Source organism: Oerskovia gallyi, assembly GCF_014836745.1.
Lineage (GTDB): Bacteria > Actinomycetota > Actinomycetes > Actinomycetales > Cellulomonadaceae > Oerskovia > Oerskovia paurometabola.
This window is the reverse complement of record NZ_JACSQE010000001.1, coordinates 256,093-311,390: the sequence shown is the minus strand read 5'-3', so window position 1 is coordinate 311,390 and position 55,298 is coordinate 256,093. Positions and strand designations below refer to the sequence as shown.

The 55,298-nt window shown below is 72.4% G+C and carries 54 protein-coding genes, 1 tRNA gene and 1 riboswitch (1 of these 56 running past the window's edge); of the genes, 20 read left to right on the top strand and 35 right to left on the bottom strand.

Features of this window, described 5'->3' with window-relative positions; translation table 11 throughout:
- A protein-coding gene (locus H9640_RS01405; RefSeq protein ID WP_191788945.1) for a sialidase family protein crosses the window boundary here: on the top strand, window positions 1-1,846 show its 3' portion. 692 nt of this gene lie to the left of the window's left edge; only the last 1,846 of its 2,538 coding nucleotides appear in the window; its start codon lies off the left edge, out of view; it ends in the stop codon at window positions 1,844-1,846.
- 83 nt (window positions 1,847-1,929) lie between these two features.
- On the opposite strand, the gene H9640_RS01400 is transcribed toward H9640_RS01405, so the two are convergent.
- From H9640_RS01400 to ku, 3 genes are all read right to left on the bottom strand, one after another.
- On the bottom strand, window positions 1,930-2,409 hold the full coding sequence (locus tag H9640_RS01400; protein ID WP_191788944.1) for a VOC family protein: 480 nt from the start codon (window positions 2,407-2,409) through the stop codon (window positions 1,930-1,932).
- Between the two features lie 115 nt (window positions 2,410-2,524).
- Window positions 2,525-3,031, bottom strand: a complete 507-nt coding sequence (locus H9640_RS01395; RefSeq protein WP_191788943.1) for a heme-degrading domain-containing protein — start codon at window positions 3,029-3,031, stop codon at window positions 2,525-2,527.
- Between the two features lie 27 nt (window positions 3,032-3,058).
- Window positions 3,059-4,030 carry a non-homologous end joining protein Ku gene (gene ku, locus H9640_RS01390; RefSeq protein WP_191788942.1) on the bottom strand — a complete coding sequence of 324 codons (972 nt, stop codon included), beginning with the start codon at window positions 4,028-4,030 and terminating at the stop codon, window positions 3,059-3,061.
- Window positions 4,031-4,173: 143 nt separating this feature from the next.
- Here ku and H9640_RS01385 point away from each other — a divergent pair, with 143 nt between their 5' ends.
- Complete coding sequence (locus H9640_RS01385; RefSeq protein ID WP_191788941.1) at window positions 4,174-4,476, top strand: DUF1905 domain-containing protein; 303 nt, start codon at window positions 4,174-4,176, stop codon at window positions 4,474-4,476.
- Here the strand turns inward: H9640_RS01385 and H9640_RS01380 are convergent.
- Entirely contained in the window at window positions 4,473-5,237 is a 765-nt protein-coding gene (locus H9640_RS01380; RefSeq protein WP_191788940.1) for a GTP pyrophosphokinase, read from the bottom strand. The two genes, H9640_RS01385 and H9640_RS01380, sit on opposite strands and share 4 nt — an antisense overlap.
- Before the next feature lie 235 nt (window positions 5,238-5,472).
- Here H9640_RS01380 and H9640_RS01375 point away from each other — a divergent pair, with 235 nt between their 5' ends.
- Both H9640_RS01375 and H9640_RS01370 read left to right on the top strand, forming a co-directional pair.
- Entirely contained in the window at window positions 5,473-6,084 is a 612-nt protein-coding gene (locus H9640_RS01375; protein ID WP_191788939.1) for a TetR/AcrR family transcriptional regulator, read from the top strand.
- Between the two features lie 112 nt (window positions 6,085-6,196).
- Window positions 6,197-7,150, top strand: coding sequence for a DUF5692 family protein (locus H9640_RS01370; RefSeq protein ID WP_191788938.1), 954 nt, complete (start codon window positions 6,197-6,199; stop codon window positions 7,148-7,150).
- A 72-nt stretch (window positions 7,151-7,222) separates the two neighbouring features.
- Here H9640_RS01370 and H9640_RS01365 read toward each other — a convergent pair whose 3' ends face one another.
- Together H9640_RS01365 and H9640_RS18920 are read right to left on the bottom strand one after the other, a co-directional pair.
- On the bottom strand, window positions 7,223-8,944 hold the full coding sequence (locus H9640_RS01365; protein WP_191788937.1) for an MDR family MFS transporter: 1,722 nt from the start codon (window positions 8,942-8,944) through the stop codon (window positions 7,223-7,225).
- The gene (locus H9640_RS18920) at window positions 8,941-9,582 is read right to left on the bottom strand and encodes a TetR/AcrR family transcriptional regulator (protein ID WP_138824067.1); all 642 of its coding nucleotides are present in this window, start codon (window positions 9,580-9,582) and stop codon (window positions 8,941-8,943) included. Before H9640_RS18920 ends, H9640_RS01365 begins: the two co-directional genes overlap by 4 nt.
- Window positions 9,583-9,690: 108 nt before the next feature.
- Between H9640_RS18920 and H9640_RS01355 the strand changes: the two genes are divergently transcribed.
- Window positions 9,691-12,330: an ATP-dependent DNA ligase gene (locus H9640_RS01355; protein WP_191788936.1), complete on the top strand. Its 2,640-nt coding sequence runs from the start codon at window positions 9,691-9,693 to the stop codon at window positions 12,328-12,330.
- A gap of 4 nt (window positions 12,331-12,334) precedes the next feature.
- Here H9640_RS01355 and H9640_RS01350 read toward each other — a convergent pair whose 3' ends face one another.
- Window positions 12,335-12,994, bottom strand: coding sequence for a GntR family transcriptional regulator (locus H9640_RS01350; protein WP_191788935.1), 660 nt, complete (start codon window positions 12,992-12,994; stop codon window positions 12,335-12,337).
- Between the two features lie 115 nt (window positions 12,995-13,109).
- Between H9640_RS01350 and H9640_RS01345 the strand changes: the two genes are divergently transcribed.
- The 5 genes from H9640_RS01345 (at window position 13,110) to H9640_RS01325 (ending at window position 18,031) form a co-directional block, all read left to right on the top strand.
- Window positions 13,110-14,345, top strand: a complete 1,236-nt coding sequence (locus H9640_RS01345) for an amidohydrolase family protein (RefSeq protein WP_191788934.1) — start codon at window positions 13,110-13,112, stop codon at window positions 14,343-14,345.
- Between the two features lie 118 nt (window positions 14,346-14,463).
- The gene (locus tag H9640_RS01340) at window positions 14,464-14,871 is read left to right on the top strand and encodes a VOC family protein (protein WP_191788933.1); all 408 of its coding nucleotides are present in this window, start codon (window positions 14,464-14,466) and stop codon (window positions 14,869-14,871) included.
- Window positions 14,872-14,940: 69 nt separating this feature from the next.
- Window positions 14,941-15,864 (top strand): NADP-dependent oxidoreductase, encoded by a 924-nt coding sequence (locus tag H9640_RS01335; RefSeq protein ID WP_191788932.1) that lies wholly within the window; start codon window positions 14,941-14,943, stop codon window positions 15,862-15,864.
- A 106-nt stretch (window positions 15,865-15,970) separates the two neighbouring features.
- Complete coding sequence (locus tag H9640_RS01330; RefSeq protein ID WP_191788931.1) at window positions 15,971-16,804, top strand: hypothetical protein; 834 nt, start codon at window positions 15,971-15,973, stop codon at window positions 16,802-16,804.
- A 99-nt stretch (window positions 16,805-16,903) separates the two neighbouring features.
- Entirely contained in the window at window positions 16,904-18,031 is a 1,128-nt protein-coding gene (locus H9640_RS01325) for an aminopeptidase P family protein (RefSeq protein ID WP_191788930.1), read from the top strand.
- Between the two features lie 12 nt (window positions 18,032-18,043).
- On the opposite strand, the gene H9640_RS01320 is transcribed toward H9640_RS01325, so the two are convergent.
- The 3 genes from H9640_RS01320 to bioB form a co-directional block, all read right to left on the bottom strand.
- Window positions 18,044-19,432 (bottom strand): MFS transporter, encoded by a 1,389-nt coding sequence (locus H9640_RS01320; RefSeq protein ID WP_191788929.1) that lies wholly within the window; start codon window positions 19,430-19,432, stop codon window positions 18,044-18,046.
- Complete coding sequence (locus H9640_RS01315; protein WP_204809502.1) at window positions 19,429-20,043, bottom strand: pyridoxamine 5'-phosphate oxidase family protein; 615 nt, start codon at window positions 20,041-20,043, stop codon at window positions 19,429-19,431. The genes H9640_RS01320 and H9640_RS01315 overlap by 4 nt, the downstream gene beginning before the upstream one ends.
- Before the next feature lie 124 nt (window positions 20,044-20,167).
- The gene (bioB, locus tag H9640_RS01310; RefSeq protein ID WP_191788928.1) at window positions 20,168-21,331 is read right to left on the bottom strand and encodes a biotin synthase BioB; all 1,164 of its coding nucleotides are present in this window, start codon (window positions 21,329-21,331) and stop codon (window positions 20,168-20,170) included.
- Between the two features lie 174 nt (window positions 21,332-21,505).
- Between bioB and H9640_RS01305 the strand changes: the two genes are divergently transcribed.
- Genes H9640_RS01305 through H9640_RS01295 form a run of 3 tightly spaced genes read left to right on the top strand, consistent with a single transcriptional unit; the run spans window position 21,506 to window position 23,651 of the window.
- Window positions 21,506-22,093 (top strand): TetR/AcrR family transcriptional regulator, encoded by a 588-nt coding sequence (locus H9640_RS01305; RefSeq protein ID WP_191788927.1) that lies wholly within the window; start codon window positions 21,506-21,508, stop codon window positions 22,091-22,093.
- Window positions 22,090-22,809, top strand: a complete 720-nt coding sequence (locus H9640_RS01300) for a pyridoxine/pyridoxamine 5'-phosphate oxidase (RefSeq protein ID WP_191788926.1) — start codon at window positions 22,090-22,092, stop codon at window positions 22,807-22,809. The genes H9640_RS01305 and H9640_RS01300 overlap by 4 nt, the downstream gene beginning before the upstream one ends.
- On the top strand, window positions 22,806-23,651 hold the full coding sequence (locus H9640_RS01295) for a maleylpyruvate isomerase family mycothiol-dependent enzyme (RefSeq protein ID WP_191788925.1): 846 nt from the start codon (window positions 22,806-22,808) through the stop codon (window positions 23,649-23,651). The genes H9640_RS01300 and H9640_RS01295 overlap by 4 nt, the downstream gene beginning before the upstream one ends.
- Here the strand turns inward: H9640_RS01295 and nirD are convergent.
- Window positions 23,641-23,979 (bottom strand): nitrite reductase small subunit NirD, encoded by a 339-nt coding sequence (gene nirD, locus H9640_RS01290; RefSeq protein ID WP_191788924.1) that lies wholly within the window; start codon window positions 23,977-23,979, stop codon window positions 23,641-23,643. The two genes, H9640_RS01295 and nirD, sit on opposite strands and share 11 nt — an antisense overlap.
- Window positions 23,976-26,549 (bottom strand): nitrite reductase large subunit NirB, encoded by a 2,574-nt coding sequence (gene nirB, locus H9640_RS01285; protein ID WP_191788923.1) that lies wholly within the window; start codon window positions 26,547-26,549, stop codon window positions 23,976-23,978. Before nirB ends, nirD begins: the two co-directional genes overlap by 4 nt.
- A 239-nt stretch (window positions 26,550-26,788) precedes the next feature.
- Between nirB and mqo the strand changes: the two genes are divergently transcribed.
- Window positions 26,789-28,294: a malate dehydrogenase (quinone) gene (mqo, locus tag H9640_RS01280; RefSeq protein WP_191788922.1), complete on the top strand. Its 1,506-nt coding sequence runs from the start codon at window positions 26,789-26,791 to the stop codon at window positions 28,292-28,294.
- Window positions 28,295-28,414: 120 nt separating this feature from the next.
- Here mqo and H9640_RS01275 read toward each other — a convergent pair whose 3' ends face one another.
- Both H9640_RS01275 and H9640_RS01270 read right to left on the bottom strand, forming a co-directional pair.
- Window positions 28,415-29,647 (bottom strand): acyl-CoA thioesterase/BAAT N-terminal domain-containing protein, encoded by a 1,233-nt coding sequence (locus H9640_RS01275; RefSeq protein ID WP_191788921.1) that lies wholly within the window; start codon window positions 29,645-29,647, stop codon window positions 28,415-28,417.
- A 70-nt stretch (window positions 29,648-29,717) separates the two neighbouring features.
- A complete protein-coding gene (locus H9640_RS01270; RefSeq protein ID WP_191788920.1) occupies window positions 29,718-29,918 on the bottom strand; it encodes a hypothetical protein in 201 nt (66 codons plus the stop codon).
- 89 nt (window positions 29,919-30,007) lie between these two features.
- Between H9640_RS01270 and H9640_RS01265 the strand changes: the two genes are divergently transcribed.
- The 4 genes from H9640_RS01265 to H9640_RS01250 all read left to right on the top strand — a co-directional run bounded on the left by H9640_RS01265 (window position 30,008) and on the right by H9640_RS01250 (window position 34,040).
- On the top strand, window positions 30,008-30,961 hold the full coding sequence (locus tag H9640_RS01265; RefSeq protein WP_191788919.1) for a helix-turn-helix domain-containing protein: 954 nt from the start codon (window positions 30,008-30,010) through the stop codon (window positions 30,959-30,961).
- Between the two features lie 124 nt (window positions 30,962-31,085).
- Window positions 31,086-31,916: an aldo/keto reductase gene (locus H9640_RS01260; RefSeq protein ID WP_191788918.1), complete on the top strand. Its 831-nt coding sequence runs from the start codon at window positions 31,086-31,088 to the stop codon at window positions 31,914-31,916.
- Window positions 31,916-32,803 carry an NAD(P)-dependent oxidoreductase gene (locus H9640_RS01255; protein WP_191788917.1) on the top strand — a complete coding sequence of 296 codons (888 nt, stop codon included), beginning with the start codon at window positions 31,916-31,918 and terminating at the stop codon, window positions 32,801-32,803. Before H9640_RS01260 ends, H9640_RS01255 begins: the two co-directional genes overlap by 1 nt.
- Before the next feature lie 139 nt (window positions 32,804-32,942).
- Complete coding sequence (locus tag H9640_RS01250) at window positions 32,943-34,040, top strand: fatty acid desaturase family protein (protein ID WP_191788916.1); 1,098 nt, start codon at window positions 32,943-32,945, stop codon at window positions 34,038-34,040.
- A 44-nt stretch (window positions 34,041-34,084) separates the two neighbouring features.
- On the opposite strand, the gene H9640_RS01245 is transcribed toward H9640_RS01250, so the two are convergent.
- The 3 genes from H9640_RS01245 to H9640_RS01235 form a co-directional block, all read right to left on the bottom strand.
- Window positions 34,085-34,741, bottom strand: a complete 657-nt coding sequence (locus H9640_RS01245; RefSeq protein WP_191788915.1) for a GyrI-like domain-containing protein — start codon at window positions 34,739-34,741, stop codon at window positions 34,085-34,087.
- A 168-nt stretch (window positions 34,742-34,909) separates the two neighbouring features.
- Window positions 34,910-36,292: a Re/Si-specific NAD(P)(+) transhydrogenase subunit beta gene (gene pntB, locus H9640_RS01240; RefSeq protein ID WP_191788914.1), complete on the bottom strand. Its 1,383-nt coding sequence runs from the start codon at window positions 36,290-36,292 to the stop codon at window positions 34,910-34,912.
- 3 nt (window positions 36,293-36,295) lie between these two features.
- Window positions 36,296-37,849 (bottom strand): Re/Si-specific NAD(P)(+) transhydrogenase subunit alpha, encoded by a 1,554-nt coding sequence (locus H9640_RS01235; RefSeq protein WP_191788913.1) that lies wholly within the window; start codon window positions 37,847-37,849, stop codon window positions 36,296-36,298.
- A 264-nt stretch (window positions 37,850-38,113) separates the two neighbouring features.
- Between H9640_RS01235 and H9640_RS01230 the strand changes: the two genes are divergently transcribed.
- On the top strand, window positions 38,114-38,350 hold the full coding sequence (locus H9640_RS01230; RefSeq protein WP_191788912.1) for a hypothetical protein: 237 nt from the start codon (window positions 38,114-38,116) through the stop codon (window positions 38,348-38,350).
- A 181-nt stretch (window positions 38,351-38,531) separates the two neighbouring features.
- Here the strand turns inward: H9640_RS01230 and H9640_RS01225 are convergent.
- From H9640_RS01225 to H9640_RS01145, 17 genes are all read right to left on the bottom strand, one after another.
- Window positions 38,532-38,604, bottom strand: a tRNA-Ala gene (locus tag H9640_RS01225).
- Window positions 38,605-38,662: 58 nt separating this feature from the next.
- Window positions 38,663-39,343 carry a histidine phosphatase family protein gene (locus H9640_RS01220; protein ID WP_191788911.1) on the bottom strand — a complete coding sequence of 227 codons (681 nt, stop codon included), beginning with the start codon at window positions 39,341-39,343 and terminating at the stop codon, window positions 38,663-38,665.
- Window positions 39,340-39,777 (bottom strand): ribosome silencing factor, encoded by a 438-nt coding sequence (rsfS, locus tag H9640_RS01215; RefSeq protein ID WP_191788910.1) that lies wholly within the window; start codon window positions 39,775-39,777, stop codon window positions 39,340-39,342. Before rsfS ends, H9640_RS01220 begins: the two co-directional genes overlap by 4 nt.
- 28 nt (window positions 39,778-39,805) lie before the next feature.
- Window positions 39,806-40,819 (bottom strand): hypothetical protein, encoded by a 1,014-nt coding sequence (locus tag H9640_RS01210; protein ID WP_191788909.1) that lies wholly within the window; start codon window positions 40,817-40,819, stop codon window positions 39,806-39,808.
- Entirely contained in the window at window positions 40,816-41,421 is a 606-nt protein-coding gene (nadD, locus tag H9640_RS01205; RefSeq protein ID WP_191788908.1) for a nicotinate-nucleotide adenylyltransferase, read from the bottom strand. The genes H9640_RS01210 and nadD overlap by 4 nt, the downstream gene beginning before the upstream one ends.
- Before the next feature lie 26 nt (window positions 41,422-41,447).
- Window positions 41,448-41,603 carry a hypothetical protein gene (locus H9640_RS01200; RefSeq protein ID WP_191788907.1) on the bottom strand — a complete coding sequence of 52 codons (156 nt, stop codon included), beginning with the start codon at window positions 41,601-41,603 and terminating at the stop codon, window positions 41,448-41,450.
- A 109-nt stretch (window positions 41,604-41,712) separates the two neighbouring features.
- Complete coding sequence (locus H9640_RS01195; protein ID WP_191788906.1) at window positions 41,713-43,068, bottom strand: glutamate-5-semialdehyde dehydrogenase; 1,356 nt, start codon at window positions 43,066-43,068, stop codon at window positions 41,713-41,715.
- A 139-nt stretch (window positions 43,069-43,207) separates the two neighbouring features.
- The gene (locus tag H9640_RS01190; protein WP_191788905.1) at window positions 43,208-44,896 is read right to left on the bottom strand and encodes a dipeptide ABC transporter ATP-binding protein; all 1,689 of its coding nucleotides are present in this window, start codon (window positions 44,894-44,896) and stop codon (window positions 43,208-43,210) included.
- Complete coding sequence (locus H9640_RS01185; RefSeq protein WP_191788904.1) at window positions 44,893-45,888, bottom strand: ABC transporter permease; 996 nt, start codon at window positions 45,886-45,888, stop codon at window positions 44,893-44,895. Before H9640_RS01185 ends, H9640_RS01190 begins: the two co-directional genes overlap by 4 nt.
- Before the next feature lie 19 nt (window positions 45,889-45,907).
- The gene (locus H9640_RS01180; protein WP_191788903.1) at window positions 45,908-46,858 is read right to left on the bottom strand and encodes an ABC transporter permease; all 951 of its coding nucleotides are present in this window, start codon (window positions 46,856-46,858) and stop codon (window positions 45,908-45,910) included.
- Between the two features lie 124 nt (window positions 46,859-46,982).
- Window positions 46,983-48,635, bottom strand: coding sequence for an ABC transporter substrate-binding protein (locus tag H9640_RS01175; RefSeq protein ID WP_191788902.1), 1,653 nt, complete (start codon window positions 48,633-48,635; stop codon window positions 46,983-46,985).
- 290 nt (window positions 48,636-48,925) lie between these two features.
- Window positions 48,926-49,037, bottom strand: a riboswitch (SAM riboswitch).
- 71 nt (window positions 49,038-49,108) lie between these two features.
- Window positions 49,109-50,251 (bottom strand): glutamate 5-kinase, encoded by a 1,143-nt coding sequence (gene proB / locus H9640_RS01170; protein WP_191788901.1) that lies wholly within the window; start codon window positions 50,249-50,251, stop codon window positions 49,109-49,111.
- A 250-nt stretch (window positions 50,252-50,501) separates the two neighbouring features.
- Entirely contained in the window at window positions 50,502-52,025 is a 1,524-nt protein-coding gene (gene obgE, locus H9640_RS01165) for a GTPase ObgE (RefSeq protein WP_191788900.1), read from the bottom strand.
- A 90-nt stretch (window positions 52,026-52,115) separates the two neighbouring features.
- Window positions 52,116-52,373, bottom strand: a complete 258-nt coding sequence (gene rpmA, locus H9640_RS01160) for a 50S ribosomal protein L27 (RefSeq protein WP_030151568.1) — start codon at window positions 52,371-52,373, stop codon at window positions 52,116-52,118.
- Between the two features lie 75 nt (window positions 52,374-52,448).
- Complete coding sequence (rplU, locus tag H9640_RS01155; RefSeq protein ID WP_191789147.1) at window positions 52,449-52,757, bottom strand: 50S ribosomal protein L21; 309 nt, start codon at window positions 52,755-52,757, stop codon at window positions 52,449-52,451.
- A gap of 219 nt (window positions 52,758-52,976) precedes the next feature.
- On the bottom strand, window positions 52,977-53,183 hold the full coding sequence (locus tag H9640_RS01150) for a dodecin family protein (RefSeq protein ID WP_056651409.1): 207 nt from the start codon (window positions 53,181-53,183) through the stop codon (window positions 52,977-52,979).
- A gap of 107 nt (window positions 53,184-53,290) precedes the next feature.
- The gene (locus tag H9640_RS01145; RefSeq protein WP_191788899.1) at window positions 53,291-53,869 is read right to left on the bottom strand and encodes a TetR/AcrR family transcriptional regulator C-terminal domain-containing protein; all 579 of its coding nucleotides are present in this window, start codon (window positions 53,867-53,869) and stop codon (window positions 53,291-53,293) included.
- A 119-nt stretch (window positions 53,870-53,988) separates the two neighbouring features.
- Here H9640_RS01145 and H9640_RS01140 point away from each other — a divergent pair, with 119 nt between their 5' ends.
- Window positions 53,989-54,678, top strand: coding sequence for an NAD(P)H-dependent oxidoreductase (locus H9640_RS01140; protein WP_191788898.1), 690 nt, complete (start codon window positions 53,989-53,991; stop codon window positions 54,676-54,678).
- Between the two features lie 84 nt (window positions 54,679-54,762).
- Here the strand turns inward: H9640_RS01140 and trxA are convergent, their stop codons facing one another.
- Window positions 54,763-55,152, bottom strand: coding sequence for a thioredoxin (gene trxA, locus H9640_RS01135; RefSeq protein ID WP_191788897.1), 390 nt, complete (start codon window positions 55,150-55,152; stop codon window positions 54,763-54,765).
- Window positions 55,153-55,298 lie beyond the last annotated feature (146 nt).

Here is a 55,298-nt window from a genome sequence, read left to right as displayed (position 1 = left end):
CGGACGCCTCGTCCAGCAGTTCACCGCCCGCACGGGCGGGACCTACAAGGCCTACAGCGTCTACTCCGACGACCACGGCGCCACCTGGACGCACGGCGAGGCGTTCGGCACGGGCATGGACGAGAACAAGTCCGTCGAGCTCTCCGACGGACGCGTCATGATGAACTCGCGCGACTCGGCGGGCAGCAAGTACCGCAAGGTCGCGTTCTCGACCGACGGCGGGCACACCTACGGCCCCGTCACGCTCGACCGCCAGCTCCCCGACCCGACCAACAACGGCTCGATCTCGCGCCTTCACCCCGACGCCCCCGAGGGCTCGGCCGAGGCGAAGATGCTGCTGTTCAGCAACTCCAACAGCACCACGGGCCGCGAGAACGTGACCGTGCGCCTCTCGTGCGACGACGGCGCGACCTGGCCCGGCTTCCGGGTCGTCAACCCCGGCTCCGGCGCCTACTCGACGCTCTCGCCGCTCGGCGACGGACGCTTCGGGCTCCTGTACGAGACGCAGGGGATGAACGCGATCTCGTTCGCCAGCTTCGACCAGGAATGGTTGAACGCGACGTGCGCGTCGACCGTCGTGCCGGACACGACCGTCGCGACGGGCGGCACCGTGCAGGTACCGGTCAAGGTCACGAACCAGAACCAGGCGCCCCTCGCGGCCTCGCGCCTGACGATCGACGCCCCCGTGGGCTGGAGCGCGACCACGGTCGACGTGCCGGCGCTCGCGGTCGGCCAGACCGCCACGGTCCAGGTCGCGCTCACGGCGTCCGCGACCGCTGCGGCGACCACGGCCGCCAACCCCGTCCGGGTCCAGAGCGTCCTCACCGCAGCCGACGGCACCCAGGCTCGCGCGTACGGCTACGTGACCGTCACGGGCGGCCCCGCCGGCCCCGTGACCTCGCTCGCGGTGTTCGGGAAGTACACGACCGACCGGGACGTCGCGGCCCAGCCGTACACGCTCGGCGAGCGCGTGCCCTACTCGTTCCGCGTCTACAACACCGGGACCACGGCCTACCGCTCGACCGCGACCGGCAACCTGACGAACCTGTCCCCGGGGTGCAACTGGAGCAGCCTGCCCGCGGGTGGCACCTACCTGTGCGCGCTCGCGTACCGCGTGGTGACGGCGGGCGACCTCGCGGACGGCTTCTTCGTCCCCGAGACCCGCTGGTTCATGAACGCCGACCAGGCCTCGTCGGTCGCTCTCACGGGCGAGCCCGTCGACCTGGTCGACCGCCGCCCCTCGCTCGCCGTCACGGCCGGCGAGGCCACGGTCGAGGACACGGACGCGAACGGCTCGGTGAACGCGGGCGACGTCGTGGTCAACCAGGTCACGGTGCGCAACACCGGCAACGTGCGGCTCACGGGGGTCGGGGCCACGGGCCTGTGCACGCTGCCCGAGCTCGCGGTGGGAGCCGAGGCCGCGTGCGGCACCGTGCGGCGCACCCTCACCGCGGCGGACGTCGCGGCGGGCTCGCTCGCGGGCCGGACCGTCACGGTGGCAGCGTCCAACGGCGACCTCGCCGTGACCGGGCAGGTCGACGTCGCGCCCTTCGAGGTGCCCGCGCAGCCCGTCGTCCCCGTCGAGGTGACCGCGAGCGCGCAGTGCGTCGCCGGCAAGGTCCACCTCACGGGCCGTGCGGTCAACGCCGGGGACGAGGCGCTCGACGTCACGATCCGTTCGACCGCCGGCACCAAGGCGTTCGCGGGGCTGGCGCCCGGGCGCAGCGCGTCGCAGCGGTTCGCGACGCGTTCCGCCTCCGTCGCGGCCGGGCAGGTCTCGTTCGACGTGACCGCCGGTGGCGCGACGTCGACCCTCGCCGCGCCCTACGACGCGACGTCGTGCTGAGCCGCGGCTGACGCACCACAGACCTCGGCCCTCGTCCCCGTGCCGGCGGGGACGGGGGCCGAGCCTCTTCGCCCCCCGCGGCGTCAGGCGTCCGCGGGCTGCTTCCCCTCGAACGCGGCCCGCAGCGCGGGCATCTCGAGCTTGATCATCTGCATCATGGCGCCCATCATGCGCGCCACGGCCTCCTGGTCGTCGGACTGCGCGAGCTCCTCGAACTCGACGGGCACGACCTGCCACGACAGCCCGTAGCGGTCCTTGAGCCAGCCGCACTGCGACTCGGTGCCGCCGCCCGAGAGCAGGGCGTCCCAGTAGTGGTCGACCTCGGCCTCGTCCTCGCAGCGCACGATGAACGAGACGGCCTCGCTGAACGGGAACAGGTGGTCGGGGCCACCGTTGATGAGGTTGAAGGGCTGCCCCTGCAACGTGAAGTCGATGGTGACGAGGGTGCCGTCGGGCATCTTCAGCGAGTCGCCGACGGTGCTGTCGGGGAACACCGACGTGTAGAAGGCCACGGCCTCCTCGAGGCCGCCGTTGAACCACAGGCTCGGGACGATCGGTCGCATCGTTCTCCTCCTCCCGCGCGGCGCGCGGTGCGTCACGCTCTTCTGGTCCGACCGGCCGGGGCCGGCGAACTCATCGGTCGGCGCGCCCGGTCGGGCTCACCGGCCGTGGGGCGCGTCAGGCAGCCGTCCGCAGGAACGTCCCCAGCGCCTCGACAACGAGCAGGTGGTCGTCGCGCTGCGCCAGGCCCGACACGGTCACGACGCCGATCACCCCGACTCCCTCGACCCGCAGCGGGAACGCCCCGCCGTGGGCCGCGTACTCCTGGAGCGACAGCTCGTGCTGCGCGGTGAACGTCGTCCCCTTGGCCTTGGCCCGCAGGCCCATGAGGTAGGACGACGCACCGAACCTCTCGACCACGCGCACCTTGCGCTGGACCCACGTGTCGTTGTCGGGCGTGGTCCCCTCGGTCGCGGCGTGGAAGACCTGCTGCGGTCCGCGGCGCACGTCGATCGTGATCGGCAGCGACCGCTCGGCCGCGAGCTCGACGAGCAGGCAGCCGAGCCGCCACGCGTCGTCGTGCGTGAAGCGGGTGAGCACGAGCTCGCGTTCGTGCTGCTCGGCCTCCGCGATGAAGCGGGCCGTGCGTGCGTGGTCGTGGTTCTCGGGCTGGTCGTGGGTCATGGCGTCAGCCTGGCACGCCGCGGCACGTCACGCCGAGGCCTTCTTGCGCGTCGTCTTCTTCGCGGGTTCCTTCGTCGAGGCGGCCTTGCCGTCCGAGGCGCGCGACGCCGTCGTGCCCTTGGTCTTCTTCGTGGCTGCGGCGCTCTTCTTGCTGCCCGACGACGCCGCCTCCTTCGCGGTCTTCTCGCCCTTCGCGTCACCCGACTTCTTGCCGCGCGAGCTCTCGACGCTGCGGCGCAGGGCCTCCATGAGGTCGATGACCTCGGCCCCGTCGCCGCCCTTCTCCTCCTGCTCGCCGAACGTCTCGGCGGTGTCCAGGGCCTCGCCCTTCTCGATCTTGGCCTCGATGAGCTGGCGGAGCTGGGCCTGGTAGTCGTCCTGGTACTCCTCGGGCGTGAAGTCGGCCGCGAAGGACTCGACGAGCTGGGACGACATCGCGAGCTCCTTGGCGCTGACCTTCGCGGGCTCGTCGAGCGTCGGGAACGCGGCCTCGCGCACCTCGTCGGCCCACAGCAGCGTCTGCAGGACCAGCACGTCGTCGCGCACGCGCAGCGCCGCGAGCCGCGTGCGCTGACGCAGCGCGAACTTCACGATCGCGGTCCGGTCGGCCTCCTCGAGCGTGCGACGCAGCAGCACGTACGCCTTGTTCGAGGACGAGTCCGGCTCGAGGTAGTAGCTGCGGTCCAGGAGCATGGGGTCGATCTGGTCGTTCGGCACGAACTCGACGACCTCGACCTCGCGGCTGCGCTCGGCGGGCAGCGCCCCCAGGTCCTCGGCCGTGAGCACGACCGTGCGCTCGCCGTCGTCGTACGCCTTGTCGATGTGCTCGTACGCCACGACCTCGCCGCAGACCTCGCACCGTCGTTGGTAGCGGATCCGACCGCCGTCCTTGTCGTGCACCTGGTGCAGCGGCACGTCGTGGTCCTCGGTCGCCGAGTACACCTTGATCGGCACGTTGACGAGACCGAACGTGATGGCACCCTTCCAGATGGCCCTCATGCCTCCATGGTGCTCCCGGGCGCGAGGGCTGGCGAGTCGTCAGACCATCTGGAGCCGGTGGCGCGGGCCGTCGGGGAGCATCATGGCGCGACTGCCCGCGGCGCGGACCGCGCGCTGTGGGTGCCGCCCGGCATCATGGGCGCATGGTCGGCACCAGGTACGAGTTCGAGGCGGAGCTGTGGCGATGGACCGCGCGCAGCGACACGTGGGTCTTCGCCGCCCTGCCGACCGACGTGAGCGACGAGATCGCGGACTCCCCGCTCCCCCCGGCCGGGTTCGGCTCGGTCAAGGTCGAGGTCACGCTCGGAGAGTCCCGCTGGTCCACGTCGGTCTTCCCCGACGCCGAGCGCAAGACGTTCGTCCTGCCCGTCAAGGCCGCGGTACGTCGCCGTGAAGGGGTCGACGTCGGGGACACCGTGCGGATAGCGGTCGAGACGCTGATCTAGCCTGCCGGCTCGGCGTCGGTCGCACCCGGCCTGCCGCGCAGGTAGGAGTCGAGCAGCTCCCACGACGGCGTGAACGGACCTGCCATCTTCTCCGTCCCCGGGCGGAGGACCGCGGTGTCGCGCGAGTGCTGGAGGACCTCCTCGTGCAGACGCTCCATCTTGGCGTCGAGCTCGGAGGCCGCGAGCGAGGCCTCCTTGAGCTCGTCGAGGAGGCGCTGCGGCACGGCCTTGTCGTACTTGTAGTAGATCTTGTGCTCGAGGCTGGCCCAGAAGTCCATGGCGATGGTCCGGATCTGGATCTCGACGACCACGGGCTGCACCCGGTCGGACAGGAACACGGGCACCTCGACGATCAGGTGCAGGCTCTTGTACCCGTTGCCCTTGGGGTGCGCGATGTAGTCGCGCTCCTCGAGGACGACGACGTCGCGCTGGGCCGCGATCATGTCGCGCACCGTGTAGATGTCGGACACGAAGCTGCACGTGACGCGCACGCCCGCGATGTCGAAGATCTCCGCGCGCAGCGCCTCGATCGTCAGGTCCACGCCCTTGCGACGCGCCTTGGCGAGCAACGACTCCGGCGACTTGAGGCGCGAGGACACGTGCTCGATCGGGTTGTACTCGTGGGCGTAGGCGAACTCGTCGCGCAGGATGGTGATCTTCGTCATCACCTCGTCCATGCCGAACCGGTACGTCATCATCAGCCGCGTGAAGTGCTCCCGCAGGGCCCTCAGCTCTGCCCCGACCTGGGGTTCACCGCTCATGGATTCCTCGCTGATCGTGCCGACGTCGATCCTCCACCGTCGCACACCGTCAGGTCCCGGGGCGCCGGCGTCCGCCCTCGCCCACCGCTCGTCTCACGTCGTGGCCCCGAGCGCCCGTCGCGACGGGCCGTTGGGCCCCGAAGCCCGGGACTAACGTCCTGACCTGGTCGAACACTGTTGACGCTGTGTCAATAGTGGATCTAGCGTCCAGTTATCAGCTCAGGAAGGGGCTCCGATGACCGACGCGACGACGCCGAGGAGGCGACGTTCAGCACCCGAGGTTCGTGCCGAGGAGATCGTGCACGCCGCCCGCGAGCTGTTCGCCGAGCAGGGCATCGCCCGGACCTCGACCAAGGAGGTCGCCGAGCGCGCGGGCATCGCCCGGGGCCTCGTCTACTACTACTTCCCCGACAAGGACGCTCTCGTCGACGCCGTGCTCGAGGGCTACGTCGCAGAGTTCGTCGAGGCCGTGCGCGCGTGGGACGCGGCGCGCCAGCCCGGGAACATCGACAAGGCCCTCGTCGACTGCATCGCGATGTTCCGCACGCACCTGCGGGCGGTCGCCCCGCTGCGCGACGACATGCAGCGCACGGAGAGCGCCGGGCTGTACAACCGTTTCCTCGACCGGGCCGTGCGGGCCGTGGTCGAGTGCATCGGCGCCACGACCGTGGAGGCCTACGCGGCCAGGCACCACATCGGCATCGAGCACGTGCCCGAGACCTTCTACGTCCTCGTCTACGGGCTCGTCGGCCTCGCCCGGAACACCCCGGAGGTCGACGACGCCGTGCTCGTGACGATCGTGCGCCAGGTTCTGCACCTCGAGGAGGCGCGTTCCGACACCGAGTGACGCGACGGCCCGGAACCCGACGGTGCGCCGGGACCGGGCTCGCTCACCTGGCGCACCGTCCTCCACCCCGGGCGGCCACGAGCCGTCCCGTCGTCCTGAGAAAGGGAGCGACGTGTTCCTCTTCGATTCCATCCCCTGGCAAGCGGCCGTCATGTGGTTCGTGGTGCTCGCTGCCCTCGTGGGCCTCAACGAGCTCGTCCGCTGGTCCAAGACCGCCGCGATCGGCATCTTCGTCGTCCTGCCGGTCCTGCTGACGATCTTCGTCTGGCCTCACACCGCGGGGGCAGGGTCCTCGACCGGCACCTGGTTCCACTGGGTCAAGGTGTACTCGGCCCTCGCCGGGTGCATCGGCTTCATGCTCATCCGCTACAACAAGCGCGTCGGGGCGATGAAGTACGCCCTGCTTTTCCCCCCGGCGATCCTCGCGCTCAACATCGCCGAGGCCGTGATCCGTGACTTCCAGGTCTACGGCATGGACGGCATGGTCGACGGCGTGTTCATGGTCGGCGGTTCGTGGAACATCATGAACGGCATCGCGGGCATCCTGAACCTGCTGACGATCTGCGGCTGGGCCGGCATCTACATCACGCGCGACCGGTTCCGCGACATGGTCTGGCCCGACATGATGTGGTTCTGGATCATCGCGTACGACCTGTGGAACTTCGCGTACGTCTACAACTGCGTGGGCGACCACGCGTTCTACGCGGGCGCCGCGCTGCTCATCAGCTGCACGATCCCGGCGTTCTTCCTGCGCAAGGGCGCCTGGCTCCAGCACCGTGCCCACACGCTCGCGTTCTGGATGATGTTCACGATGGCCGTGCCGACGTTCGTCTCGGACTCGTCGTTCGCCGTCGACTCCTCGCACAACCCCACGGCACTGTTCGTCGTGAGCCTGGTCTCGCTGCTCGCCAACGTCGCGGTCGCCGTCTACCAGGTCAAGGTGATCGTGACCAAGCGCCGCAACCCGCTGCGCGACGAGCTCTTCACGGACCACAAGTCCTACCAGGAGCTCGCGAAGGATCGCCCGGCACCGGAGCTCGCGACCGCAGGCGCCACGACCGCCTGACGCGCCCGCGCGCGACCACGGGCCGCCCCGACACGGTGTCGGGGCGACCCTTCGTCGCGTGTGCGGGTCCGGCTACCGCTCGGGTCGCGCCCCGGCGCGCACGCTCTCTCCCCGCCCGACGGCGTCGCTCGCCCCGTCGGCGTCGGCGTCGGTCACCAGGAGCTGGCCCTCGGCCAGGGACTCCGCGGCGATCTCGTGCTCGACCGAGGTCGCGAGCGGCTTCTCGTGGACGAAGCACAGGGCGATCGCCGCGATGACCGCGAGCGGCACCATGTAGAGGAAGAGCGGCACGAGCGCCTCGTTGTAGGACTCGATCACGAGGGCGCGCACGCCGTCGGGCAAGGACTGCACCAGGTCCGGGGTGAGCGAGCCCGTCCCTCCCGCCGAGCCCGTGCCCTGCGGGAACTTCTCCGCGAGGAGCGTGGTCAGACGAGCGATGAAGACGCTGCCGACCACGGCCGAGCCCAGCGTGGCGCCGACCTGGCGGAAGTAGTTGTTGGCCGCGGTCGCGGTCCCGACCTCGCGCAGGGGGAACGAGTTCTGCACGATGAGCGTGAGGATCTGCATGCTGCTGCCCAGCCCGATCCCGATCACCCCGAGGAACACGCAGATCATCGGGGTCGGGGTGTCCGCCTCGACGGTCGAGAGCAGGGCCAGGCCCACGCCCAGGATCAGCGACCCGACGATCGGGAGGACCTTGTACTTCCCGGTGCGCGAGACCATCTGCCCCGTGACGACCGAAGTGACGAGCAGCGAACCCATCATGGGGATCATGAGCAGGCCGGCGACGGTCGCGCTGGCCCCGGTCGCCATCTGCAGGTAGGTCGGCATGTAGCCGATCGCGCCGAACATCGCGATGCCCGTCGCGAGGGCCGCGATGGTCGTGACCGTGAAGTTGCGGTCCGCGAACAGGTGCAGCGGGATGATCGGCTCGTCGGCGCGCCTCTCGACGAGCACGAACGCGACGGCCGCCACGACCGCGAGAGCGATCAGGCCGAGGATCGTCGCCGAGCCCCACGCGTACTGCGAGCCGCCCCACGTCCCGACCAGGACGAGCGCCGTGGTCGCGACGGCCATGAGGGCCATGCCGAGGTAGTCGTGGCGCACGCGCTCGGCGCTGCGAGCCTTCTTGGGCAGGTGCAGGAGGAAGATCGCGGCGAGCGCCGCGACGACGCCCAGCGGGATGTTGATCCAGAAGACCCAGCGCCAGCCGGGACCCTCGGTGAACCAGCCGCCGAGCAGCGGGCCCGCGACCGAGGAGACCGCGAAGACGGCACCCATGATGCCCATGTACTTGCCGCGCTCACGGGCGGGGATGACGTCGGCGATCGCGGCCTGAGACAGGATCATGAGCCCGCCGCCACCGAGGCCCTGGACCGTGCGGCCCACGATGAGCAGGTTCATGTCGCCCGCGAGGGCGCCGATGACCGAACCCGCCATGAACAGCAGGATCGCGGTCAGCAGCAAGGGCTTGCGCCCCAGGACGTCGGAGACCTTGCCGTAGATCGGCATGGTGATGGTCGAGGCCAGGATGAAGGCCGTGATGACCCAGCTCATGTGCTCGACCCCGTCGAGCTCGCCCACGATGGTGGGCAGCGCGCTCGACAGCACCGTCTGGTTGAGCGACGCGAGCAGCATCGTGACCATGAGGCCCAGGAAGAGCAGCACGATGCCCCGGTCCTTCGGGGTCACCGCCGGGGTGTCCGGGGACGACGGTTGGTCGGGCGCGGTGCCTCGGGTGGTCGTCGCGCCTCGGGTGGGTGCCGGCGTGCCGGCTCGGGGGGTGGTGGTCATAGCGTGGCCTCGAAGACCTCTCGGAAGATGGTGATCGCTTCGCTGATCTCGGCCTCGGCGTCGGCGTCGCTCAGGGCGGTGCCGGGGTTGCGCGAGTACGCGAAGCGCATGATGGTGCCGGCGAGCATGAGGAGAGCCCGCGCGGTGTCGGGGCTGTCGGGCAGGCCCAGCGACGCGAGCTCGCTGAACCCCGTCCCGTCCTCGGCCCGGTCGGACAGCAGGTCGTTGACGAGCCCCTCGACCTGGGAGACGTAGCCCATGGCGTGCTTGCGCAGCTCGGGGTGCTCCCGCACGAGCGCCTTGCGCTCGGCGAACGGGACGCCGGGGTGGAGCGTCGAGCGCAGGATCGAGAGCAGGAACCGCACGACCCGTTCGAACGCGGGCCCCTCGGTCTCGGCACGGAAGGCCGCGAGCGCCTCGTCGGAGACGGTCGGGGGCACGAGCCCCAGGATCGCCTCCTCCTTGGTCGTGAAGTAGTTGAAGAAGGTCCGCGGCGAGACTCCCGCCGCGGCGGCGATCTCCTCGACGGTCGCGTGGTGGAGCCCCTTCTCGCGGACCAGTGCGGCGGCCGCCTGGTGGATCGTGAGCCAGGTCTCGGCGCGCTTGCGTTCGCGGAGGGACGTCGGTGCGGTCTGCATGACTGCACTGTATGCACGACTGCAAAGATTGCACAACTGCACGTTTAGCTCCTACGGCTCTCGCCGCCCCGCCGAGCGCAACCACCCGCCCCGGGCAACCATGGACCCATGGCCACCTCGACGGCGGCGCAGACCGTGAGCGTCGGCGGTCACCGCCTCAAGCTCACCAACCTGGACAAGGTCCTCTACCCGGCCACGGGCACGACCAAGGGGGAGGTCCTGGCCTACCTCGCGGCGGTCGCCGACGTCCTGCTCCCCCACGCCTCGAACCGCCCTGCCACGCGCAAGCGCTGGCCCAACGGTGTCGAGGGACCCGTGTTCTTCCAGAAGAACCTCGACGCCGGCACGCCCACGTGGGTCCGGCGGCGCACGATCCAGCACAAGGACCACGCGAACGAGTACCCGCTCGTCAACGACCTCGCGACGCTCACGTGGCTCGGGCAGGTCGCCGCCCTGGAGATCCACGTGCCGCAGTGGCAGTTCGGGCGGACGGGCGTCCAGAAGAACCCCGACCGGCTCGTCCTCGACCTCGATCCCGGCGAGGGCGCGGGTCTGCCCGAGTGCGCCGAGGTCGCGCGCCTGGCCCGCGACGTGCTGCGCGGCATGGGCCTGGACCCCCTGCCCGTGACGAGCGGGTCCAAGGGCATCCACCTGTACGCCGCGCTCGACGGCCACCAGACCACGGACGAGGTGAGCGCGGTCGCGCACGAGCTCGCCCGCTACCTCGAGGCCGAGCACCCCGACCTCGTGGTGAGCGACATGAAGAAGGCGCTGCGCGGCGGCAAGGTGCTCGTCGACTGGAGCCAGAACAACGGCAACAAGACCACCATCGCGCCCTACTCGCTGCGTGGCCGTGCCCACCCGACCGTCGCGGCCCCGCGCACGTGGGACGAGCTCGACGACCCCGACCTCGCGCACCTCGACAAGGACCAGGTCGTGGAGCGCGTCCAGAGCATGGGCGACCCGCTCGCGGCCCTCACCGCGGGCCACCTGGCCTCGCTCGAACCCACGCCCGAGCGCATGGCGACGTTCGCGCGCAGGGGCGCGGCGCCGTCGGGCGGCGGGAGCACGGACGACGGCGGGCGCGACACCGCACCGGGAGACGCACCCCGGCGCGACCGCCTCGAGACCTACCGCGCCAAGCGCGACGCCTCCCGGACGCCCGAGCCGGTCCCGGGATCGGGAGAGCCGCCCGACGAGTCGCCAGCGGGGAACTCCTTCGTCATCCAGGAGCACCACGCGCGCCGCCTGCACTGGGACTTCCGCCTGGAGCACGACGGCGTGCTCGTGAGCTGGGCCCTGCCGCGCGGAGAGCCGACCGACACGAAGCAGAACCACCTCGCGGTCCAGACCGAGGACCACCCGCTCGCGTACGGATCGTTCGAGGGGACCATCCCGGCGGGCGAGTACGGCGGTGGCGAGGTGACCATCTGGGACGCTGGCACGTACGAGCTCGAGAAGTGGCGCGACGACGAGGAGGTCATCGTCACGCTGCACGGCGAGCAGCACGGGACGCGGCGGCTCGCACTCATCCACACGGGGGGTCATCAGCAGCACGGCTCCTCCGGCACATCAGGCAGAGCCCAGGAGAACAACTGGCTCATCCACCTCATGGCCCCGCGCGACGAGGGGCGGGCGCCGCAGCGCGCGACACAGCACGCCTCGCCCCGCGGCAAGGCGAAGGCGCAGCACCCCAGCGAGCCCGACGACGAGCCCGCGGCCGCCGCCCTCCCCCGCCCGATGCTCGCGACCGCCGGGACGGTCGAGACGCTCACGGCCGAGGGCGACCCCGACGACTGGGCCTACGAGATGAAGTGGGACGGCTTCCGGGTGGTCGCGCAGGTCACCGACGGTGCCGCGGCACCCGGCGCGCCCGGCGGCACCTCCGCCCCGACCGTCCGCCTCGTGAGCCGCAGCGGCAAGGACATGACCGCGACGTACCCCGAGCTCGCGGACCTCGCGGCCCGCGTCCCGGCGGCCGACCTGCCCGTCGTCGTGGACGGCGAGATCGTGGCGCTCGACGCACGCGGTCGCCCGAGCTTCCGACGGCTCCAGCAGCGCGCGAACCTCACCAGGGCGGGGGACGTCGCGGCGGCGCGAGCGAAGGTCGGGGTCGAGCTCATGCTGTTCGACGTCCTGTCCGTCGGCGGTCGCTCGCTCGTCCGGCGCACCTACGACGAGCGCCGCGAGATCCTCGAGGACCTGGTCGCCCAGTCCTCGACGGTGCACGTGCCGCCCGCGTTCGACGGCGACCTCGCGGGGGCGGTCGCGACGAGCAGGCAGCTCGCCCTCGAGGGCGTGGTGGCCAAGCGCCGCACGAGCACGTACACGGCCGGGCGGCGCTCGCGGAGCTGGATCAAGGTCAAGCACTCGCACTCCCAGGAGGTCGTGGTGGTCGGCTGGCGCCCGGGGCACGGGGACAGGTCGCACCTGGTCGGCTCGCTGCTGCTCGCGGTGCCCGACGACGAGGGTCTGCGCTACGTGGGCCGCGTCGGGTCGGGCTTCACCGAGAAGGAGCGGCGCGACCTCGTGACGCGGCTCGGGCGGATCGAGCGGGTCACGAACCCGGCCCTCGACGTCCCGACGGCGGACGCCTCGGACGCCCGCTGGGTCACGCCGCACCTGGTCGGCGAGGTCGACTACGCGGACTGGACGAGCGCCCCCGACGGCGACGGCAAGCTGCGGCACGCGGTGTGGCGCGGCTGGCGTCCCGACAAGTCTCCCGAGGACGTGCGCCGGGAGGGCTGATCTCTCAGCCTCGCGCCGGGCCCTGGGCGGCGCGCCGGGCGCGCGCGGCGTCGCGGCTGGTCTGCACGTGCCCGACGGCGAGGCGCGCCGCCTCCTGCCCGTCACCCGCGCGGATCGCGGCCAGGAGCCCGCGGTGCTCGTCGACCATCTCCTCGAGGTCGAGGTGCTGCCCGAGGAGCCAGCGCAGGCGGCTCGCGGTGATCGCGCCGATCTCGTCGAGGAGCGGGCTCGCGGCGGTCGTCGCGACGAGCTCGTGGAAGTCGGCGCCCGCACGGTGGGCGGCCTTCGCGTCGTGGTCGCGCGCGGCCCGGGCCTCGCGGTCGAGGACGGCCTCGAGCGCGGCGACCTCGTCGGGGGTCCTGCGTTCGGCCGCGAGGCGGAAGGTCAGGGTCTCGAGCGCGGAGCGCACCTCGATGAGGTCGTCGACGTCGGCGTCGGTGAAGGTCCGCACGACGGCCCACGTCCGGGGGCGCGGGGTCACGAGCCCCTCGGCGATGAGCGCCTTGAGGGCGTCGCGGACGGGGACGCGGCTCACGCCGAGCTCGGCCGCGAGGTCGCGCTCGACGAGCCGGTCGCCCGGCGTGCGGTCGCCGTCGATGATCTGCTCGCGCACGATCCGGGCGACACGGTCCGCCTCGGGCTCGAACGGCTGGTCTGCGCTCATGCGTCCATCCTCCCGGAAGCCCCGCCGAGAAATGGTATACCATTCATACCAGTGTGGCCCCCTGGGGGTGGGCCCTGCACCAGGCCAGACAGCACCACCGGAAGAAGGACCTCAGATGCCGCCGTTCCCCAGCTCTCCCCAGGTCGCCGTGTCGGTGCTGCGCAACGTCAGGCCATGGGGCGCCGACCCCGTCGACCTCCACGTCGCGGACGGGCACATCACCCGGGTGACGCCGCACTCCCCCGCGGAGGCTGCGCCGTCGGGCAGCGTGCCCGCCCCGGGCGAGATCGACGGGCGCGGCCTCCTGGCCCTGCCCGGGTTCGTCAACGCGCACGCGCACGTCGACAAGAGCTGGTGGGGCAAGCCGTGGGTCAGCTACGGCGGCGAAGCCACCACGCAGGGACGCATCGCGCACGAGCGCGAGCACCGCGACGAGCTCGGCATCCCCGGGGTCGACGTCACGGTCGCGGTCCTGCGCGAGTTCCTGCGCCACGGCACGACGGCGATCCGCACCCACGTCGACGTCGACCTCGGCCTCGGGCTGCGCGGCATCGACGTGGTCCGCGAGTCCCTGTTCGTCCTCGGCGGCACGGTCGACGCCGAGATCGTCGCGTTCCCGCAGGACGGCGTCCTGCGTCGGCCCGGCGTGCTCGAGCTGCTCGACGCCGCAGCGGCCGCCGGGGCCGAGCACATCGGCGGGCTCGACCCCGCCTCGATCGACCGCGACCCGGTGACGCAGCTCGACGGGCTGTTCGAGATCGCCGAGCGGCGCGGCGTCGGGGTCGACGTCCACCTGCACGACGGCGGCGAGCTGGGCGCGTTCCAGATCGAGCTCATGATCGAGCGCACGATCCGCGCGGGCCTGCAGGGCAAGGTCAACGTGGCGCACGGGTTCGCGGTCGGGCAGCTCCCCCCCACGCGCATGGCCGACCTCGTCGAGGCCATGGGCGACGCGGGCATCAGCATGACGACCGTCGCCCCGATCGGCGCCACCCCCCTCCCCCTCGACCTGCTGCGCGAGCACGGGGTGCGCGTGGGCCTGGGCACCGACGGCATCCGCGACCTGTGGGCGCCGTACGGCACGGGCGACCTGCTGGCGCTCACGACCCGCCTGTCCCAGCTCGCGCGCTTCCGCCACGACGAGGACATCGTGCGCGCCGCCCGGCTCGCGACGAGCGACGCCGCGCCCTTCGTGGGACGCCGGGTGCACGACCTCGTCGAGGGTGCGCGTGCCGACGTCGTGCTGGTCGACGCCGAGAACACCATGGACGCCGTGGTCCGGGCACCGGCCCGCGCGCTCGTGGTCGCGGGCGGCCAGGTCGTGGCCCGCGACGGCGAGGTCCTGGTCTGACCCCTCCGCCGACGCGAGGTCGGCGAGCGCCGATGAGTTCTCCGAGGACCGCCGGTCTACCCGACGACACCCGTCCTCGCCGCGGAGCACCGCGGCGGCACGTCCGAAGGAGCACGTCATGACCGGAACCCAGATCTTCGTCAACCTGCCCGTGGCCGACCTCGACAGGTCCAAGGCGTTCTACACGCAGCTCGGGTTCTCGATCAACGAGCAGTTCACCGACGAGAACGCGTCGTGCGTCGTCATCAGCGACGCGATCTACGTCATGCTCCTGACGCACGACTTCTTCCGCCGGTTCACGTCGAAGGACATCGTCGACGCCCAGAGTGCGACCGAGACCATCAACGCGATCAGCGCCGAGTCCCGCCCGGGCGTCGACGAGCTCGCCGACCGGGCCCTCGCCGCGGGCGGGTCGCAGGCCAACCCGCCCCAGGACGAGGGCTTCATGTACTCGCGCAGCTTCTCCGACCTCGACGGGCACCTGTGGGAGGTCATGTACATGGACCCGAGCGCGATCGACGGCTGACCTGCCGGGACCCGACGGGCGGCGGCGCCGGGGAATGCCTCGGCGCCGGCCCCGCCCGTTGCCGCCTTCATGCGAGCCATCACCTACTCCCGCTACGGCGGAGCCGACGTCCTCGAGCTCAGCGAGCTCCCCACGCCCAAGGTCGGGCCGGACACCGTCCTGGTCCGGGTCAAGGCCACGAGCGTCAACCCCGTGGACTGGAAGGTCCGCGAGGGCTACCTCGACGCGATCATGGACGCCACGTTCCCGGTCGTGCCCGGCTGGGACGTCGCGGGCGTCGTCGAGCAGGTCGGCCTGGACACACCCGAGCTCTCGGTCGGCGACGAGGTCTTCGGGTACGTGCGCAAGGACGTGGTCTCCGGCGGCACGACCGCCGAGCTCGTCGCGGCCCCGGTCCGCACGCTGGCCCGCAGGCCCGCGGCATGGACGTGGGAGCAGGCCGCCGGCGCACCGCTCGCGGGGCTCACTGCGCTCCAGACGATCGACCGCGCCGGGGTGAGCAGCGGTCAGACCGTGCTCGTGCACGCGGCCGCGGGGGGCGTCGGGTCGATGGCCGTGCAGATCGCGGTCGCCCGTGGCGCTCGCGTGATCGGCACGGCGTCCGAGCGCAACCACGAGTACCTGCGCTCGCTGGGCGCCGAGCCCGTGACGTACGGCGAGGGACTCTCCGGGCGCGTGCGCGCCCTCGCTCCCGAGGGCGTCGACGTCGTGCTCGACTACATCGGTGGCGAGGCCCTGGCCACCACGCCGGACGTGCTGCGCGACGGCGGCACGGTCGCCTCGGTCGTCGACGCGGCGGCCCGCGACGAGCTCGGCGGGCACTACGTGTGGGTCCGCCCCGACGTCGAGGGGCTGACCGAGCTGGCCCGCCTCGCCGACGCCGGACAGCTCACGGTCGACGTCGCCGAGGTCTACGACCTGGCCGACGCCGCGAAGGCCCACGAGGCGAGCCGGACCGGGCACGTGCGCGGCAAGGTCGTCATCACGGTCTGAGCCGTCTGTCCCGCTCCCACGGGGCGCGGTTCCCCGCGCGACGCGCTGCGCGTCGCCCACCAGGGGTCCGCGCCCCGCGGCCGGTCGGTGACGTACCGTGAAGCCCATGTCCGCCACCGTCCCCGCCCTCGTCGCCGCCGACTCCGCACGCCTGCGGACCCGCGCCGCACGACATGCCCGCTCGCTCCCGCTCGCCGTCTGCGGGCTGGCCGTGCTGGTCGTCGCGGGGATGGGCCTGCTCGATGGCAGCTGGTTCTGGCTCGTCATGCTCGTGCCCGCAGCAGGGTTCCTCGCGACGTACGTCGTGGCCTTCGCCCTGCGGCTGCCCTCGGGGGTGGGCGTCGGGAGCGACGGGTACGGGATCGCGCTCGTCCTGAGCGCACTGATCGCCTTCTTCCTCCCCTGGATCATCTGGACGACGGGCGTCCCCTTCCTCGTAGGGCTCGGCCTCGTCGTCCTGGGGCTGCGCGCCTCCGACCGGTTCCTGTGGGTGGCAGGGCTCGCGACGATGGCCGCGTCGTTCGGGATCGCGACCCTCTCGTCGCCGCTCTTCTTCCCGCTCTCGACGCCCGGCCTCATGGCGATGATCGCTCTGGGCCTCGCCCTGCTGGCAGCCGCGCTGGTCGCCCTGCGCGGCGAGCGGCAGACCCTCGCGGCCGGCGACGGCGCCGTGAGCATCGGCGACCCCGCGACCGACAACCTGCGGGTCCTCGCGGTGCTCGGTGACGCCGACGAGGCCGACCAGCCCGCGCTCGCCCGCCTCACGGGCATCGAGGAGCGCAACCTCGCGGCCCGCCTCCACGACCTCACCGAGGCGAGCCTGGTCCATGCCCGGATCACGAAGAACCGGAACTGGGCGCAGATCACCCGCGAGGGCCGCGAGGAGCTGCGGACCCGCCGCGAGGCCCTGCGCGGGGTCGCGGAGCACCGCAAGGCCTGAGCGCCGGCACCGCCCAACGGCGAGCCGCGCACCCGGGACGGGCTCCGCCGTCGGGCACCTCGCCCGGCGCACCGGCGAGAGCGGTGGCAGGCTGGCCCCATGAGGGAGTTCACCGCACAGGACTTCGCCGCGCGCATCGACCGCGCGGCCGCCCAGGCCCGGGACGCCGGGCTCGCCGGGGTGCTCGTCACCCCCGGGCCGGACATGACGTACTTCACGGGGTACACCCCCACGGCCATGACCGAGCGCATCACGCTGCTCGTGGTCCCGGCCGACGGCGAGGCGTCGATCGTGGTGCCCGTCCTGGAACGCCCTGACCTCGACCGCGCGGCCGGCGCCGCGGCCCTGCACGTCACGGCGTGGACGGACGGCGTCGACGAGTACGCGGTCACGGCCGACCTGCTCGACGCCGCCGGGCGCTACGCGATCTCCGACTCGGCCTGGGCCATGCACCTGCTGGGGCTCCAGCGCACGCTGCCGGGCTCGTCGTACTCGGCGATGACGCAGGCCCTGCCCATGCTGCGCGCGGTCAAGGGACCGGACGAGATCGAGCGCCTCGCGGCCGCGGGAGCCGCGAACGACGCGACGTTCGCGGACATCGTCGAGATCCGTTTCAGCGGGCGCCGCGAGCTCGACGTCGCGGCGGACCTCGCGGGCTTCCTGCGCGACCACGGGCACTCGCAGGTCGACTTCACGGTCGTCGGCTCGGGGCCCAACGGCGCCAACCCGCACCACGAGGCGGGCGACCGGGTCATCCAGGAGGGCGACATGGTCGTGCTCGACTTCGGCGGCCTCAAGGACGGCTACGGCTCGGACATGACGCGCATGGTGCACGTCGGGGGCGACGTGACGGACCAGCAGCGCGAGGTCTTCGAGGTCGTCCGTGCCGCACAGCAGGCCGGGGTCGACGCGGTGCGGCCCGGCGCGACGTGCCAGGACGTCGACCGCGCCGCGCGCGCCGTCATCACCGAGGCCGGGTACGGCGAGCAGTTCATCCACCGCACGGGCCACGGGATCGGGCTCACGACGCACGAGCCGCCGTACATGATCGAGGGCGAGGAGCAGCCGATCGTCTCCGGCATGTGCTTCTCGGTCGAGCCGGGCATCTACCTGTCGGGGAACTTCGGGGTGCGCATCGAGGACATCGTGGTCGCGTTCCCGGACGACCTGCCCGACGGCGCCCGTCGCCTCAACAACGCACCGCACGACCTGCACGTGGTCGAGTAGGCGGAACGCGTCTCACGCCGCCGGTGCGTCGGCGGCCCCCGCCGCCACGACCTGCTCGTTGCGGATGCCCGCCCAGCTCACGAGGCCGCCCGCGACGAGCAGCGCGGCGGTGACGATCAGCGCCCGGTGGAACCCTGCGACGTCGAGCACGGGTCCGATGACGATCCCCGCGCACGCGATGACCACGAGGCCCGCGATGCGCGAGACCGCGTTGTTCACGGCCGACCCGATGCCCGCGTCCGCGGCCGGGATCGAGCCGAGGATCGCCGCGGTCAGGGGCGCCACCGTGACGGCGAGGCCCAGGCCGAACAGCAGGATGCCGGGCAGGAGCTGCGTGAAGTAGCTCGCCTCGGCGGTCGTGGTGAGCATGAGCAGGTACCCGCAGCCCGCGATCAGGGGGCCCACCGTCATGAACAGGCGCGGCCCGTACCGGCCCGCGAGCGCCCCGAAGCGCGACGACAGGAACAGCATGAGCAGCGTGACGGGCAGCAGGGCGAGGCCCGCGAGGGTCGCGCTGTACCCGGCGACCTGCTGGACGAACAGGGTCACGGCGAACCCGCCGAACGCGAGCGCCCCGTAGATCGCGGCCGTCGCGACGTTGCCCGCGGCGAAGTTGCGCACCGAGAACAGGGACAGCGGCAGCATGGGGTCAGGGGCACGCCGCTCCCAGACGAGGAACGCCACGAGCGCCGCGATCCCGACGACGAGCGGCACCCACACGACCGGGCTGCCCCACCCGAAGCGCCCGTGCTCGATGAGCGCGAAGACGGGCCCGGCGAGCCCGACGGCCGCGAGCACCGCTCCGCGCACGTCGATGCGCCGACCGGTCTCGGTGTCGCCCTCCTCCATGCCGCGCAGGATCCACAGCGTCACCGCGACGGGCAGGAGGTTGATGCCGAACACCCAGCGCCAGGACAGCGTGTCGACGAGCACGCCGCCGAGCAGGGGTCCGGCGATCATCGCGGTGCCGGTCCACGCGGTCCAGGTGCCGATCGCCTTGGCCTGCGCGGCGCCGCTGAACGAGGAGATGATCATCGCGAGCGAGCTCGGAACGAGCAGCGCGCCCGCGATGCCCTGCAGCCCGCGCGCGACCACGAGCACGACGCCCGTCGGGGCCAGCGCGCACAGCACCGACGTGAGCGCGAACCCGACGAGCCCCCACCACATGACGCGGCGGCGCCCGTGGACGTCGGACAGCGAACCCGCCACGAGGATGAGCGACCCGAGCGTGATGAGGTACGCGTCGACGACCCACTGCTGGAGCGCGAGCCCGTCGAGCACTCCCCCGGCCAGCTCGTCGGCGATCGCGGGCAGCGCGACGTTGACCACCGTCCCGTCGAGGAACGACACGAACGAGGCGAGGATCGCGACGAGCAGCACACGGCGCTGGGCGGGTGTCACGGCTCCACGCTAGCCCCGTCCTCGAAGCGCCACCGGGTCGCGGTGTAGTCCTCGCCGCGCCCGTACGCGTAGACCGTCGTGGGCTGCACCCGGAAGACGTACGCCTCCACGGTGGCCTGCTCGCCGGGCTCGGAGCCGTCCGCGGGCGCCTCGCTGTCCCAGAAGGCGCCGTCTCGCACCTCGAAGTGCCAGTCGTACTTGCACGCCCAGCGGTCGGCCAGGCGTTGCAGCAGGTGGTGCTCGGTGATCCGCTCGGCGGCCCCGTCGAGCACGACGTCGAGCCCCGCGCTCAGGAGGTTGGTCCCGGTGGTCAGCACGCACCCGGGGTTCGCCGCGAGGTTGAGCGCCTTGCGCTCGGTGCGGCCGGTGCAGAAGTGGAGCGCCCCGTCGGCCCAGACCGCGATGAGCGGAGTGACGTGCGGGCGCCCGTCGGGGCGGACGGTGGACAGCCAGAAGATCTCGGCGCCCTGGAGCTGAGCCAGGGCGTCGGCCCAGGAGGTCGGTGCAGCGCCGGGGGACGAGAAGTCCGTCATGAGGACCCCGGCGGGCGCGCCGCCGGGCTCGACGGGCTGGGCGGACTCGGCGGCGGGCTGGTCGGGTTCTGCGGCCATGGGAGATCCTCCGTCTCTGGGTGGCTCCGTCGCCACACCGTCCCTCTCCGACCGGCGCGGGCGCCCGAACTCATCGGCAGCTCGGGGCGAGGGCCGCCCTCTCGGGTCGCACCGGTGGCAGCGCTCACGCGTTCGGGGCAACGGTCGTCCCGGTTCCACGACGGCGGACCGTGACCCCTGTCCCGCCCGCCACGCCCGACGGGGCGCCACCGTCCCTCGCCACGATCCCCGTGCCTGGCCCGTCCAGGGGGACGCCGTCGTCGCCGCGCGCCGTCTCGACCTCGAAACCTCCGTCGGCGAGCAGGCCGTGGTCCGCCTGCGCGGCCTGCCCTTCGCTCGTGAGGTAGTCGCCCAGGAAGATCGAGCTCACCATCTCCAGCGCGAGCGGCTGGAGCGAGCGCAGGTGCACCTCGCGCCCGGCCGCGAGGCGGAGCTCTGCCGTGGGGCACACGAAGCGCAGCATGGCGAGGATGCGCAGGCACCGCTGGGGCGTGAGGTCCCACGTCCCCGCGAGGGGCGTCCCGTCGAACGGCACGAGGAAGTTGACGGGCACGGAGTCCGCCCCGAGGTCGCGCAGCGCGAACGCGACGTCGACGAGGTCCTCGTCGCTCTCGCCCATGCCCGCGATGAGCCCCGAGCAGGGCGAGAGCCCGGCGCCCCTCGCCCGTTCGACCGTCTCGACGCGGTCCGCGTACTCGTGCGTGGTGCAGATGTCGGCGTACGTCGCCTCGGACGTGTTGAGGTTGTGGTTGTACGCGTCGGCGCCCGCTGCGGCCAGCCGGTCGGCCTGGCCGTCGCGGAGCAGGCCGAGGCACGCACAGACCTCGACGTCGGGGTGCTCGCGCTTGATCCCGTCGACCATCGCGGACACCCGTGCCACGTCGCGGTCGCTCGGCCCGCGCCCGCTCGCGACGAGGCAGACGCGACGGGCGCCGCCTGCGACCCCTGCCCGGGCGGCGGCGACCGCGTCCTCGGTGCTCAGCCACGAGTACTTCAGGACCTGTGCCGTGGACCCGAGGCGCTGCGAGCAGTACGAGCAGTCCTCGGGGCACAGGCCCGACCTCAGGTTGACCAGGTAGTTGAGCCGCACCCGACGGCCGAACCGGTGGCGACGCACGCGCCCGGCCGCAGCGACGACGTCGAGCAGGTCGTCGTCGCTCGTCCGCAGGACGGCCACCGCCTCGGCGCGCGTCGGCGCGGTGCCGGCGAGGCCGCGGGCGACGAGGGTGTCCAGGAGGTCGCGGACGTCCGCAGGACCGGTGTCGTCGTGGTCGGAGGAGGGCTTCACGACCACGATCCTCCTCGCGCGCCAGCTACCTCTCCCCGGCCTGCCCCGACAAGGCGAGCCGCTTCTTCTTGGGCCGGACCACAGCCCGTCGTGGGGTTCCTCCAAGGCCCTCGCTCGCACGTTGGCGACAGCCGAGGTCTCGACACCATACCTAGAGGTAGGTATGGTGTCGGCATGACCGACACCGACCTCCCGAGCCGCGAGCGCCTCGTGCGCGCGGCCCGCGACCTGTTCTGGGCACAGGGCGTCGAGGGCACGAGCCCGCGCCAGGTCCTCGAGGCGAGCGGCGTGGGGCAGGGCAGCCTCTACCACCACTTCCCCACCAAGCACGACCTCTCGCTCGCCGCGATCAGCGCGACCACCCACGACGCCCTCTCGTCCGTCGCGAGCGACCTCGAGGACGCCGACCGCTCACCCGCCGAACGCCTCGTGGCCTACCTCGAACGGCCGCGTCCGGCGCTCGCGGGCTGCAAGGTCGGGCGCCTGACGAGCGACCCGTCGGTCATGTCGGACGACGAGCTGCGCGGCCCCGTCCGCGACTACTTCGCGGGCCTGGTCGCGCGGGTCCAGGCGGTCTTCGAGGAGACCGGCCTGCCCGACGACGCCGCGCACGACCGCGCGTACGCGGCGGTCGCGATCGTCCAGGGCGGGTACGTGCTCGCGCGGGCCCTCGACGACCCGGCGGCGATGAGCGCCGCGGTCGAGGGGTTCGTGTCGATGCTCGAACCGGCGCTGGACCCGAGCACGGCGGCACGTCGATGAGCGCCGGGCCGCACGGCTCGCCAGGCCCCGGCGACACCCGGGACGAGCGCTCCGCCCGTGAGCCCTCGTCGCTCCGTGAGCGCCTCCGCGCCCTGCCGACCTTCGCCCCGGGACTGCCGACCCTCGAACCGGACGCGACGCCGTCGGACCCCGTGACGCTGTTCCGCGCCTGGATCGAGGAGGCGATCGACGCCGGGGTGCCGCTCCCCCACGCCATGACGCTGGCGACCGCCGGGGCCTCCGGCGAGGTGCACGCGCGCACCGTGATCCTCAAGGACGTCGACCCCTCGGGATGGTGGTTCGCGACCGTCTCGACAAGCCCCAAGGCCCGCGACCTCGCAGAGAACCCGCACGCCGCCCTCACGTTCCTCTGGCCAGTCCTGGGACGCCAGGTCCGCGTCACCGGGCCTGTGACGCCCGCCGACCCCGCGACGAGCGCGGCGGACTTCCTCGCCCGCTCGGACGGCTCGCGCGCCGCCGCGCTCGTGGGCCACCAGAGCGAGGCCCTCGCGTCCCGGCAGGAGTACCGGGACGCCTTCGCGGGCGCGCTCGCCCGCGCGCAGCACGACCCGACGCTGATCGAGCCCACCTGGACCGCCTACGCGCTCGCGCCGACGTCGGTCGAGTTCTGGCAGGCGTCGGACGACCGCGGACAGACCCGGCTGCGCTACCGCGCGGTCGGCCACGACTGGGAGAAGGGGCTGCTCTGGCCATGACGAGGACCACGCAGGACACCAGCACGAGCATCACCGGCACGCACACCACCTCCGACGCGACGCGCGCCGCACGCGCCGACGCGCGTGCCGCGCTGCACCAGCTCGTCGAGGCCGTCCGCACGCTCGACGACGCCGCGCTCCGCTCCCCCAGCGCGCTCGACGGGTGGACCGTCGGGCACGTGCTCTCCCACGTCGCGATGGTCGGCGACGCGCTCGCCCGCCAGGCCGAGCTCGCGGCCCGCGGCGAGACGGCCGAGGTCTACGAGGGCGGGGCCGAGGGCCGCGCGGCGGGGATCGAGTCCGGCGCGACCCGCTCGCGCGACGAGCACCTCGACGCGCTCGGGGCGGCAGGCGCACGGCTCGACGCGGCCTGGGACCTGACCGACCGCACGGGGTGGGACGCACCCGTGACGTATCGCGACGGGGCGGTCGCCGACGTCCTCGACTGCTGGTGGCGAGAGGTCCGCATCCACGCGACCGACCTGGGCGAGGTCAGTACCGCCCAGGGACTCACGCCGTCCGCGACCTGGGGGCTCGCCTTCACCGACCACCTGCTCGACTTCCTGGGCCTGCGCCTGGCCGAGCCCGTGCTCGTGGCGCGGGACGAGGACGGGGCGCGCGCCGTCGTCGGGCCCGAGGGCGTGCGGGCCGCCGCCCCGGGAGCAGACGACGCGCTCACGACCGTGACGGGTTCCGCGGCGGACGTCGCCGCGTGGCTCGCAGGACGCGAGAGCGCAACCACCCCGGTCGCACGCCGCGGCGGGGTCGCGGTGGACCTGCCCCCGCTCGCGCCCTGGCCGTCGGGCGTCCCCGTGCGCCGCCGAGCGCCGGTCAGGCCCTGACCAGGACCGTCCCGTCCTCGACCGCGACCTCGAAGGTCGCCAGGGCCTCGGGCTCCTTGCCGCTCGGGTCGAGGCACCGCCCCGTCGTCAGGTCCCAGACCTGCTTGTACATGGGCGAGGTGATGGTCGGGGTCTCGCCCGCCGAACCGACGATGCCGCGCGAGAGCACGTTGGCCCCCGAGTAGGGGTCGCGCTGCTGGACCGCGAACAGCCGGTCGTCGGCCAGGCGGAACACCGCGACCTGGGTGCCGTCGACCAGCGCGGCGACGCCGCGCTCGGGCACGAGCCGCTCGAAGGGGCAGACCGTCGTCCATGCCGTCGCGCTCACTTGCGGACCTCCACCGTGCGGGCGATCACCGGGTTGTTGTCGGACGGCTCGCCGGGGCGGGCCGGTCGCACCTGCCCGCGCACGCCCGTGTAGGCGAGGTCCGGGTCGTGCTGGTCGGGTGCGTTGACGAACGACACGAACCGCGACAGCCGGTCCGGGTCGTCGAGGGTCTGGGCCCACTCGTCGACGTACGACTCGACGTGCCGCGCGACCTCGGCCTCGAGGTCGGCCGCGATGCCCAGCGAGTCCTCGACCAGGACCTTGCGCAGCTCGACGATCCCGCCGGGGAAGTCCGCGACCCAGGGGGCCGTGCGCTGCAGGCGGTCCGCGGTCCGGACGTAGTACGCGAGGAAGCGGTCGACCACCGCGACGAGCGTCTCGTCGTCGAGGTCCTCCGCGAGCAGCTCGGCGTGCCGGGGCGAGAAGCCGCCGTTGCCGCCCACGTACACGTTCCAGCCCTTCTCGGTCGCGATCACGCCCACGTCCTTGCCGCGCGCCTCGGCGCACTCGCGCGCACAGCCCGAGACACCGATCTTGAACTTGTGCGGCGACCGCAGCCCCCGGTAGCGGAGCTCGAGACGCACGGCCATGCCCACCGAGTCCTGCACCCCGAACCGGCACCACGAGGAACCCACGCACGACTTCACCGCGCGCAGCGACTTGCCGTACGCCTGCCCCGACTCCATGCCCGCGTCGACCAGGCGGCGCCAGATCTCCGGGAGCTGGTCGATCCGGGCCCCGAAGAGCCCGATCCGCTGGGCGCCCGTCACGCGCGTGTACAGGCCGAAGTCCTGCGCGACCTGCCCGATCACGATGAGCTTCTCGGGCGTGATCTCCCCGGCGGGGACGCGCGGCACCACCGAGTACGTGCCGTCCTTCTGCAGGTTGGCCAGCGCGCGGTCGTTGGTGTCCTGGAGCGCAGCCTGCTCGCCGTCGAGGATGTACCCGCCCCACAGCGACGCGAGGATCGAGGCGACGACCGGCTTGCAGACCACGCAGCCTCGGCCCGTGCCGTGCGCCGCGACGATCTGGGTGAAGGTGCGCAGCCCGTCCTGCCGCACGAGCGCGAAGAGCTCGGCGCGGGACATCGTGAAGTGCTCGCACATCGCGTTCGACACCGTGACGCCGGCCGCCTCGAGCGTCGTGTTGACGATCTTGGTGAGCACGGGCACGCACGACCCGCACACGGTCCCGGCCTTGGTGCACGCCTTGACCTCGCCCAGGCTCGTGCAGCCGTGCTCGGTCACCGCCCCGCGGACCGTCCCGGCGGTGACGTTCGCGCACGAGCAGACCACGACGTCGTCGGGCAGGTCGCCGCCGAGCGCCGGGGCGCCGCCCTCCGGGGCGAGGAACGCCGACGGGTCGGCGCCCAGAGAACGCCCCAGCAGGGGGCGCAGCGACGAGTAGAGGGCCGCGTCGCCCACGAACACGCCGCCGAGCAGGGTCCGTGCGTCGTCCGAGACGACGAGCTTGCGGTAGGTCCGCGCGACCGGGTCGGCGAACGTGACCTCGAGCGCGCCGGGCGTCAGCCCGAACACGTCGCCGAAGCTCGCCGCCTCGATGTCGACGCCCTTGAGCTTGGTCCCCTCGGGCGCCGGGGAGTAGGTCGCGCTGCCGCCGAGCAGCCGGTCGACGACGACGTCGGCCATGGCGTTGCCCGGTGCGACCAGGCCCACGCACTGGTCCTCGAACGACGCGCACTCCCCGATGGCCCACACGGCGGGGTCCGAGGTGTGGCACGCCGCACCGACGACGACGCCGCCGCGCTCGCCGATCGCGAGGCCCGCCTCGCGCGCGACGCGGTCCCGGGGCCGGATGCCGGTCGAGAAGATCACGACGTCGGCGGGGATCCGCGACCCGTCCGACAGGTCCATACCGCCCACCGCGCCGTCGCCCGCGGCCGAGAGCCCCGTGGCGCCGGTCGAGGTGCGGACGTCGATGCCGCGGTCGGTCACGAGCACGCGCAGCGCCTCGCCGCCCGCGTCGTCGAGCTGGACGCTCATGAGGCGGTCGGCGAACTCCACGACGGTCGCGGCCGCGCCGAGGGTCTGGAGCGCGGCCGCGGCCTCGAGCCCCAGCACGCCTCCCCCGACGACGACGCCGTGCAGCGGACGCCCCAGGCGTGCGGTGCGCAGCCCGACGTACTCGCGCAGCCCCTCCAGGTCGGCCAGGGTGCGATAGCTGAACACGCCCGGCAGGTCGGTGCCCTCGGTGCGCGGGGTCCAGGCCCAGGAGCCCGTGGCCAGGACCAGGTGGTCGTAGGCGAGCACGCGCCCGGACCTCGTCGTGACGGTCTGCGTCTCGCGGTCCACTGCCGCGACCGCGTCGCCCGTGACCAGCTCGGTGCGCGAGTCGTCCCAGACCGAGGGCTCCATCGTCAGGTCGTCCGCCGAGCGGCCCGTGAAGTACTCGGACAGGTGCACGCGGTCGTACGGGGCGCGGTCCTCGTCCCCGACGACGGACACGTGCCACGCCCCCTCGGGAGAGCGTGCGATCATCTGGCTCACGAACCGGTGGGCGACCATGCCGGCGCCGACCACCACGACGCGGCCGGGGGTGGGAGTGCTCATGTGGGGGGCCTCACGAGAAGGGTCGGGCGCGGACGGGGCGAGTCGGGTCGCGGGGGGCGGGTGCGACCGTCGTGACCATCCTGGCGCATAGATACGAGGTTTCTGGTCAAAACACCAGATCAGCGCGTCGCGAGGACCTAGGACGCGACGTCCAGGGACCTTGGTCCCGAAAAAGTGTGACGCACGACCGTGACGGACGGCACAGCATGTGCACTCCTTCACAAGCGTAAAATCGAGCGGTGGCGACTAAGAAGACAACGGGTCAGAACACCATCGACGTAGCCCTCATCGGCGGCGGCATCATGAGTGCGACCCTCGGCGCCCTCCTGAAGCTCCTCGAGCCCACGTGGACCATCAAGGTCTTCGAGCGCCTCGACGCGGTAGCCCAGGAGTCCTCCAACCCGTGGAACAACGCTGGCACCGGCCACGCTGCGCTCTGCGAGCTGAACTACACCCCCGAGAAGGCCGACGGGACCGTCGAGATCTCCAAGGCGGTCACGATCAACGAGCAGTTCGAGGTGTCGCGCGAGTTCTGGCACCACCTGCTCACCGGGGGCCACCTGCCCGAGCCCGCGAGCTTCATCAGCCACACCCCGCACATGACGTTCGTGCGCGGCGCGGCCAACGTGGACTACCTCAAGCGCCGCTTCACCGCGCTGAGCGCCCACCCGCTGTTCAGCGAGCTCGAGTTCACCGACGACCCCGCGGTCATCGCGCAGTGGGCACCCCTGCTAGTCCTCGACCGGGACGGCGACGAGGCCGTCGCCGCGACCCGTGCGACGAGCGGCACGGACGTCGACTTCGGCGCGCTCACCTCGCAGCTCTTCGACTTCCTCACGGCCCACGACGTCGAGCTCAACCTCCAGCACGAGGTCAACCGCCTCAAGAAGCGCAAGGACGGCACCTGGGACGTCACCGTCAAGGACGTGTCCTGGAACGCCAAGCAGGGGCCGCGCACCGTCAACGCCCGCTTCGTGTTCGTCGGCGCGGGCGGCGGCGCCCTGCCGCTGCTGCAGAAGGCCGGGATCAAGGAGGCCAAGGGCTACGGCGGCTTCCCCATCAGCGGCGAGTTCCTGCGCACCGACAACCCGGAGATCGTCGCCCAGCACCAGGCCAAGGTGTACGGCAAGGCCGACGTCGGCTCGCCGCCCATGTCCGTCCCGCACCTCGACACGCGCGTGGTCGACGGCAAGACGTACCTGATGTTCGGCCCCTACGCCGGGTTCAGCCCCAAGTACCTCAAGAAGGGATCGCTGCTCGACCTCTTCACCTCGCTGCGGACCCACAACATCGGGTCCATGCTCGGCGCAGGCCTCAAGAACATCGACCTCACGCAGTACCTGGTCGGTCAGCTCGTCGCGAGCCCCGAGGCCAAGTTCACGGCGCTCCAGGCCTTCATGCCCACGGCTCACCCCAAGGACTGGGAGAAGATCACCGCGGGCCAGCGCGTGCAGGTCATCAAGAAGGACCCCGCCAAGGGCGGTGTGCTCGAGTTCGGCACCGAGGTCATCGCGGCCGCGGACGGCTCGATCGCCGGCCTGCTCGGCGCCTCGCCGGGCGCCTCGACCGCGGTGCCCGCGATGATCGACGTGCTCGAGCGCTGCTTCCCGCAGCAGTTCGCCACGTGGCGCCCCGCGCTCGGGGCCATGATCCCGAGCCTCGGCCAGGCCACGTGGGAGGCGACCGAGCTCGACTCGCTCTCCGCCTCCGCGGGGCCCTCGGAGGAGGCGGTCGGCGCCCGCTGACCCCGTCCCCGCAACGCACCGGCGCCCCGGTCTCCTTCGTGGAGACCGGGGCGTCGTGCTGTGCGGGGCCCTCGTGCCGCGCTGGGCACCGTAGCCTCCGGCCCAGCGGATGGGCGGCGCCTACTGCCGCGCCTGTGCGAGCACGTCGGCGACGGCGTTCCAGAGGTCGACACGGGCCTGGTGCGTCGCTGCCGGTTCCGCGCCCGGCTCGTCCAGGGCGATGGGCTGGTAAGGGGCCGGGACGATGAAGTGTCCCGCGTCCTCCTGCACGATCGCGCGCACCTGCGTCGGGTCACTGAACCGAGACGTCGCCTCCGTGAGCAGCAGGCACGCTTCCCACACGGGGTCCGCCCTCCCGCACGCGAGCACCGTGGGGCCGACGATCGCGTCGACGTCCACGACCGCCTCCGGAGGTGGCGGGACGCCCCACCGATACTCGGCGCACGGCAGGCCCTCTCCAGCAAGAGTCCAGGCGGGCACCCCGTGGTTCGGGTACCCGCAGTACAGGCGGCCCGCCCCAGTCGGCGCGAACGCGCCGTACACCTCGTCGGGGTGGTTCGCGGCGAGCCAGAGCGCCATCTCCCCGCCACGGGACTGGCCGAACGTGAACACCCGTTCGGTGTCGACGCCGGGCTGCTCCCGCAGCCACGCGAGCCCGGTGAGGAAGGTCTCGACGGGCACGTTCTCCAGCTGCGGCGGCTGCCCGGGGCTCTTGAAGTAGCTGATCGCCAGCGCCGGGTACCCGAGCGCGGCCAACGAGATGGCGGTGGCACGGGCGTTGCCCAGTCCCCCCTCTGAGCCGCTGAACACGAGCACGGCCGGCAACGAGGCGTCGGCCGAGAGCCCGTCCGGCACGGCGTAGGCGGCGACCATGCCGTCGTCGGTCACGTCCTGGACATCGACGTCGGCCCCGTAGCCGCGCCGCTCGACGACGGCCTCGGCAAGTACATCGTCGTCGGCGCTCACGACGAGGCGGACGTCGACGTCTGCCGACAGGGCAGCCAGGCTGGCACGGTTCATCGACCAGAACGGTCCCATCGCGTCGGCCGTCGTCCACGACCCTTCGGTCGGTGCCGTCGTCGCGAGGTCCACCCGCCCGTCCTCGTCCGCCACGAACGTCGCACGCGACGACATCGCGCTCCCCTCGAGCTCCGTCGTCGCGACCAGTCGCACCTCGCGACCCGCGCCGAGCCCGGTCAGCGTGATCGCGAGCGGGTCGAACGCCCCGTCCTGCGGGGCGACCTCGATCGCCGGTTCCTGCTCGGGCGACGCAGAGCACGCCGCGAGAGCCAGCAGCGAAGCGGTCAGCAGGAGGGCAACGGCAGGGACATGGTCACGTCGTCGGGAGGCCATGGGCAAATGTTCCCGTACCTCACCAATTCGGCACAACCCACCACGCCGGACGGTCGGCGCAGCCTTGGTCTCATCCTCGAAGGCCTCGCGCACCGACCAGGTCGACCTGTCGGCGTGGGTCTCCCCGCCCGGCCGGCGGCAGGCTCCAGCCGTCGTTCGTCCCGGCGGGGAACCGACCCCCGACCGGTGGGCGCCGGAGCGCCATCACCACGAGCGGCGCCACGAGCGCCGCGACCACGACCACTCTCATCACGAGCTCCACGATGTCCATGCGTCCAGCCTGGTCCGGCGTCACGACCCGCACGAGTGGCAGGAGAGACAGGTGTCGACAAGATCCTGCCACGGGCGTAGCGTCGAAGGATGTTGCGCACAGTGGCGGCCGTCGTCGCCGACGGACTGGCCCCGTTCGAGTTCGGCGTCGTGTGCGAGGTCTTCGGCCTCGACCGCACGGACGACGGCGTCCCCCCGGTCGACTTCCGCGTGTGCGGCCCGGTCGCGGGCGAGCCGGTCCGCACCAGCATGGGCGCCTCCCTGGTCCCCGACCACGGGCTCGACGCGCTCGAGGACGCCGACCTGGTCGCGATCCCCGCGCTCACCATCCGCGACGAGTACCCGCCGGAGATCGTCGACGCACTGCGCGCGGCCCACGCCCGCGGCGCGGTCCTGCTGAGCGTCTGCTCGGGCGCGTTCCTGCTCGCTGCGGCGGGGCTCGTCGACGGACGCCGCATCACGACGCACTGGCGCCACGCGGAGGACCTCAAGGCGCGGTTCCCGCAGGTCGAGGTGGACCCGGACGTGCTGTTCGTCGACGACGGCGACATCGTCACGAGCGCGGGGACGGCCGCCGGGATCGACGCGTGCCTGCACATCGTGCGCAAGGAGTTCGGCAGCGCGGCCGCCAACGCGATCGCGCGGCGCATGGTCGTCCCGCCCCAGCGCGACGGTGGGCAGCGCCAGTACATCGACCGCCCCGTGCCGGTGTGCGAGGAGCAGAGCATCCGCGACGTGCTCGCGTGGATGAGCGAGCACCTCGACGAGCCTCAGACGGTCGAGGACCTCGCGCGGCGCGCACACCTGTCGACGCGCACGTTCGCGCGGACGTTCGTCGCCGAGACGGGCACGACGCCCATGCAGTGGCTCGCGACCCAGCGCGTGCACCATGCGCGGACCCTCCTCGAGGAGTCGGGGCTCGACCTCGAGGAGATCGCGCGGCTGTGCGGGTTCGGGTCGGCCGCGCTGCTGCGGCACCACTTCCGCCGCGCGGTCGGCGTGCCGCCCACGGACTACCGGCAGACGTTCCGGCACGCGTCCTGACCCGCAACCCGGTGAGGCGCGCGCCGGACGGGCGCTCCGCCGTCGGGCCGTGTCCCACGTTGCACGACGGCGCCACGCACCTAGTGTCGAGAGGGTCAGGTCCCGTCCGACGTGAGGTGCCCACATGACCATCCCCACCACCCTGCTCTCGTCCGGCCACGAGATGCCGCTCCTCGGCCTCGGGACGTGGCCCCTCGACGACCACGCGTCGGCGAGGGCCGTGGCGGGCGCGATCGGGCTGGGGTACCGGCTGATCGACACGGCCTCGCGCTACGAGAACGAGATCGGCGTCGGGCAGGGCATCGCGGCGTCGGGCGTGGACCGCGCCGACCTGTTCGTCACGACCAAGCTCCGCGGCGCCGACCAGGGGTACGACGCGACGCGCGACGCCCTGCGCGGGAGCCTCGACCGCCTGGGCCTCGACTACGTGGACCTCTACCTGATCCACTGGCCGCTGCCCCGCCTCGACCGGTACGTCGAGTCCTACCGGGCGATGATCGACCTCGCCGCCGAGGGCCTGATCCGCAGCATCGGCGTCTCGAACTTCCGGGAGCACCACCTCGACCGGCTCATCGCCGAGACGAGCCACGTCCCCGCCGTGAACCAGATCCAGCTCTCCCCGGCGCTGGCACGCACGGGCCTACGACGCTTCCTCACCGAGCGCGGGATCACGGTCGAGGGCTGGAGCCCGCTCGGGCAGGAGGAAGGCGTGCTCGACGAGCCGGTGATCCAGGCGATCGCCACGGCCCACGGGCGGACCGTCGGTCAGGTCGTGCTGCGCTGGCACGTCCAGCAGGGGATCATCACCATCCCCAAGTCGGCGAGACCCGAACGCCAGCGGGCGAACGCCGAGATCTTCGACTTCGAGCTCACCGACGACGACATGACCCAGATCGCGAGCCTCGACCGCGGCGAGGACGCCGCGCGCGACTCCGACGAGCACGAGGAGTTCTGATGAGCGACCTGCCGACCGTCACCGTCCTCGGCACGGGCACCATGGGCACCGGCGTCACGCACTCGCTCCTGCGCGAGGGCTTCGAGGTCACGGTGTGGAACCGGACCGCGTCGCGCGCCGCCCCGCTCGCCGACGCCGGGGCGCGCGTCGCCCCGACCGCGGCGCAGGCCGCGCACGGGGCGGACGTCGTCCTGAGCATCCTGTTCGACGCCGCCGCCGTCCTCGACGTCCTGGACGCGGCAGGCCCCTCGGTGGGCACCGGAGCCGTGTGGGTCCAGGCCTCGACGGTCGGGCGCGAGGGAACCGCCCGGATCGTCGAGCGCGCCCGACAGCTCGGCGTGACCCTCGTCGAGGCCAACCTGCTCGGCACCAGGCAGCCGGCCGAGGACGGGCAGCTCACGGTGCTCGCCGCCGGGGACCCCGACGTCCTGGCCGGCATCTCCCCCGTGCTCGACGCGATCTCCGCGAAGGTCGTGGTCGCCGGGACCGAGGTAGGGCAGGGCACGGCGCTCAAGCTCGCGTGCAACGCGTGGCTCGCCGCGATCACGGCCGCGACGGCCCAGTCGATCGCGCTCGCGCGCGCAGAGGGCATCGACCCGCACCTGTTCCTCGACGCCATCGGGGGCGGAGCGTCCGACTCCCCCTACGCCCACCTCAAGGGCGCCGAGATGATCAGGGGCGAGTTCACGCCGCAGTTCGCGCTCGACGGGCTGCGCAAGGACATCGGGCTCATCTCGGAAGCCGCCGCAGGCGCCGGGCTGGACCCGGCACTGCTGGACGCGCTGTCTGCCCTGTACGACAGCGCGTCGGCGCGCGGGCACGGGGGCGACGACATCGCCGCTGTCTACACGGCGTTCGGCGCACCGCACACGGGGTCGACGGCCTGAGAGCGAGGCAACCCGCACCCAACCTCCCTGCTTCCTCCACGCCGATCGCGATGTCACACGTAGACTCTCACCATCTGTACAACGGGCATCTCGCTCACCCCGCGGCTGGGAAGTCGACCCCCAGCCCTGTGAGGGATGTATGACCGACACTGCAGTCCGCCCCGGATTCCGCCCGACGAAGCCGCGCACCAGCGACGGCACCAGCGTCACCAGCACCTACACCGAGCTCTCCAAGCGCATCCGCGAGGCCGGGCTGCTCGAGCGGACGCACGGCTACTACGGCTGGGTCGCCGCGATCCTCACGGTCGCTCTCGGCGGCGCCGTCGCCGGCTTCGTGCTCCTGGGCGACTCGTGGTTCCAGCTGCTCATCGCGGGCGCGCTGGGGCTCATCCTCACGCAGTTCGCGTTCCTCTCGCACGAGGCCGCGCACCGCACGATCCTCACGTCCGGTCCCGCCAACGACCGGGTGGGTCGGTTCCTCGCCAACGGCGTCGTCGGCATCAGCTACTCGTGGTGGATGAACAAGCACACGCGCCACCACGCGAACCCGAACCGCGTCGGCAAGGACCCGGACATCGAGACCGACACCATCTCGTTCCTCGAGGAGAGCGCGGCCGAGCAGAAGGGCTTCCTCGCCCTCATCACCCGACACCAGGGCTGGCTGTTCTTCCCGCTGCTGACGCTCGAGGGCATCAACCTGCACATGATCTCGATCCGCTCGCTGCTGTCCTCGGCGAAGAGCCGGGCGCGGACCATGGAGCTCGTGACGATCGCCGTTCGCCTCACGCTCTACATGGGCGTCGTGCTCTGGTTCCTCCCGCTGGGCATGGCCTTCGCGTTCCTCGGTGTACAACTGGCGGTCTTCGGTGTGTACATGGGTGCGTCGTTCGCCCCCAACCACAAGGGCATGGCGATCATCCCCGCGACCAGCAAGCTCGACTTCCTGTCCAAGCAGGTCCTGACCTCGCGCAACATCACGGGCGGGCGCGTCATGAACGTCCTCATGGGCGGGCTCAACTACCAGATCGAGCACCACCTGTTCCCGAGCATGCCCCGCCCCCACCTCGCCAAGGCCCGCCTCATGGTCCGCGAGCACTGCGCGCGCCTGGGCATGCCGTACACCGAGACCAACCTGCTCGCGTCGTACGCGATCGTCGTCCGCTATCTCAACCGCGTCGGCCTCTCGGCACGCGACCCGTTCGACTGCCCCATGTTCAACCAGCTCCGCAAGGTCTGAGCCTGCGCCCCTCCGGTCCTGTCAGAGCCGGCGTGACGCAGAGGTCACGCTCGTCCTGACACGTGGGGCTCCGCGGGTCCCGCCCCGCCGAGCGCGCGCACCGGCTGACGCAGCACCGTCCGCAGCTTCTCGGGCGCCGTGCGACGCACGTCGCTGAGGTAGATCTCGTGGTGCGGGCCGTTGAACGTCAGCCCGTGCTCGGGCAGGTACTCGTCGTGCAGCCGGGCGAGCGTCGGCGCCTCGTCGTCGTAGGACCCGACGTGCAGGACCTGCACCGCGTCCCCCTCGTCGTACGTCGCGAAGCGCACCCGGTCGAGCGCGGGCAGCCCTTTCTTGCGGACCGTCACCTCGGCCACGTCGGCCACGAACGCGTCGGTGAGCCAGTCGGGCTGCAGCACCATGAGGGTCCAGCTCCACGCGTCCTTGTCGCGGCGCACGAACGCGGCGGGGTCGTCCGCGGTCCACAGCCCTTCGAGCGGCCCGACGACGTAGTCCCTGCCCAGGTCCTTCTTGCTCGCGAACTTCACGGCGTAGGAGAGCGAGAACAACGCCTCGACCGCCTCGGTGTACGCCGGAGCCGTGTTCGGGTCCCCCTCGCCGTCGATCTGCAGGTACACGAGCGGTGGCACGACGACCCGTGTGAACTCACGGGGCGGAGCGTAGAGCTCGCGGTGCTCCTTGCGCAGGTCGACCTTGTCCATGGGGTCCTCCGGGACGAACGACGGATCGAGCGCGACCTGAGCGCGCCCGGTGCGCGGCGCCGTCGGGCCGGGACGACGAGGAGGTGAGCCACGTCGCTCTGCCTGACGACGTCGCCCACCTCCTCAGCCTCCCTCGCCCCGCGCAGGTTCGCACTCCCGCGCCGGGCCTCAGAGCGCCTGGATGATGTTCTCCACCTGATCCTTGGCGTCTCCGAAGAGCATCGCGGTGTTGTCCTTGAAGAACAGCGGGTTCTGGACCCCCGCGTACCCCGTGGCCATCGACCGCTTGAAGACGATCACCTGCTTCGCGTTCCAGACCTCCAGCACAGGCATGCCGGCGATGGGCGAGCCCGGGTCGTCGAGCGCGGCCGGGTTGACCGTGTCGTTGGCGCCGATGACCAGCACCACGTCGGTGTCCGGCAGGTCACCGTTGATCTCGTCCATCTCGAGGACGATGTCATAGGGCACCTTGGCCTCGGCGAGCAGCACGTTCATGTGCCCCGGCAGGCGCCCCGCGACGGGGTGCACGCCGAACCGGACGTCGACCCCTCGCTCGCGCAGCCGCCGCACCAGGTCGGCGACGGGGTACTGCGCCTTGGCGACCGCCATGCCGTAGCCGGGCGTCACCACGACCGAGCGCGCGTGCTTGAGCAGGTCGGCGACCTCGGCCGCCTGGATCTCGTGGTGCTCGCCGTAGTCCTGGTCCGAGGCGACGACCGTGCCGCCCTCGGCCCCGAACCCGCCCAGGATGACGCTCACGAACGAGCGGTTCATGGCCTTGCACATGATGTAGCTGAGGATCGCACCCGAGGAACCCACCAGTGCTCCCGTGATGATGAGCAGGTCGTTGCTGAGCATGAAGCCCGCCGCGGCCGCGGCCCACCCGGAGTACGAGTTGAGCATCGAGACGACGACCGGCATGTCGCCGCCGCCGATCGAGGCCACCAGGTGCCAGCCCAGCGCGAGCGCGACGACCGTCATGAGGATCAGCGGCAGCAGCCCGTGACCCGCGATGAACCATGCCATGAGGCCTCCCGAGGCGACGAGCGCCCCGAGGTTCCACCAGTTGCGCCCCGGCAGCATGAGCGGGTTCGACCGGATGCGCGCCGACAGCTTGAGGTAGGCCACGATCGAGCCCGTGAACGTCACCGCGCCGATGAGCACGCCGAGGAAGACCTCGACCAGGTGCACGACGTCACCCTGCTCGGTCAGGTACGAGTTGAAGCCGACGAGCACCGCCGCGAGCCCCACGAAGCTGTGCAGGAGCGCGATCATCTCCGGCATCTGCGTCATCTCGACGCTGCGCGCCCGCCACGTCCCGACGACCGCGCCGATCAGGAACACCATGGCGATGAGCAGCAGCGTCACCATGACGGGACGCTCGCTGTCCTTCAGCGCGAGCGCGACCGTGGCCACGAGGGCGAGCCCCATGCCCGTCATGCCGAGCAGGCTGCCGCGACGAGCCGTCTCCTGCTTGGACAGGCCCGCGAGGCTGAGGATGAACAGGACTGCTGCGATGACGTAAGCAGCCTGGACCAGGGAGGTCAGCACGGGTCAGGCCTCCTTCCGGAACATGCCGATCATGCGGTAGGCCACGAGGAACCCACCGAAGATGTTGACGGAGGCCAGGGCGGCCGCGACGAAGGCGATCGTGGTGACCACCCAGCTCGAGTCGCCGATCTGCAGGAGCGCGCCGACCAGGATGATCCCGGAGATCGCGTTCGTCTGGGCCATGAGGGGGGTGTGCAGCGAGTGGCTCACGTTCGAGATCACGTAGTAACCCACGACCACCGCGAGCGCGAACACCGTGAAGTGCCCCACGAACGCGGGCGGCGAGAACGTGATGGCGAGCGCTGCCAGGACCGCGGCCAGGGCGTACCCGACCGCCCGGCGGGTGCCACGTCGTCGGGCGGCGTCCAGCGCGGTCGCTGCGTCCAGCGCGGCCTGGGCCTCGTCGACCGCGGGAGCTGCCGGGGCCGCGGCCGAGACCGCGACCGGGGGCGGCGGCCACAGGACCTCGCCCGCCCGCGCGACCGTCATGCCGCGCAGCACCTCGTCGTCGAGGTCGAGCACGACCTGTCCGTCGCCGCCCGGGGTCAGGAGCTTGAGCAGGTTGACGATGTTCGTCCCGACGAGCTGCGACGTGTGCTTGGGCATGCGGCTCGTGAGGTCCGTGTACCCGAGGATCACGACGCCGTTGTCCGTCACGACGCGCTCCCCCGGCACCGTGAGCTCGCAGTTGCCACCACCCGAGGCCGCGAGGTCCACGATCACGCTGCCGGGGCGCATCGCGGCGACCATGTCGGCGCTGATGGTGCGCGGCGCACGACCCCGCACCAGGGCCGTCGTGACGACGATGTCGGCGCGCGCCGTCTCGGCCGCGTACATCTGGGCCGTGAGGCGCTCCTGCTCGGCGGTCAGCGCGCTCGCGTAGCCGTCGGTGCTGACCTCCTGGCGCGCGCCCTCGGCCTGGACGAACTCCGCGCCCATCGACTCGATCTGCTCGCCGACCTCGGGCCGCACGTCGAACGCACGCACCTGCGCGCCGAGGCTCGCGGCCGTGCCGATCGCGGCAAGACCTGCGACGCCGGCGCCGATCACGAACACGGTCGCGGGCGCCGTCTTGCCCGCCGCGGTGACCTGGCCGGCGAACATGCCGCCGTACTCCTCCGCAGACTCGATCACCGCGCGGTACCCCGCGACGTTCGACATCGCGCTGAGCACGTCGAGCGACTGGGCGCGCGAGATGCGCGGCACGGCGTCGAGGGCCAGCGCCGTGACGCCGTGGTCCGCGAGCTGCTGCACGAGTGCCTCGTTCGCACCGGGGGCCAGCATGGCGACCAGGGTCGCCCCCTCGCTCAGCGACGCGACCTGCTCGGCCGACGGGCTGTTGACGGCCGTGACGACGTCCGCTCCCCACGCCTGCGCCGCGTCCCCCAAGGTCGCGCCCGCCTCCGCGTACGCCTCGTCGGGGTAGCTCGCGCGCTCACCGGCACCGTGCTCGACCACGACGTCGTACCCGAGGCCCACGAGCTGGGCCACCGTACGGGGCGTCGCGGCGACGAGCCGCTCGCCGGGACGGGTCTCTCTGGGCACGCCGATGCGCATGCTGACCTCCTTGCTCGGATGGCTGCACGGTATCGGTACGGCAAAGGATCCGCCGCAAGGCACGCATCGTGGACGAATGTCGTCCACGCGGATCACGGTCCGGGGGGCGAGACGGGCGGTCCGGTCCGAGGCGGGTGTGTGCGCCAGCGGTGCGGAGACCCGTCTCGGACGGGCGCACCCGTCTCACCCGCGCCGCAGGTCCGCCCCTGCCCGACGGCGCCAATCACCTGGCATCTGCCGCTCGCCGCTGGCTAGGGTCGCGTCATGAGCGCATCCGGCCCGCCCGACGCACGCGGGCGACTCGTCGAGGACCCGTTCGACCACCGCGTCACGGCGTCCGGGACCGTCCTGGCCTACCGAGGCGGGCGGCTGGTGGCGACGATCTCCGGCGCCCAGGCGGCGCGACTGATCGCCGCTCTGGAGACGGCTGACGAGGACCGGGCGCAGCACCTCCTGGCGCGGGCGACCGGGAACTACCGACGGGGGAACGAGCGGCGGTGACGCCGGCCGAGGCAGCCTGCCCCGTCCCGGGCTGATGCGGCGTACTCGTGAGCCCGCGCGATGCTGGTGGGGACGAATGACCCACCCGTGACGTACGACACATTCGGTCCGTACCGGGTGAAAACAACCCCGGACAACGACGAAGGCCGCCTCCCTCGCGGGAGACGGCCTTCGTGTCGGGTGGAGCTGAGGGGACTCGAACCCCTGACCCCCTGCATGCCATGCAGGTGCGCTACCAGCTGCGCCACAGCCCCAGAACCATTGCTGGCCCCGTGCTTCCGTGAGGTTTTCCCCCTCGGAAGCATCGCTAGTTTATGCCGAAGTCGGCTGGAAAATCCAATCGGGTCCAGACGCCCACTCGTCGAGCGAGAAGTCCGCTCCGACGTTGTGCGCGACGAGCCTCCACGCAGGGTGGGCGTTGGCCCCCGAGCGCTGCAGCTGGGACCAGTGGACGTTGTTCAGCCCGGAGATCCCCCGCCAGGTCGACGGGTCCAGCCCGAGCATCGCGGTGATCACGAGCGTGATCGCCGCACCGTGCGACACGACGACGAGGGTGTCCTTCTCGTCGAGCGCGTCCGCGTGCTCGGTCACGGCCTCGACCATGCGGGCCGCGACGTCGGCCCGCGACTCGGCGCCCGCACGCGCGGGCTCCTCGCCACGGCGCCACGCCGCGTACTCGTCGGGCCAGCGCTCGGAGAGCTCCTCGCCCGTCATGCCCTCCCACTCGCCGAACCCACGCTCACGCAGGCGCTCGTCGAGCGAGACGGGCAGCCCCGTCGCCTTCCCGTAGTACCTGGCGGTCTCGGCCGCACGCGTCAGGTCCGACGCGACGACGACCGTCGCGGCGTGCGCGGCCGCGAGCGACCGTGCCCCCTGCTCGGCCTGCCAGTGACCGACGGCGTCCAGCGGGATGTCGACCTGCCCCTGGAGGCGCATGGCCGCGTTGTACTCGGTGCGCCCGTGGCGCAGGAAGACGACGGTGCGAGCGCTCACGCCTGCGAGTCCTCCGCGAGGTGGATCGAGCCGTCGGACACGTCGCCCGCGTCCGAGGAGCCGTCCCCACCGCGTGCGTCCTCGGGCAGCTCGATGGCCGGGCAGTCCTTCCAGAGGCGCTCGAGCGCGTAGTAGACCCGGTCCTCCGAGTGCTGGACGTGCACGACGATGTCGCCGAAGTCCAGCAGGACCCAGCGCGACTCCGACTTGCCCTCGCGGCGGATGGGCTTGACGCCCACCTTGTGCAGCTCTTCCTCGACGGCGTCCACGATCGCGGACACCTGCCGTTCGCTCGTCCCCGAGGCGATCAGGAAGACGTCGGTGAGCACGAGCTGCTCACTGACGTCCAGGGCGATGATCTCTTCGGCCTTGCGGTCCGATGCGGCGCGGGCCGCGATCACCGCAAGCTCGACAGCGCGTTCCGTTGCAGTCACGACTCTCCGTGTGTTGTCTCGAGGCCCGTCAGAAGGACGGGCCGTGGTGGTGCGTGGGGCTCGAAGCAGTGGCTTCGACGCCGACCTGCGCGGCGGGCTCCGCGGTGCTCGGCCCTTCGCCCAGGAGGAGCTTCCAGATCAGCAGGCCCAGGACGAAGGCCACGGCGATGAGGATCAGGTAGTGCAGCCAGGTGTACGCGTGCCCCGGAGGCCGCTCGTCCACCTCGTCGTCCTCGTCGTCCTCCGCACCGCGGGCCGCGAGGCTCTGCCGCGCTCCCCCGGCGACGGGGAACGGTGAGTCCTCGTCGGGTCCTTGGGCCGCGGCGCTCGGCGCCCCGGGGAACGGGGACGCAGGCGCAGGCGGCTGGGCCGGGGCCTGCGTCTCCCACGGGAGGGCAGCACGGGCCGGTTCCGGCGCCTGCTGCGCGAGCCCGCTGGGAGCGCTCTGCTCCCACGGCAGCGCCGCAGGGGCAGGCGCGGGGGTCGCAGCGGCACGCGGGGTGTCCGGCGCGGGCGTCCGTGACGACACCGACTCCCGCGCGGGCGGGAAGGGCGAGGCCTGCTGCGCCGGGGGGAAAGGGGAGGTCGCGCTCTGGGGCGCCGGCTCGGGGACCGCCGGACGCGTCGGCGTCGCGAACGGCGACGGTGCGGTCGACGGGGCCCGCATGCTCTGGCGGACCGGGGGCGTCATCCCGGGGGGCGGGGACTGGGCAGGACGGATCGCGACCCGCTCGGCCGTCTCCTGGATCGGGGTGAGCCGACCGGTCTCGTCGACGCCGCGCATGCCACCCGTCATCGACGGCGGGCGCACGACGGGCGCCGGGGTCGAGTACCCGTCCGAGGGGGTAGGGGCCGACACGTCACGCATCGAACGCCGCGACGGCGGCGGGGCGGCCGGGGCCTGGGCCGGCGGCGGGGCGTAGCCTCCCGACGCGGACGGCGCGCCTCCTGCCGCCTGCTCGGCCGCCGCGGCTTCACGCTCGCGGATCTCTCGGCGCGTCAACGGGCGGACGGGCTGCATGCTCCCGTGCTGATCACTCATGATGCTGATCCTCTGTACAGGCCGTGCTTCGCGATGTACTGGACGACTCCGTCCGGCACCAGGTACCAGACCGGTTGGCCGGCCTCCGCTCGTTGACGGCATTCGGTCGACGAGATGGCGAGCGCCGGGATCTCCAACGTGGAGACGACCCCGGGCGGCAGGCTGTCGACACTGAGCCGGTGTCCCGGACGGGAGACCGCCACGAAGTGTGCCATCTTCCAGAGGTCGTCGGCATCCTTCCAGGTCAGCATCTGCTCGATCGCGTCGGCACCGGAGATGAAGTAGAGGTCCGCCTCGGGGCGCAGCTCACGCAGGTCGCGCAACGTGTCGACGGTGTAGGTGAGCCCCGGACGGTCGACGTCGACCCGGCTCACGGTGAATCGCGGGTTGGAGGCGGTCGCGATCACCGTCATGAGATAGCGGTGCTCCGGCGCGCTGACCTTCTGGTGCTGCTTGAAGCTGGGCTTCCCGGTGGGGACGAAGATGACCTCGTCGAGGTCGAAGCGGGCCGCGGCCTCGCTCGCCGCGACGAGGTGGCCGTGGTGGATGGGGTCGAACGTGCCACCCATCACCCCCAGCCGGGGCCTCCTGCTCGCCGTCATCTCCGAAGGATCCACCAGCGCCCGGGTCAGTGGCGGGTACCGACGCTACGGAAGGCGTAGGTCACGAGGAGCAGGCCGACGAGCACCCCGAAGGCGACGATGCCGAACCCGACGGGCGGGATCGGGAGGTGGGTGACGGCTTCGGTGTTCTCCTGGGCAACCTGTGCGGCAGCAGCGAGCACGATGTCCTCCTAGTGGTTCTGAGCGTGGTGCGGGTCAGCGGGTGATCTGCGCGGGCGCCGATCGCCGTCCAGTCTCTCACGGTCGTGCTGGACGTCGAGCAGCATGTGATCAGGGACGCACGTGGCCGTCGCCGTGCACGACCCACTTGGTCGTCGTGAGCTCGGCGAGCCCCATGGGGCCGCGCGCGTGGAGCTTCTGGGTCGAGATGCCGATCTCCGCACCGAGCCCGAACTGCGCCCCGTCGGTGAAGCGGGTGGAGGCGTTGACCATGATGGCCGCGGAGTCCAGCTCGGCCACGAACCGCTCCGAGGAGGCCAGGTCCCGGGTCACGATCGCCTCGGTGTGCCCCGAGGTCCAGGTGCGGATGTGCTCGATCGCCGCGTCGAGGTCCGGCACGACCCGCACCGCGATCTCCGGGGCGAGGTACTCGCGCGCCCAGTCGTCGTCGGTCGCGGCGAGGATCTCGACGCCGGCCGGGGCGAGCTCGGCCGTCCGGGGGTCACCGTGCAGCACGACGCCGGCGCCGTCGAGCGCCGCGAGCGCCGCGGGCAGGAACTGCGGCGCGGCATCGGCGTGGACGAGCAGCGTCTCGGCCGCGTTGCACACCCCGACGCGCTGCGTCTTGGAGTTCAGCAGGATCTCCAGGGCGCTGGCCTGGTCGGCCGACGCGTCGACGTACACGTGGCAGTTGCCCACGCCGGTCTCGATCACCGGCACCGTGGACTCGCGGACGACCGTCTGGATGAGGTCCGCTCCCCCGCGCGGGACGAGCACGTCGACGAGGCCGCGCGCGTGCATGAGCGCGACGGCGCCGGGGCGCCCGTGCCGGTCGATCGACTGCACCAGGTCTGCGGGCAGCCCCTGGGCCGCGAGCGCGCGCCCGAGGACCTCGACGATCACCTCGTTCGAGCGCGCGGCGGCCGAGCCACCGCGCAGGATGACGGCGTTGCCGCTCTTGAGCGCAAGGCCCGCGGCGTCGACGGTCACGTTGGGGCGTGCCTCGTAGATCATGCCGACGACCCCCATGGGCACGCGCACCTGGCGCAGGCGCAGGCCGTTGGGCAGCGTCGAGCCGCGGACGACCTCGCCGACCGGGTCCGGCAGCGTCGCGAGCTCGCGCAGGGCGTCGGCGATCGCGACGATCCGCTCAGGGGTCAGCGCGAGGCGGTCGAGGAGCCCGGCCGACGTGCCGTTCGCCCGTCCGCGCTCGAGGTCCTGCGCGTTGGCCGCGACGATCTCCGCGGTGGCCGCGACCAGGGCGTCGGCCAGCGCGTGCAGCGCGGCGTCCTTGGTGGCTCGCGTCGCGGTCGCGAGCGTGCGCGAGGCCACCTTGGCGCGGCGGGCCGTGTCCTCGACGTCGCGGGCGACGGACGGCGCGGAGGCCGTGGGGTCGTTCGCCTGCGGGGTGCCCGTGACGGCGGTCGCGGGCTGGTCGAGGTCGGAGGCGGGGCTGAGCGCGGTCATGCGACGAGCCTACGACGCACGCGCCGTGCCTGTCTGCGGCGTCCGAGACGTGAAGCGGCCCGACGCCGTCGCGCGCCCCCGCCGTAGAGGACCGGCCGTGCGGTGGCCTGGTCAGGGCCGCCCCGTGGCTCCTGGGCCCTCACTCGACGTCCGCGAGCGCCCGGCGCCCCGGGATGGCCGCGACCAGCTCGCGCGTGTACTCCTCGTGCGGGTCGAGGAGGATCCGGTCGGCGGTCCCCGTCTCGACGAGGTGCCCTCGGTGCATCACGCCCACGTGGTCGGCGACCTGCCGGACCACCGCGAGGTCGTGCGAGATGAAGAGGTACGCCAGCCCGTGCTCGGTCTGGAGCGCGCTCAGCAGGTCCAGGATCTGGGCCTGGACCGAGACGTCGAGCGCCGAGACCGGCTCGTCGAGGACCACCAGGTCGGGGCGCAGGGCCAGGGCGCGCGCGATCGCGACCCGCTGACGCTGCCCGCCCGACAGCTCCCGAGGCCCCCGCCCCAGCGAGGTCGCCGGGAGCGCGACCTGGTCGACGAGCTCGCGCACCCGGGCCCGGCGCTCGCGGGGGTCCCCCACCTTGTACGCGCGCAGCGGCTCCTCGACGATCTGCTCGACCGTGAAGCGCGGGTCGAGGGACGCGTACGGACTCTGGTACACGACCTGGAACCGTCGACGGAGCCTGCGCAGCTCCTCGCCGCGGGCCGCCGTGAGATCCGTCCCGTCGAGCACCAGCGAACCGGCCGTCGGCTGCTCGAGGCGCAGCACCAGGCGCGCGGTCGTGCTCTTGCCCGAGCCCGACTCGCCCACGAGCGCGAACGTCTGCCCGGCGTGCAGGTCGAAGCTCACGTCGTCGACCGCGACCAGGGAGCGCGACGCGGCCCCGCGCGGCAGCGGGAACTCCCTGCGCAGCCCCCTCGCCTCGAGGAGCGGGGCGGACGGCGCGGCCCGGGCGTCGTCGTCGGGCCTGGCGGCCGGCCGTGCCGTGGCCCGCACCGCGGCCCCCGAGCCCAGGCGGGTGCTCGCGAGGCTCGGCGCGGCCGCGATGAGCTCGCGCGTGTACGGATGCTTCGGGTCCGCCAGGACGCTGCGTGCAGGCCCCTCCTCCACGACCCGGCCGTGCCGCAGGACCACGATGCGATCGGCACGGTCTGCGGCCACCCCCAGGTCGTGCGTGATGAGGAGCACCGCCGTGCCGAGCGTCGAGCGCAGCAGCTCGATGTGGTCGAGGATGCGGCGCTGGACCGTCACGTCGAGCGCGCTCGTCGGCTCGTCGGCGATCACGAGGTCGGGCCCGGCGGCGATCGCGATCGCGATGAGGACGCGCTGGCGCATGCCGCCCGAGAGCTGCGACGGGTACTGCCGGGCGCGAGCGGCCGGGTCGTCGAGGCCCGCCTTCTCCAGGAGGTCGACCGCGCGCCTGCGCGCCTCGCGACGACGTGCGAGCCCGTGGATCACGAGGACCTCCGCGACCTGGTCGCCCACGCGCTGGACCGGGTTGAGCGAGACGGTCGGGTCCTGCGGCACCAGGCCGATCCTGCGCCCGCGGACCTCGCGCCACTCGCCCTCGCTCAGCCCGGTCAGGTCCTGCCCGCCGAACCGGATCGTGCCCGACGTACGGCGGCCCCCGCGCGGCAGCAGGTTGATGACCGCGTGGGCCGTGGTGCTCTTGCCGGACCCCGACTCCCCCACCAGCGCCACGACCTCGCCCGCATGGACCTGGAGCGAGACCCCGTCGACGGCGGGCGCGTCACCTCCCGTCGTCGTGCGGTAGCCGACGTGGAGATCCCGGACGTCCAGCAGGACGTCGTCGGGCACGGGGACGCTCATCGGTCCTCTCCGTCCTTCTCGAGCGAGCGGGAGACGCGGTTGGCCGACAGCACGACCGCGACGATCACGAGCCCCGGCAGCGTCGTGAGCCACCACGCGGCGGCGAGGTAGTCGCGCCCGCCGGACACCAGCGCACCCCATTCCGGGGTCGGGGGCGCGGCCCCGTAGCCCAGGAAGCTCAGGGCCGAGATCGCGAGGACGGACGACCCCAGCTCGAGCGCGGTCAGCGCCACCACGGGGCCCGCCGAGTTGGGCAGGACGTGACGTCGCAGCACCGTGTACCAGCGCACGCCCGACGCACGGGCGGCCTCGACGTACGTCGTCGACGACGTCCGCAGCGCCTCCGCACGCATGACGCGCGCGAACGCCGCGATCGTCGTGATGCCGACCGCGATCGCCACCTTGACCGTGCCGAACCCCAGCACCGTGATGATCGCGAGCGAGAGCAGCAGGCTCGGCACCGCGAGCAGCACGTCGACCACCCTCCCCACGACGTCGTCGACCCACCCCCGCAGGAAGCCCGCGAGCAGCCCCAGCAACGAGCCGACCGACAGCCCCAGCGCGACCGCGATCACGGTCGCGCTCAGCGAGAGCCACGAGCCGTGCACCACCCGGGCGTACACGTCGCGCCCCAGGTGGTCGGTGCCGAACAGGTGCTCGCCGCTCGGCGCCTGCAGGCGGTCCGCCGGGACCCCCGTGATCGGGTCCTGGGACGCGAAGACGCCCGGTGCGAGCGCCCACGCGACCACGAGCAGCAGGAACAGCACCGCGAGCAGCAGGCCGGGGCGGCGCAGCACCGCGATCCCTGCCCGGCCGAGCGCGCGCAGCGACGACCGCGCTCCCCTGACGCGGCGGTCCGTGGCGTCGAGCGGGGCCGGGTCGGTGAGGGACGGCCGCGCGTCGGGCCCGTCGAGCGGGGCCGGCCCGTCCGGCGCGGGAGCGTCCGGGGACAAGGTCTCCGGGACGGTGTAGGTGTCGAGTCGTGCGGTCATGATGTCCTCCTCCGTGCCCTCACGCCGCGGCGGAGGGCTGGCGGGTGGTGATCCGGGGGTCGAGCACGGGGTAGAGCAGGTCCACCAGCAGGGTCACGACGACGAAGACCAGGGCCGAGAAGACCACGATGGCCTGGACCACGGGCACGTCCTGCTGGTTGACCGCGGTCACCGTCAGGCGACCGACCCCGGCCCGGGAGAAGACCGTCTCGGTCACGACCGCACCGGCCAGGAGTCCCCCGACCGTCACGCCGAGCACCGTGAGCGCCGGGATGGACGCGTTGCGCAGGGCGTGACCGAAGTGCACGCGCGCACGCCCCGCGCCCTTGGCCCGAGCGGTCTCGACGTAGGGCTCGGCCAGGGTCTGGCGCAGGCTGCGCGAGAGGACCTGCGCGAACGCCGCGCTCGCGGGGATCGCGAGCGTGCACGCCGGCAGGACGAGGCTCTCGAACCCCTCGTTGCCCATGGCGGGGAACAGCCGCAGCTCGAACGAGAACCACTGGAGCAGGAGCAGCCCCACCCAGAACGTCGGCAACGAGATGCCCAGGGCCGGCAGCGACGCGAGCGCGTGCCGGAGCCAGCGGGCGCGCGGGAAGGTGCTCGCGAGCGCGAGCGCGGCTCCGCCGACGAGCGCGAGCCCGAGGGCCAGGGCCGTGAGCTGGAGCGTGGGCGGCAGCGCCTCGGCCAGGAGCTTGGTGGCGGGCGCCCCCGAGGAGAACGAGCGCCCGAAGTCCAGGTGCAGCGCTCCCCACAGGCCGTGCGCGTACTGGACCAGGACGGGGCGGTCGAGCCCTTGCTCGGCACGCAGGCGCGCGACGAGCTCGGGGTCCGAGAGGTCGCCGTCGGCTCCGGCCGCCTTGATCGAGGCCGCGTCGCTCGGCAGGACGTAGAGCAGGAAGAAGGAGATCGTGAAGGCCGCCCACAGGACGAAGCCTCCCTGCCCCAGGCGGCGGGCGATGTACCGGCCCATGGTCGGCTCCTCTCGGGTGGTGACGTGCGGATGGTGACGCGGGTCGTGACGCGCAGGTGGTCGGATCGGTGGCGGGAGCGCCGGCCCGGCGGGACGCTCGCGACGCGTCCCGCCGAGCCGCTGCTCAGTCCTGCTGGACCCAGGCGCCGTAGAAGTCGAGGCGGGTCGACGCCTCGAAGCCCAGGCCGTGGACAGTGTCGGCCGCCGCGATCGTCGTCGAGAGCTCGTAGACCGGGATCGCATGCCCCTGCTGGACCAGGAGACGCGCAGCCTGGGTCACGAGCTCCTGCCGCTCGGCCGGGTCCGTCGACGCGGCCGAGCGGTCGAGCAGGTCGTCGACCTCCTCGGGTGCCCGCTTGTTGATGTTGCGCGCGTTGGCCGAGAAGATCGTGCGCAGCACGTCGGGGTCCGAGCGCGTCAGGTTGTAGTAGTCGAAGTCGAAGTCCCCGGACTTCTTGAGCTCGGTGGACTCGGCGACCGTGACCTGCTTGAGCTGGAGGTCCACGCCGATCTTCGCGAGCTGCTGCTGGACGAGCTCGAGCGGCTCGGCCACCTGCCAGAACGTGACCGTGGTGGACAGCCGCTGACCGTCCTTGACCCGCACACCGTCGGCGCCCTCGACCCAGCCGGCGTCGTCGAGGAGCGCCTCCGCACCGTCCGGGTCGTACGCGAGGTCGTCCGAGACATCGGCCCACAGCGGGGTCGAGTGCGACAGCACGCTCGTCGCAGGCTCGTCCTGCGGGGTCAGCAGGGTCGCGGCGATCTCCTCGCGGTCGATGCCCTTGCTGATCGCCTGCCGCACCGCCGGGTCGGCGGCGAGCGGTCGCGACTCGTTGGGGAAGAGGTTGAAGACGACGCCCGGGTTCGCCCGGTACGCGAGCCAGAAGCCGTTGCCGTCGAACTGCGGCAGGTCGACCGTGCTGATGGCCGCGGTCGCGTCGATCTGGCCCGAGAGCAGGCTGCCGGTACGCACGCTGGCCTCGGGCACGAACTTCACGGTCACGGTGTCGAGGTACGCCTCCCCGGTGTGGTCGTCGGCCCCGGAGGCCCAGTCGTAGCCGGCGACCTTCTCGAGCACGACCTCCTGGTCGAACGTGTAGGACCTCACCGCGAACGGCCCGGAGCCCACGAACTTCCCGGCGCACCGGTCCTCGACGCTGAGCGCGGCGGAAGCGGGCGAGAGCAGTCCGAGCGAGAACGTCGAGGACGCCTGGAGGAACTGCGCGCTGGGTGCCGAGAAGTCGACCCGCACGGTGCGGGGGTCCACGACCGTGGTTCCCTCGTACCCGACGAGGTAGGCAGAGCCGAGCGAGGCCGCCGCGCCGAGCTCGACGATCTTGTCGAAGTTCGTCTTGACGGCGGCCGCGTCGATCGGCGTGCCGTCGGCGAACGTCGGCCCCTCCCGGAGCGTGAACGTGAAGCTCGTGGCGTCCGCGTCGACCTCCCAGCTCTCCGCGAGCCACGGCAGGATCTCTCCCGTGTCCGGGTCCTGCGCGGTGAGCGAGGCCACGGTCTGGCGGGCCGAGGCGATCGCGTCGTTGTTCCCGACCTGCTGGGGGTCGATGCAGTGCGAGTCGACCGTGACCGCGAAGGTGAGGTTGCCGCCCGGGACGGGCTCCGCCGTCGGGCCGGGGGACGCGCCGTCCGCGGTGCTGCCGCCACCGGAGCCGCACGCCCCGAGCAGGAGCGCCGTCGCGGCGAGGGAGGCCGCGACGAGCGCGCGGCGAGACGGGGCCGTGCGGCCGCCGGGGCCCGAGGGCCAGGTCGAGAGGGACATGCGAGCAGTGCTCCTTCGGTCGTGCGCGCCGTCGGTCCGGCACGGCCGGGGCGCTGAGGGGTCGCCGACGGACCGTGGGTGCGTCGGATCGACGCCGGGCTCACGGTGAGCGGCGGTGGGGGCCGTCAGGGGACGGCGAGGGTGGGACGGGATGTCGGCCGCACGTCAGGAGCGGCGAGGGGTCAGCCGCGTGTCAGCGACAACAGAGCACGAGGGTCCCCGCGTCGAGGCAGCGGACACCCCTGCCGTCGAGCCCCTGTTGCGTTCCGAGTGCGCGCATCGCCCGTTCCTCCGTGTGCTTACCGCGCCCGACGGGTCGCGGTCAGGTACCACCCGGAGCACCCCGTCACGTCGAAGGGTTGCTGGCCAGCGAGCCGGGTCTTGGCGCTGGCGCTCTTCACCTGGCGCACAGGAAAGCCGCCCGAGGCCACCGAGTCAAGGGGTGAGCAGACCGTCCCACACCGTGAGACGACTCAGGACGCCTTGCGCTTGCGCCCCACGAGCACGAGGTCGTCGCGGTGCACGATCTCGCGGTCGTACCCCTCGCCGAGCTTGTCGCGCAGCTCGTGCGTCGAACGGCCGAGCAGGTCCGGGATGTCGCTCGAGTCGAACGCGACGAGGCCGCGCGCGATCACGCGCCCGTCGGGGGCGACGAGCTCGACGGGGTCGCCCGCGTCGAAGTCTCCCGTGACGCCGACCACGCCTGCGGGCAGCAGCGACGCGCGTCCGCCCAGCACCGCGGCGACCGCTCCCTCGTCGAGCTCGAGTCGTCCGCGCGTGCGGGCCGCGTGCGCGAGCCACAGGCGCCGGCGCGTGGTGCGCTTGCCCGTCACGGCGAACCAGGTCCCCACCTCGTGCCCCGCGAGCGCGCCCTCGGCGTGCGCGGCCTTGGTCAGGACGACCGGGATGCCCGAGCCCGTCGCGATGCGCACCGACTCGAGCTTGGTGAGCATGCCGCCGGTCCCGATCGAGCTGCCCCGGCCCGTGACCTCGATGCCTTCGAGGTCGAGCGCGGACCGGACCTCGCGGATGCGCTGCGTGCCCGGGCGCGAGGGCGGGCCGTCGTACAGGCCGTCGACGTCGGTCAGCAGGACCATCGCGTCGGCGCGCACCAGGTGCGAGACCAGGGCCGCGAGACGGTCGTTGTCCCCGAAGCGGATCTCGTCGGTCGCGACCGCGTCGTTCTCGTTGACGACCGGCACGATGCCCAGGTCCAGGAGCCGCTCGAGCGAGCGCTGCGCGTTGCGGTAGTGCCCGCGGCGGATGGTGTCCTCGGCCGTGAGGAGCACCTGGCCCACGCGGATGCCGTACTCGGCGAACGCCTGGGCGTAGCGGGCGACCAGGAGCCCCTGCCCCACCGAGGCCGCGGCCTGGGCCGTCGCGAGGTCGCGCGGTCGCGCGCTCAGGCCCAGCGGACCGATCCCCGCGGCGATCGCCCCCGACGTCACGAGCACGACCTGCCCGCCCGCCGCGTGGCGGGCCGCGATCACGTCGACGAGCGCGTGCAGGGCCGGGACGCTGAGGTGCCCGTCCGGTCCGGTGAGGGACGAGGAGCCGATCTTGACGACGACCCGGTGGGCCGTGGCGACCTGGGAGCGTGCGGAGAGCGCATTCACGGGCTCATCATCCCGCGCCGGGCGCTCGGACGGGGCGCCGTTTCACCGTGTGACACCTCACGGTGGGACGGCGTGGGCGGCATGCCGCCGGCCCGGGCACGACGACGACGCTCCCCCTGGGCGCCCGTGCCGCCCGGGCGCGGGGTCGAGACCCCCGGGGACGCCGCAGGGCGGGCACGACCCGAGGGGCCGTACCCGCCCTGCGGGCGGACGTGCACGGTCGACGACGCTCGTCGACCCGCGCGGGAGGTCAGTCCTGGTCGGGGTCCGTCCAGTGGCCGGACTCGCGCTCGGTCCAGAGCTCGGCGCGGGCCTCGGCCTTGGCGTCCATGCGCTCGGTGTACTCGCGGCGCTTGTCGGTACGCGTGGGGCGCGAGGTGTCCTCGAGGCGGAGGTCGGAGCCGCGGGGGCCGCCGAGGTGCTCGGCGCCCGTGATGAGCGTGGGCTCCCAGTCGAACACGACCGCGTTCTTGTCGGAGCCGATGCGCACCTCGTCGCCCGCGACGGCGCCGGCCTTGAAGAGCTTCTCCTCGACCCCCAGGCGTGCGAGGCGGTCCGCGAGGTAGCCCACGGCCTCGTCGTTCGAGAAGTCGGTCTGGCGGACCCAGCGCTCGGGCTTGGAGCCACGGACCTCGTAGTAGAAGCCGGTCTCGGCACCACCCTTGCGGGTCACGGTGAAGCCCGCGTCGTCGACGGCCTTGGGGCGCAGGATCGTGCGCGCCGGGGCGGGGGCCGGGGCCTCGCGGCGGGCCTGGTCGACGAGCTCGGCGAGCGCGAACGTCAGGGGGCGCAGGCCCTCGTGGCTCGCGGTCGAGATCTCGAAGACGCGCAGGCCGCGGGCCTCGAGGTCGGGGCGCACGAGCTCGGCGAGCTCGCGGGCCTCGGGGACGTCGATCTTGTTGAGCACCACGAGGCGCGGGCGCTCGTTGAGCGGGAGCCGGGCCCCCTCGATGTCGAGGTCGCCCGCGTAGGCGTCGAGCTCGGCCTCGAGGGCCTCGAGGTCGGAGATCGGGTCACGATCGGGCTCGAGGGTCGCGCAGTCGAGCACGTGCACGATCACGGCGGTGCGCTCGATGTGGCGCAGGAACTCGAGGCCGAGTCCCTTGCCCTGGCTCGCGCCGGGGATGAGGCCGGGGACGTCGGCGACGGTGTAGCGCGAGTCGCCCGCCTGGACCACGCCCAGGTTGGGGACGAGGGTCGTGAACGGGTAGTCGGCGATCTTGGGCCGGGCTGCGGAGATCGCGGCGACGAGCGAGGACTTGCCCGCGCTCGGGAACCCGACGAGCGCGACGTCGGCGATCGACTTGACCTCGAGGACGAAGTCGGCCTCCTCACCGGGCTCGCCGAGCAGCGCGAAGCCCGGGGCCTTGCGGCGCTGGGAGGCGAGCGCGGCGTTGCCGAGGCCGCCCCGGCCACCTGCGGCGGCGACGTACTCGGCGCCCTCGCCGACGAGGTCGGCCAGGACGTTGCCGTCGGTGTCCTTGATCACGGTGCCGTCGGGCACGCGCAGGATCAGGTCCCCGCCGTTGGCGCCGGCGCGGTGGTCACCCATGCCCTGGGTACCGGAGGTCGCGTGGCGGTGCGGCGAGTGGTGGAACTCGAGGAGCGTCGTGGTCTGGGAGTCGACGACGATCCGCACGGTCCCACCGTCACCCCCGTTGCCACCGTCAGGGCCGGCGAGCGGCTTGAACTTCTCCCGGCGGATGGAGGCGCAACCGTTGCCGCCGTCACCGCCGGAGGCGTGCAGGACGACGCGGTCGACGAACGTGGCCATGGAAATGGTCCTCTCAAGCAGGGGGGAAGAACACCAGGAGGGGCGCACCGCGTCTGTGCGCCCCTCCTGTCAAGCGTGCTGCGTCGTGGATCAGGCCTCGGCAGAGACGATGTCGACGACCTTGCGCCCGCGGCGCGTACCGAACTGGACCGCACCGGCGGTCAGGGCGAACAGCGTGTCGTCGCCACCGCGACCGACGTTGTTGCCCGGGTGGAAGTGGGTGCCGCGCTGGCGGACGATGATCTCGCCGGCGCTGACGACCTGGCCACCGAAGCGCTTCACGCCGAGGCGCTGGGCGTTGGAGTCACGACCGTTGCGCGAGGAGCTCGCGCCCTTCTTGTGTGCCATGTCGAACCTGCTTTCGTGCTGGAAGAAGAGGGGGTGGGATCACCTGTGGCGGCCGTCACGAGCCGCCGAGGGAAGTCACTTGATGCCGGTGACCTTGAGGCGGGTCAGCTGCTGACGGTGACCCTGGCGCTTGCGGTAGCCGGTCTTGTTCTTGTACTTGAGGATCGTGATCTTCGGGCCCTTTTCGTCCCGGACGACCTCAGCAGTGACCTTGACCTTCGCGAGCGCCGCAGCGTCGTGGGTCACCTTCTCCCCGTCCACCAGCAGGATCGCAGGAAGCTCGACGGACTGTCCGGCACCAGCCGACAGACGGTCGACGACGACGATATCGCCGACGGACACCTTCTCCTGGCGGCCACCGGCCTTGACGATCGCGTACACCACGTTGTTGCTCATCTCTTCTAGTCTTGGCGTGCTCGCCATGTCTGGTCGTCTTGGCAGGACTCAACACACCGTGGCGTGCGAGTGCGACCGGACCATGGGCACACGGGACCAGTGCGCACCGAGCGCACCGACGTTCAAGGGTACGGGAATCCCGGAGGCAGGGTCAAATAGCCGCCCGTGCTGGCACGGGTCAAGCCGGCGCGCCCGCCCAGCCCACCGTCAGTCGAGGACGAACGTGACCTCGAGCGCCACCTGCCAGGCGACGATCTTCCCGTCCCTGACCTCGACCTTCTGCTCCTTGACCCACGCCCCCGTGAGGTTGCGCAGCGTCTCGCTCGCCCTCTCGATCCCGGTCTTCACCGCGTCGTCGAAGCTCACGTCGGACCGTGCACTGATCTGGGTGATGCGCGCTACCGAGCCGCTCATGACGTCCTCCGCCGTCCGGGGCGGACGCCTCGTCGCGTCCGCGCTCCCCCTCCACGATCCTCCGCAGGGCGTCGGCCCGCCAGCGCTGGCGGCTGCGGAGCCGGGTGTCAGCGGAGCCGTTCCCCCAGCCCCGCGACGATCACGTCGGCACCGAAGCCGAAGCGCTCGTCGAAACCGCCCGCCCCTTCGGTGCCGCCAGCACCTCCGGCACCACCGCCCGCCTGCTCCTCGACGACGAAACCCAGGACGAAGCTGAGCACGGTCCCCCAGGCGCGCGCGGCGTCGTCGGGCGTGAAGCCTGCGGACGTGAGGACGCCCAGCGGGACCTCGACCGCGTCGCGCAGCGCCTCGTCCGTGACGAGGGTGCCGCTGAAGACGCGCGCACCGTCGCGGTGCGCGAGCAGCATGCGGCGCAGGTTCGTCGCGGAGTCGCGCACGCAGTCCTGCCAGGGAGACCCGGCGAGCGTCGCCTCGTCCCAGGCCTCGCCGTCGACGAGGTCTCGCAGCATGGTGACGGCCATCTCGTGGAGCAGGTCGGCCTTGCTCGCGAAGTGCCAGTAGAGCGCGGGCGCCTTGACGCCGAGGTCCTGGGCGAGCCGGCGCAAGGTCAGCCCGTCGAGCCCGACCTCGTCGAGCAGCGCGAGCGCCGCGCGCACCACGCGTTCCCGGTCCAGCCGCTCGGCCATCGCCCGTCCTCCTCGGATCGTCGGCGGCCACGGGTCGGCCGCACGCCCTCACCTTGACACCTTAACGATGTTCAGCAACTCTAACGTTGTTAGATTGAACAACGTTAAGGAGAGTTACCGTGCGCGTCCTGCTCGTGATCGACCACCCCTACGAGGGCAGCTACAGCCGGGCGCTCGCCGCCGCCGCGATCCGCGGTGCGACCAGCGCCGGGCACGACGTCGACGTGATCGACCTCGACCTCGACGACTTCGACCCCGTGGTCCGGCGCGCAGACCTGGGCGCGTGGCGCGAGGGACGGACCGTCGACCCCCGGGTCGCGCAGTACCAGGACCGCCTGGCCGCCGCCGACCACCTCGTCCTGGTCCACCCCGTCTGGTGGGAGGTCATGCCCGCGCGCCTCAAGGGGTTCCTCGACAAGGTCCTGGTCCCCGGCTTCGCGTACACCGAGAGCCGGGTCGGAACCCTCCGAGGACTGCTCGGGCTCTCGGGCGTCACGCTCGTGACGACCATGACCACCCCCGGACCGCTCTACCGCCTGTGGTTCGGCGCCCCGGTGCACCGCGTCGTGGCCCGGGGGGTCTTCGGCCAGCTCGGCGTGCCACGGGTCCGGTGGGTCAACCACCCGCGCGTCGCCGAGGTCTCCCCCGCCCGGCGCGCACGGTGGTTGACCGCGCTCGAGCGGCGGTTCGCGAGCCTCCCCGAGCCCTCGGACCGAGCGCGCGAGCGCGCGGCCCGCCGGAACGCCGCACGACCGGTGGCCGCACGAGGGGCCGCCGAGCACGAGCCGGCCGCACGGCCGGCCGCCTGACGGCCACGGACCACGACCCGCCCTGCACGACGAAGGACCCCGGCCGAGGCCGGGGTCCTTCGGTGATGCTGGGCGGTCGACGCGTCAGGCGTTCGCCTGGCCGTTCGACTCCGCGGCCGAGGCCTGGGCGATCTGCGCACGGACGTCGTCCATGTCGAGCCCCTTGACCGCTTCGACGACCTGCTCGAGAGCGGGTGCAGGGAGCGCGCCGGGCTGCGAGAAGACGAGGACGCCTTCGCGGAACGCCATGAGCGTCGGGATCGAGGTGATGTTCGCGGCGGCAGCGAGCGCCTGCTCGGCCTCGGTGTCGATCTTGCCGTGCACGACGTCGGGGTGGGTCTCCGAGGACGCCTCGAACACCGGGGCGAACTGGCGGCACGGGCCGCACCACGACGCCCAGAAGTCCACCAGGACGATGTCGTTGTCCTTGATGGTCTGCTCGAACGTGGCGCCGGTGAGTTCCTGGGTTGCCATGAAGGTCCTTCCTGAGGGGTTCACCAGGTGCAGCAACGGGTTCCCGGGAGGTATTCCCGGCCCGCGGGCGAACATACGCCGGGTTCCTCGCGGCCGCCTGCCGGACCCTCGGAGCGCCGACCTCCCCGGACCTCCCGGGCAGTGAC

What these genes read in the sequence shown, in the direction of transcription:
- nirB (WP_191788923.1), bottom strand. Translation starts at nt 26,549, where the DNA reads ATGAGCACTCCCACCCCCGGCCGCGTCGTGGTGGTCGGCGCCGGCATG.
- H9640_RS01345 (WP_191788934.1), top strand. Translation starts at nt 13,110, where the DNA reads ATGCCGCCGTTCCCCAGCTCTCCCCAGGTCGCCGTGTCGGTGCTGCGC.
- H9640_RS01195 (WP_191788906.1), bottom strand. Translation starts at nt 43,068, where the DNA reads ATGACCGCGCTCAGCCCCGCCTCCGACCTCGACCAGCCCGCGACCGCC.
- H9640_RS01335 (WP_191788932.1), top strand. Translation starts at nt 14,941, where the DNA reads ATGCGAGCCATCACCTACTCCCGCTACGGCGGAGCCGACGTCCTCGAG.
- H9640_RS01185 (WP_191788904.1), bottom strand. Translation starts at nt 45,888, where the DNA reads ATGACCGCACGACTCGACACCTACACCGTCCCGGAGACCTTGTCCCCG.
- H9640_RS01270 (WP_191788920.1), bottom strand. Translation starts at nt 29,918, where the DNA reads ATGGACATCGTGGAGCTCGTGATGAGAGTGGTCGTGGTCGCGGCGCTC.
- H9640_RS01330 (WP_191788931.1), top strand. Translation starts at nt 15,971, where the DNA reads ATGTCCGCCACCGTCCCCGCCCTCGTCGCCGCCGACTCCGCACGCCTG.
- H9640_RS01250 (WP_191788916.1), top strand. Translation starts at nt 32,943, where the DNA reads ATGACCGACACTGCAGTCCGCCCCGGATTCCGCCCGACGAAGCCGCGC.
- H9640_RS01235 (WP_191788913.1), bottom strand. Translation starts at nt 37,849, where the DNA reads ATGCGCATCGGCGTGCCCAGAGAGACCCGTCCCGGCGAGCGGCTCGTC.
- obgE (WP_191788900.1), bottom strand. Translation starts at nt 52,025, where the DNA reads ATGGCCACGTTCGTCGACCGCGTCGTCCTGCACGCCTCCGGCGGTGAC.
- H9640_RS01350 (WP_191788935.1), bottom strand. Translation starts at nt 12,994, where the DNA reads ATGAGCGCAGACCAGCCGTTCGAGCCCGAGGCGGACCGTGTCGCCCGG.
- H9640_RS01210 (WP_191788909.1), bottom strand. Translation starts at nt 40,819, where the DNA reads ATGAGTGATCAGCACGGGAGCATGCAGCCCGTCCGCCCGTTGACGCGC.
- H9640_RS01260 (WP_191788918.1), top strand. Translation starts at nt 31,086, where the DNA reads ATGACCATCCCCACCACCCTGCTCTCGTCCGGCCACGAGATGCCGCTC.
- H9640_RS01305 (WP_191788927.1), top strand. Translation starts at nt 21,506, where the DNA reads ATGACCGACACCGACCTCCCGAGCCGCGAGCGCCTCGTGCGCGCGGCC.
- H9640_RS01380 (WP_191788940.1), bottom strand. Translation starts at nt 5,237, where the DNA reads ATGAGCGGTGAACCCCAGGTCGGGGCAGAGCTGAGGGCCCTGCGGGAG.
- H9640_RS01265 (WP_191788919.1), top strand. Translation starts at nt 30,008, where the DNA reads ATGTTGCGCACAGTGGCGGCCGTCGTCGCCGACGGACTGGCCCCGTTC.
- H9640_RS01365 (WP_191788937.1), bottom strand. Translation starts at nt 8,944, where the DNA reads ATGACCACCACCCCCCGAGCCGGCACGCCGGCACCCACCCGAGGCGCG.
- H9640_RS18920 (WP_138824067.1), bottom strand. Translation starts at nt 9,582, where the DNA reads ATGCAGACCGCACCGACGTCCCTCCGCGAACGCAAGCGCGCCGAGACC.
- H9640_RS01275 (WP_191788921.1), bottom strand. Translation starts at nt 29,647, where the DNA reads ATGGCCTCCCGACGACGTGACCATGTCCCTGCCGTTGCCCTCCTGCTG.
- H9640_RS01400 (WP_191788944.1), bottom strand. Translation starts at nt 2,409, where the DNA reads ATGCGACCGATCGTCCCGAGCCTGTGGTTCAACGGCGGCCTCGAGGAG.
- H9640_RS01180 (WP_191788903.1), bottom strand. Translation starts at nt 46,858, where the DNA reads ATGGGCCGGTACATCGCCCGCCGCCTGGGGCAGGGAGGCTTCGTCCTG.
- nadD (WP_191788908.1), bottom strand. Translation starts at nt 41,421, where the DNA reads ATGACGGCGAGCAGGAGGCCCCGGCTGGGGGTGATGGGTGGCACGTTC.
- H9640_RS01175 (WP_191788902.1), bottom strand. Translation starts at nt 48,635, where the DNA reads ATGTCCCTCTCGACCTGGCCCTCGGGCCCCGGCGGCCGCACGGCCCCG.
- H9640_RS01190 (WP_191788905.1), bottom strand. Translation starts at nt 44,896, where the DNA reads ATGAGCGTCCCCGTGCCCGACGACGTCCTGCTGGACGTCCGGGATCTC.
- H9640_RS01295 (WP_191788925.1), top strand. Translation starts at nt 22,806, where the DNA reads ATGACGAGGACCACGCAGGACACCAGCACGAGCATCACCGGCACGCAC.
- H9640_RS01145 (WP_191788899.1), bottom strand. Translation starts at nt 53,869, where the DNA reads ATGGCCGAGCGGCTGGACCGGGAACGCGTGGTGCGCGCGGCGCTCGCG.
- H9640_RS01385 (WP_191788941.1), top strand. Translation starts at nt 4,174, where the DNA reads ATGGTCGGCACCAGGTACGAGTTCGAGGCGGAGCTGTGGCGATGGACC.
- H9640_RS01340 (WP_191788933.1), top strand. Translation starts at nt 14,464, where the DNA reads ATGACCGGAACCCAGATCTTCGTCAACCTGCCCGTGGCCGACCTCGAC.
- H9640_RS01255 (WP_191788917.1), top strand. Translation starts at nt 31,916, where the DNA reads ATGAGCGACCTGCCGACCGTCACCGTCCTCGGCACGGGCACCATGGGC.
- H9640_RS01395 (WP_191788943.1), bottom strand. Translation starts at nt 3,031, where the DNA reads ATGACCCACGACCAGCCCGAGAACCACGACCACGCACGCACGGCCCGC.
- H9640_RS01300 (WP_191788926.1), top strand. Translation starts at nt 22,090, where the DNA reads ATGAGCGCCGGGCCGCACGGCTCGCCAGGCCCCGGCGACACCCGGGAC.
- H9640_RS01325 (WP_191788930.1), top strand. Translation starts at nt 16,904, where the DNA reads ATGAGGGAGTTCACCGCACAGGACTTCGCCGCGCGCATCGACCGCGCG.
- H9640_RS01355 (WP_191788936.1), top strand. Translation starts at nt 9,691, where the DNA reads ATGGCCACCTCGACGGCGGCGCAGACCGTGAGCGTCGGCGGTCACCGC.
- ku (WP_191788942.1), bottom strand. Translation starts at nt 4,030, where the DNA reads ATGAGGGCCATCTGGAAGGGTGCCATCACGTTCGGTCTCGTCAACGTG.
- H9640_RS01245 (WP_191788915.1), bottom strand. Translation starts at nt 34,741, where the DNA reads ATGGACAAGGTCGACCTGCGCAAGGAGCACCGCGAGCTCTACGCTCCG.
- H9640_RS01375 (WP_191788939.1), top strand. Translation starts at nt 5,473, where the DNA reads ATGACCGACGCGACGACGCCGAGGAGGCGACGTTCAGCACCCGAGGTT.
- rpmA (WP_030151568.1), bottom strand. Translation starts at nt 52,373, where the DNA reads ATGGCACACAAGAAGGGCGCGAGCTCCTCGCGCAACGGTCGTGACTCC.
- H9640_RS01315 (WP_204809502.1), bottom strand. Translation starts at nt 20,043, where the DNA reads ATGGCCGCAGAACCCGACCAGCCCGCCGCCGAGTCCGCCCAGCCCGTC.
- trxA (WP_191788897.1), bottom strand. Translation starts at nt 55,152, where the DNA reads ATGGCAACCCAGGAACTCACCGGCGCCACGTTCGAGCAGACCATCAAG.
- H9640_RS01230 (WP_191788912.1), top strand. Translation starts at nt 38,114, where the DNA reads ATGAGCGCATCCGGCCCGCCCGACGCACGCGGGCGACTCGTCGAGGAC.
- H9640_RS01150 (WP_056651409.1), bottom strand. Translation starts at nt 53,183, where the DNA reads ATGAGCGGCTCGGTAGCGCGCATCACCCAGATCAGTGCACGGTCCGAC.